52 protein-coding genes, 6 tRNA genes, 1 other RNA gene and 3 pseudogenes (2 of these 62 only partly in view) are annotated in these 56416 nt (G+C 70.1%); 35 read left to right on the plus strand and 27 right to left on the minus strand.

The features are described from left to right. The 3 genes from hrpA to AC0699_RS25950 all read left to right on the plus strand — a co-directional run. A protein-coding gene (gene hrpA / locus AC0699_RS25940; RefSeq protein ID WP_478664536.1) for an ATP-dependent RNA helicase HrpA crosses the window boundary here: on the plus strand, nt 1-2748 show its 3' portion. 1221 nt of this gene lie to the left of the window's left edge; the window shows 2748 of its 3969 coding nt (coding positions 1222-3969); its start codon lies off the left edge, out of view; its stop codon occupies nt 2746-2748. A 91-nt stretch (nt 2749-2839) separates the two neighbouring features. After that, nucleotides 2840-2914 (plus strand) — tRNA-Asp (locus AC0699_RS25945). 253 nt (nt 2915-3167) lie between these two features. Beyond that, nucleotides 3168-3503: a DUF6274 family protein gene (locus tag AC0699_RS25950; protein WP_478664539.1), complete on the plus strand. Its 336-nt coding sequence runs from the start codon at nt 3168-3170 to the stop codon at nt 3501-3503. Nucleotides 3504-3855: 352 nt separating this feature from the next. Here AC0699_RS25950 and bldC read toward each other — a convergent pair whose 3' ends face one another. Further along, nucleotides 3856-4062: a developmental transcriptional regulator BldC gene (bldC, locus tag AC0699_RS25955; protein WP_003949541.1), complete on the minus strand. Its 207-nt coding sequence runs from the start codon at nt 4060-4062 to the stop codon at nt 3856-3858. A 479-nt stretch (nt 4063-4541) separates the two neighbouring features. Beyond that, entirely contained in the window at nt 4542-5387 is an 846-nt protein-coding gene (locus AC0699_RS25960; protein ID WP_478664541.1) for a DUF8083 family protein, read from the minus strand. A 156-nt stretch (nt 5388-5543) separates the two neighbouring features. Between AC0699_RS25960 and AC0699_RS25965 the strand changes: the two genes are divergently transcribed. Together AC0699_RS25965 and AC0699_RS25970 are read left to right on the plus strand one after the other, a co-directional pair. Beyond that, complete coding sequence (locus AC0699_RS25965; RefSeq protein WP_478664544.1) at nt 5544-6626, plus strand: Leu/Phe/Val dehydrogenase; 1083 nt, start codon at nt 5544-5546, stop codon at nt 6624-6626. 280 nt (nt 6627-6906) lie between these two features. After that, nucleotides 6907-7170, plus strand: a complete 264-nt coding sequence (locus AC0699_RS25970) for a DUF3073 domain-containing protein (RefSeq protein WP_469768012.1) — start codon at nt 6907-6909, stop codon at nt 7168-7170. 140 nt (nt 7171-7310) lie between these two features. On the opposite strand, the gene purM is transcribed toward AC0699_RS25970, so the two are convergent. From purM to AC0699_RS25990, 4 genes are all read right to left on the minus strand, one after another. Next, nucleotides 7311-8381, minus strand: coding sequence for a phosphoribosylformylglycinamidine cyclo-ligase (gene purM / locus AC0699_RS25975; RefSeq protein ID WP_478664547.1), 1071 nt, complete (start codon nt 8379-8381; stop codon nt 7311-7313). A 36-nt stretch (nt 8382-8417) separates the two neighbouring features. Further along, entirely contained in the window at nt 8418-9935 is a 1518-nt protein-coding gene (gene purF, locus AC0699_RS25980) for an amidophosphoribosyltransferase (protein ID WP_478664549.1), read from the minus strand. Nucleotides 9936-10292: 357 nt separating this feature from the next. After that, nucleotides 10293-11120 (minus strand): META domain-containing protein, encoded by an 828-nt coding sequence (locus tag AC0699_RS25985; protein WP_478664555.1) that lies wholly within the window; start codon nt 11118-11120, stop codon nt 10293-10295. Between the two features lie 76 nt (nt 11121-11196). Next, nucleotides 11197-11991, minus strand: coding sequence for a maleylpyruvate isomerase family mycothiol-dependent enzyme (locus AC0699_RS25990; protein WP_478664557.1), 795 nt, complete (start codon nt 11989-11991; stop codon nt 11197-11199). A gap of 104 nt (nt 11992-12095) precedes the next feature. Between AC0699_RS25990 and AC0699_RS25995 the strand changes: the two genes are divergently transcribed. Then, a complete protein-coding gene (locus AC0699_RS25995) occupies nt 12096-12500 on the plus strand; it encodes a nuclear transport factor 2 family protein (protein ID WP_478664559.1) in 405 nt (134 codons plus the stop codon). Between the two features lie 131 nt (nt 12501-12631). Here the strand turns inward: AC0699_RS25995 and purL are convergent, their stop codons facing one another. The 3 genes from purL to purS are packed head-to-tail and all read right to left on the minus strand — an operon-like array spanning nt 12632 to nt 15803. Continuing rightward, complete coding sequence (purL, locus tag AC0699_RS26000; RefSeq protein ID WP_478664562.1) at nt 12632-14881, minus strand: phosphoribosylformylglycinamidine synthase subunit PurL; 2250 nt, start codon at nt 14879-14881, stop codon at nt 12632-12634. Next, the gene (gene purQ, locus AC0699_RS26005; protein WP_478664565.1) at nt 14878-15561 is read right to left on the minus strand and encodes a phosphoribosylformylglycinamidine synthase subunit PurQ; all 684 of its coding nucleotides are present in this window, start codon (nt 15559-15561) and stop codon (nt 14878-14880) included. Before purQ ends, purL begins: the two co-directional genes overlap by 4 nt. Further along, nucleotides 15558-15803, minus strand: coding sequence for a phosphoribosylformylglycinamidine synthase subunit PurS (purS, locus tag AC0699_RS26010; protein WP_266379892.1), 246 nt, complete (start codon nt 15801-15803; stop codon nt 15558-15560). The genes purQ and purS overlap by 4 nt, the downstream gene beginning before the upstream one ends. A 299-nt stretch (nt 15804-16102) precedes the next feature. Between purS and AC0699_RS26015 the strand changes: the two genes are divergently transcribed. From AC0699_RS26015 to AC0699_RS26040, 6 genes and pseudogenes are all read left to right on the plus strand, one after another. Then, nucleotides 16103-16432 (plus strand): histone-like nucleoid-structuring protein Lsr2, encoded by a 330-nt coding sequence (locus tag AC0699_RS26015; RefSeq protein WP_478664569.1) that lies wholly within the window; start codon nt 16103-16105, stop codon nt 16430-16432. A 150-nt stretch (nt 16433-16582) separates the two neighbouring features. Further along, nucleotides 16583-16654: transfer RNA gene (locus AC0699_RS26020), tRNA-Gly, on the plus strand. Nucleotides 16655-16733: 79 nt separating this feature from the next. After that, nucleotides 16734-16806 (plus strand) — tRNA-Gly (locus AC0699_RS26025). A gap of 134 nt (nt 16807-16940) precedes the next feature. Then, nucleotides 16941-17594 (plus strand): annotated as a pseudogene (locus tag AC0699_RS26030) (ABC transporter ATP-binding protein); the annotation flags it as partial. A 97-nt stretch (nt 17595-17691) separates the two neighbouring features. Next, nucleotides 17692-18309 carry a response regulator gene (locus AC0699_RS26035; protein ID WP_478664571.1) on the plus strand — a complete coding sequence of 206 codons (618 nt, stop codon included), beginning with the start codon at nt 17692-17694 and terminating at the stop codon, nt 18307-18309. A gap of 22 nt (nt 18310-18331) precedes the next feature. Next, nucleotides 18332-18404, plus strand: a tRNA-Gly gene (locus AC0699_RS26040). Nucleotides 18405-18449: 45 nt separating this feature from the next. Here AC0699_RS26040 and AC0699_RS26045 read toward each other — a convergent pair. From AC0699_RS26045 to ffs, 6 genes are all read right to left on the minus strand, one after another. Next, nucleotides 18450-19349 (minus strand): phosphoribosylaminoimidazolesuccinocarboxamide synthase, encoded by a 900-nt coding sequence (locus AC0699_RS26045; RefSeq protein WP_478664573.1) that lies wholly within the window; start codon nt 19347-19349, stop codon nt 18450-18452. 75 nt (nt 19350-19424) lie between these two features. Beyond that, nucleotides 19425-20942 carry a N,N-dimethylformamidase beta subunit family domain-containing protein gene (locus AC0699_RS26050; RefSeq protein ID WP_478664575.1) on the minus strand — a complete coding sequence of 506 codons (1518 nt, stop codon included), beginning with the start codon at nt 20940-20942 and terminating at the stop codon, nt 19425-19427. Between the two features lie 270 nt (nt 20943-21212). After that, a complete protein-coding gene (locus tag AC0699_RS26055) occupies nt 21213-22985 on the minus strand; it encodes a M48 family metalloprotease (RefSeq protein WP_478664579.1) in 1773 nt (590 codons plus the stop codon). Nucleotides 22986-23537: 552 nt separating this feature from the next. Beyond that, nucleotides 23538-24788 carry a phosphoribosylamine--glycine ligase gene (gene purD, locus AC0699_RS26060; RefSeq protein ID WP_478664580.1) on the minus strand — a complete coding sequence of 417 codons (1251 nt, stop codon included), beginning with the start codon at nt 24786-24788 and terminating at the stop codon, nt 23538-23540. 61 nt (nt 24789-24849) lie between these two features. After that, on the minus strand, nt 24850-27207 hold the full coding sequence (locus AC0699_RS26065; protein WP_478664582.1) for a DNA polymerase III subunit gamma and tau: 2358 nt from the start codon (nt 27205-27207) through the stop codon (nt 24850-24852). A 130-nt stretch (nt 27208-27337) separates the two neighbouring features. Continuing rightward, nucleotides 27338-27432, minus strand: an RNA gene (ffs, locus tag AC0699_RS26070) — signal recognition particle sRNA small type. Nucleotides 27433-27505: 73 nt separating this feature from the next. Here ffs and AC0699_RS26075 point away from each other — a divergent pair. Then, nucleotides 27506-27593: transfer RNA gene (locus AC0699_RS26075), tRNA-Ser, on the plus strand. Between the two features lie 62 nt (nt 27594-27655). Here AC0699_RS26075 and AC0699_RS26080 read toward each other — a convergent pair. After that, nucleotides 27656-28279 (minus strand): annotated as a pseudogene (locus tag AC0699_RS26080) (hypothetical protein); the annotation flags it as partial. An 832-nt stretch (nt 28280-29111) separates the two neighbouring features. Here AC0699_RS26080 and AC0699_RS26085 point away from each other — a divergent pair. Together AC0699_RS26085 and AC0699_RS26090 are read left to right on the plus strand one after the other, a co-directional pair. Beyond that, nucleotides 29112-29735 carry a hypothetical protein gene (locus AC0699_RS26085; protein ID WP_478664583.1) on the plus strand — a complete coding sequence of 208 codons (624 nt, stop codon included), beginning with the start codon at nt 29112-29114 and terminating at the stop codon, nt 29733-29735. A gap of 210 nt (nt 29736-29945) precedes the next feature. Next, a pseudogene (locus tag AC0699_RS26090) lies at nt 29946-30104 on the plus strand (PIN domain nuclease); the annotation flags it as partial. 286 nt (nt 30105-30390) lie between these two features. On the opposite strand, the gene AC0699_RS26095 reads toward AC0699_RS26090, so the two are convergent. The 5 genes from AC0699_RS26095 to AC0699_RS26115 form a co-directional block, all read right to left on the minus strand. Then, complete coding sequence (locus tag AC0699_RS26095) at nt 30391-31362, minus strand: NAD(P)-dependent alcohol dehydrogenase (protein ID WP_478664585.1); 972 nt, start codon at nt 31360-31362, stop codon at nt 30391-30393. Next, nucleotides 31359-31655, minus strand: coding sequence for a helix-turn-helix transcriptional regulator (locus tag AC0699_RS26100; RefSeq protein ID WP_478664587.1), 297 nt, complete (start codon nt 31653-31655; stop codon nt 31359-31361). The genes AC0699_RS26095 and AC0699_RS26100 overlap by 4 nt, the downstream gene beginning before the upstream one ends. Beyond that, on the minus strand, nt 31649-32077 hold the full coding sequence (locus tag AC0699_RS26105) for a hypothetical protein (RefSeq protein WP_478664589.1): 429 nt from the start codon (nt 32075-32077) through the stop codon (nt 31649-31651). The genes AC0699_RS26100 and AC0699_RS26105 overlap by 7 nt, the downstream gene beginning before the upstream one ends. A 76-nt stretch (nt 32078-32153) precedes the next feature. Further along, the gene (locus AC0699_RS26110) at nt 32154-33479 is read right to left on the minus strand and encodes a PP2C family protein-serine/threonine phosphatase (protein ID WP_478664590.1); all 1326 of its coding nucleotides are present in this window, start codon (nt 33477-33479) and stop codon (nt 32154-32156) included. Between the two features lie 107 nt (nt 33480-33586). Next, on the minus strand, nt 33587-34345 hold the full coding sequence (locus AC0699_RS26115) for an IclR family transcriptional regulator (RefSeq protein ID WP_478664593.1): 759 nt from the start codon (nt 34343-34345) through the stop codon (nt 33587-33589). A gap of 618 nt (nt 34346-34963) precedes the next feature. Here AC0699_RS26115 and AC0699_RS26120 point away from each other — a divergent pair. Next, nucleotides 34964-35653, plus strand: a complete 690-nt coding sequence (locus tag AC0699_RS26120) for a CAP domain-containing protein (RefSeq protein WP_478664594.1) — start codon at nt 34964-34966, stop codon at nt 35651-35653. Nucleotides 35654-35819: 166 nt separating this feature from the next. On the opposite strand, the gene meaB is transcribed toward AC0699_RS26120, so the two are convergent. From meaB to mutA, 3 genes are read right to left on the minus strand one after another with little or no spacing between them, the layout of a single operon-like run. Next, complete coding sequence (gene meaB, locus AC0699_RS26125; protein ID WP_478664596.1) at nt 35820-36803, minus strand: methylmalonyl Co-A mutase-associated GTPase MeaB; 984 nt, start codon at nt 36801-36803, stop codon at nt 35820-35822. Nucleotides 36804-36809: 6 nt separating this feature from the next. Continuing rightward, complete coding sequence (gene scpA / locus AC0699_RS26130) at nt 36810-39014, minus strand: methylmalonyl-CoA mutase (protein WP_478664692.1); 2205 nt, start codon at nt 39012-39014, stop codon at nt 36810-36812. Beyond that, on the minus strand, nt 39014-40879 hold the full coding sequence (mutA, locus tag AC0699_RS26135; protein ID WP_478664598.1) for a methylmalonyl-CoA mutase small subunit: 1866 nt from the start codon (nt 40877-40879) through the stop codon (nt 39014-39016). The genes scpA and mutA overlap by 1 nt, the downstream gene beginning before the upstream one ends. Nucleotides 40880-41182: 303 nt before the next feature. Between mutA and AC0699_RS26140 the strand changes: the two genes are divergently transcribed. The 6 genes from AC0699_RS26140 (at nt 41183) to AC0699_RS26165 (ending at nt 47475) form a co-directional block, all read left to right on the plus strand. Next, entirely contained in the window at nt 41183-41602 is a 420-nt protein-coding gene (locus tag AC0699_RS26140) for a YciI family protein (RefSeq protein WP_478664601.1), read from the plus strand. Next, nucleotides 41599-42831, plus strand: a complete 1233-nt coding sequence (locus tag AC0699_RS26145) for an RNA polymerase sigma factor (RefSeq protein ID WP_478664604.1) — start codon at nt 41599-41601, stop codon at nt 42829-42831. Before AC0699_RS26140 ends, AC0699_RS26145 begins: the two co-directional genes overlap by 4 nt. 219 nt (nt 42832-43050) lie before the next feature. After that, on the plus strand, nt 43051-44304 hold the full coding sequence (locus tag AC0699_RS26150) for a YncE family protein (RefSeq protein ID WP_478664606.1): 1254 nt from the start codon (nt 43051-43053) through the stop codon (nt 44302-44304). A 69-nt stretch (nt 44305-44373) separates the two neighbouring features. Further along, entirely contained in the window at nt 44374-45135 is a 762-nt protein-coding gene (locus AC0699_RS26155) for a class I SAM-dependent methyltransferase (RefSeq protein WP_478664609.1), read from the plus strand. 56 nt (nt 45136-45191) lie between these two features. After that, nucleotides 45192-45773 carry an HhH-GPD-type base excision DNA repair protein gene (locus tag AC0699_RS26160; protein WP_478664612.1) on the plus strand — a complete coding sequence of 194 codons (582 nt, stop codon included), beginning with the start codon at nt 45192-45194 and terminating at the stop codon, nt 45771-45773. 160 nt (nt 45774-45933) lie between these two features. Further along, the gene (locus AC0699_RS26165) at nt 45934-47475 is read left to right on the plus strand and encodes a M28 family metallopeptidase (RefSeq protein WP_478664695.1); all 1542 of its coding nucleotides are present in this window, start codon (nt 45934-45936) and stop codon (nt 47473-47475) included. Between the two features lie 184 nt (nt 47476-47659). Here AC0699_RS26165 and AC0699_RS26170 read toward each other — a convergent pair whose 3' ends face one another. Next, entirely contained in the window at nt 47660-47884 is a 225-nt protein-coding gene (locus AC0699_RS26170) for a hypothetical protein (protein ID WP_478664614.1), read from the minus strand. A gap of 108 nt (nt 47885-47992) precedes the next feature. Here AC0699_RS26170 and AC0699_RS26175 point away from each other — a divergent pair, with 108 nt between their 5' ends. Together AC0699_RS26175 and AC0699_RS26180 are read left to right on the plus strand one after the other, a co-directional pair. Next, nucleotides 47993-48289, plus strand: coding sequence for a type II toxin-antitoxin system VapB family antitoxin (locus tag AC0699_RS26175; protein ID WP_009067182.1), 297 nt, complete (start codon nt 47993-47995; stop codon nt 48287-48289). A gap of 198 nt (nt 48290-48487) precedes the next feature. Then, nucleotides 48488-49117, plus strand: coding sequence for a LytR C-terminal domain-containing protein (locus AC0699_RS26180; protein WP_478664619.1), 630 nt, complete (start codon nt 48488-48490; stop codon nt 49115-49117). A gap of 55 nt (nt 49118-49172) precedes the next feature. Here AC0699_RS26180 and upp read toward each other — a convergent pair whose 3' ends face one another. Further along, nucleotides 49173-49808: a uracil phosphoribosyltransferase gene (gene upp / locus AC0699_RS26185; protein ID WP_478664623.1), complete on the minus strand. Its 636-nt coding sequence runs from the start codon at nt 49806-49808 to the stop codon at nt 49173-49175. A gap of 87 nt (nt 49809-49895) precedes the next feature. Here upp and AC0699_RS26190 point away from each other — a divergent pair, with 87 nt between their 5' ends. The 9 genes from AC0699_RS26190 (at nt 49896) to AC0699_RS26230 (ending at nt 55281) form a co-directional block, all read left to right on the plus strand. Then, nucleotides 49896-50135 (plus strand): hypothetical protein, encoded by a 240-nt coding sequence (locus AC0699_RS26190; protein WP_478664626.1) that lies wholly within the window; start codon nt 49896-49898, stop codon nt 50133-50135. Between the two features lie 170 nt (nt 50136-50305). Continuing rightward, entirely contained in the window at nt 50306-50824 is a 519-nt protein-coding gene (locus AC0699_RS26195) for a tRNA adenosine deaminase-associated protein (RefSeq protein WP_478664629.1), read from the plus strand. A 35-nt stretch (nt 50825-50859) separates the two neighbouring features. Next, on the plus strand, nt 50860-51345 hold the full coding sequence (gene tadA / locus AC0699_RS26200) for a tRNA adenosine(34) deaminase TadA (protein WP_478664698.1): 486 nt from the start codon (nt 50860-50862) through the stop codon (nt 51343-51345). Between the two features lie 48 nt (nt 51346-51393). Beyond that, a tRNA-Ser gene (locus AC0699_RS26205) sits at nt 51394-51478 on the plus strand. 158 nt (nt 51479-51636) lie between these two features. Further along, complete coding sequence (locus AC0699_RS26210; protein ID WP_266379977.1) at nt 51637-51801, plus strand: hypothetical protein; 165 nt, start codon at nt 51637-51639, stop codon at nt 51799-51801. A gap of 10 nt (nt 51802-51811) precedes the next feature. After that, complete coding sequence (locus AC0699_RS26215) at nt 51812-52105, plus strand: Dabb family protein (protein ID WP_478664632.1); 294 nt, start codon at nt 51812-51814, stop codon at nt 52103-52105. Between the two features lie 222 nt (nt 52106-52327). After that, a complete protein-coding gene (locus AC0699_RS26220; RefSeq protein ID WP_478664635.1) occupies nt 52328-53158 on the plus strand; it encodes an RNA polymerase sigma factor SigF in 831 nt (276 codons plus the stop codon). A 234-nt stretch (nt 53159-53392) separates the two neighbouring features. Continuing rightward, nucleotides 53393-54289 (plus strand): RNA polymerase sigma factor SigF, encoded by an 897-nt coding sequence (locus tag AC0699_RS26225; protein ID WP_478664637.1) that lies wholly within the window; start codon nt 53393-53395, stop codon nt 54287-54289. A gap of 257 nt (nt 54290-54546) precedes the next feature. Then, nucleotides 54547-55281: a hypothetical protein gene (locus tag AC0699_RS26230; protein ID WP_478664640.1), complete on the plus strand. Its 735-nt coding sequence runs from the start codon at nt 54547-54549 to the stop codon at nt 55279-55281. A gap of 54 nt (nt 55282-55335) precedes the next feature. Here the strand turns inward: AC0699_RS26230 and AC0699_RS26235 are convergent, their stop codons facing one another. Continuing rightward, on the minus strand, nt 55336-55554 hold the full coding sequence (locus tag AC0699_RS26235) for a hypothetical protein (protein WP_478664643.1): 219 nt from the start codon (nt 55552-55554) through the stop codon (nt 55336-55338). A gap of 199 nt (nt 55555-55753) precedes the next feature. Between AC0699_RS26235 and AC0699_RS26240 the strand changes: the two genes are divergently transcribed. Beyond that, nucleotides 55754-56191 (plus strand): MarR family winged helix-turn-helix transcriptional regulator, encoded by a 438-nt coding sequence (locus AC0699_RS26240; RefSeq protein WP_478664645.1) that lies wholly within the window; start codon nt 55754-55756, stop codon nt 56189-56191. A gap of 116 nt (nt 56192-56307) precedes the next feature. Continuing rightward, nucleotides 56308-56416: the 5' end (the start) of an MFS transporter gene (locus AC0699_RS26245; RefSeq protein ID WP_478664700.1), read on the plus strand. 2264 nt of this gene lie beyond the right edge of the window; the window shows 109 of its 2373 coding nt (coding positions 1-109); the start codon lies at nt 56308-56310; the stop codon falls past the right edge of the window.

Here is a 56416-nt window from a genome sequence, read left to right on the forward strand (position 1 = left end):
CGGCTCTACTCCGAGGACGACTTCCTGTCCCGCCCGGAGTTCACGGACGCGGAGATCCTCCGTACGAACCTGGCGTCCGTCATCCTCCAGATGACCGCCGCCGGCCTCGGCGACATCGAGAAGTTCCCCTTCATCGACCCGCCGGACCACCGCAACATCCGCGACGGTGTGCAGCTCCTGCAGGAGCTGCACGCACTGGACCCCGGGCAGAAGGATCCGAAGAAGCGGCTGACGCAGATGGGCCGCAAGCTCGCGCAGCTGCCCGTCGACCCGCGTCTGGCCCGGATGGTCATCGAGGCCGACAAGAACGGCTGTGTCCGCGAGGTCATGGTCATCGCGGCAGCGCTCTCCATCCAGGACCCGCGCGAGCGGCCCGCCGACAAGCAGGCGCAGGCCGACCAGCAGCACGCCCGGTTCAAGGACGAGACGAGCGACTTCCTCGCCTTCCTCAACCTCTGGCGGTACGTCCGCGAGCAGCAGAAGGAGCGCGGCTCCTCCAGCTTCCGCCGGATGTGCAAGCAGGAGTATCTGAACTTCCTGCGCATCCGCGAATGGCAGGACATCTACGCGCAGCTGCGCACGGTCGCCAAGCAGATGGGCATCCATCTGAACGAGGACGACGCGCCCGAGCAGTCCGTGCACGTCTCGCTTCTCGCCGGCCTCCTCTCCCACATCGGGATGAAGGACATCAAGGACGCCGGAGGGGAGGGCGGGAGAAACACGGCGAAGAACGAGTACCTGGGCGCCCGCAGCGCCAAGTTCGCCGTCTTCCCCGGATCCGCCCTCTTCAAGAAGCCCCCGCGCTTCATCATGTCCGCCGAGCTGGTCGAGACGTCCCGCCTCTGGGCCCGGGTCAACGCGAAGATCGAGCCCGAGTGGATCGAGCCGCTCGCCCAGCATCTGGTCAAGCGCACATACAGCGAGCCGCACTGGGAGAAGGACCAGGCGGCGGTGATGGCGTACGAGAAGGTCACGCTGTACGGCGTCCCGATCATCGCCCAGCGCAAGGTGAACTACGGACGGATCGACCCGGAGGCGAGCCGCGAGCTGTTCATCCGCAACGCGCTGGTCGAGGGCGACTGGCGTACGCACCACAAGTTCTTCGCCGACAACCGCCGACTCCTCACCGAGGTCGAGGAGTTGGAGCACCGCGCCCGGCGCCGCGACATCCTCGTCGACGACGAGACGCTGTTCGACTTCTACGACCAGCGGGTGCCGGAGCACGTCGTGTCCGGTGCGCACTTCGACTCCTGGTGGAAGCACAAGCGCCGCGAGCAGCCCGAGCTCCTCGACTTCGAGCGCGAGATGCTCATCAACGAGAAGGCCGGGGCGGTCACGAAGGACGACTACCCGGACTCGTGGCGGCAGGGGCGGCTCACCTTCCGCGTCACCTACCAGTTCGAGCCGGGCGCGGACGCCGACGGCGTCACCGTCCACATCCCGCTCCAGGTGCTCAACCAGGTCACGGACGAGGGCTTCGACTGGCAGATCCCCGGTCTGCGCGAAGAGGTCGTCACGGAGCTGATCCGTTCCCTGCCGAAGCCGATCCGCCGCCATTACGTGCCCGCGCCGAACTACGCGAAGGCCTTCCTGGAGCGTGCTGTGCCGCTGCAGGAGCCGCTCCCGGTCACGCTGGCGCGTGAGCTGCAGCGCATGGTCGGCGTGCCGGTCACGGGCGACGACTTCGATCTCGCGAGAGTCCCGGACCATCTGAAGATCACGTTCCGGATCGTTGACGAGCGGCGCCGCAAGCTCGCCGAGGACAAGGATCTGGAGACCCTCAGGCTCGCCCTGAAGCCCAAGGCCCGCCAGGCCCTCTCCAAGGCCGCCGCGGCCACCGCCGAGCGTGCGGGCGGCGACGCGATCGAGCGGACGGGCCTGACGGACTGGACGATCGGCACGCTCCCCCGCGTCTTCGAGACCCGCAGGGCCGGCCAGCCGGTCAAGGCCTTCCCGGCCCTCGTGGACGCCGAGGGAGCTGCGGCGGGCACAGTCTCCGTGCGTCTCTTCGACACCGAGGCCGAGCAGCACCTGGCGATGTGGCAGGGCACCCGTCGGCTGATCATGCTGAACATCCCGGTGAACCCGGCGAAGTTCGCCTCCGAGCGGCTGACGAACCAGCAGAAGCTCGCCCTCTCCCGCAATCCCCACGGCTCGGTCCAGGCGCTCTTCGACGACTGCGCGACGGCCGCGGCGGACAAGCTGATCGCCGACCACGGCGGTCCCGCCTGGGATGAGGAATCGTTCCGGAAGCTGTACGACAAGGTCCGCGCGGACCTTGTGGACGCGACCGTGCGGACGGTGGACCAGGTCCAGCAGATCCTGGCCGCCTGGCAGGCCTGTGAGCGCCGCCTGAAGGCCACGAACAGCCTGGCCCTGGTCAACAACGTCCAGGACGTACGGGAGCAGCTCGCGGCCCTCGTTCCGGCCGGCTTCGTGACGAAGACGGGCCTGCGGCGGCTGCCCGACCTGATGCGCTATCTGGTCGCGGTGGACCGCCGGCTCCAGCAGATGCCGACGGGCGTCCAGCGCGACACGACGCGCATGGAGAAGGTCCACGAGATGCAGGACGAGTACGCCTGGCTGCTGGAGCAGATGCCCAAGGGGCGGCCGGTGCCGCAGGAGGTGCTGGACATCCGCTGGATGATCGAGGAGCTGCGCGTCAGCTACTTCGCCCACGCCCTGGGTACGTCGCAGCCCGTCTCCGACAAGCGCATCATCAAGGCGATCGACGCGGCGGCGCCGTGACGCGGCCGTTGCCTTGAGTGAGTTCGACCGGACCCGCTGACCTGCTGTACAGTCTCTCTCGCAGCCCAGGCAGTACGGAGCTGCGAAACCTGGTCCTGTGGAGCAGTTTGGAGTGCTCGCCACCCTGTCAAGGTGGAGGCCGCGGGTTCAAATCCCGTCAGGACCGCGCGTATCGTCGAAGGCCCCGCACCATGGTGCGGGGCCTTCGACGTGTCGGCGTGGAGGCCGCGCCCGCGGCGCTGTGTCCGATAGCGGCTGCGCCGCGGGCGCAATCCGATACAGCAAATCCCGTCAGGACCGCAGTGAATGGAAGGCCCGCACCGGATGGTGCGGGCCTTCTGACGTATTGACTGGAGTCATGTGCCGCCGGTACCCAGTCATGACAGGGGTTACGGGGCCCCCGACCGCGGAGGTGGCGCATGGCGGCATCCACAGCGAGGCATGAGACCCGGGCGCTGCTGCGCGCCCATCTGGCGGCCGTCTCCGGCTATCGGCACCTCACCCGGCACTGTCCGGTGTGCCATCGACTGCTGCGCCTCGCGATGGACCCCTCCGAGGCCGCCCCCTGCGAGATGCTCCTGTCCGAGGCCGCCCTGCCGGAGACCGTCCTCACCGAGACCGTCCTGCCGGAGACCGCCCTCACCGAGGCCGTCGTGCCCGAGACCGCCCTCACCGAGGCCGTTGCTCCCGAGACCGCCCCCGCGGAGCCGGAGCAGCGGACGGTCACCAAGGACGAAGGTCCCGACCATCCGTGACCTTTGCCGCACCGTCGGCCCTTTCTCAGTGGCAGGCTCGAATTGGCAAGACCGCAGTCATGTGACGGGAGTCACCGCACGAGTTTCGGAAACGGGTGAACTTACGCCCTCCCTACAACCAAACAATTTAATGCGTGCAATTGCACTCCCCTCACGCCCTTCCCGAACCCCCCTCTGAGCAGCCCGGAAGGGTCCGCCGGCCCCACTTCCCAGGGCATAAAAAAGATCGCGCTGGACCCGGCGGAGTCCAGCGCGATCGACGACGAAATCCTGTTGGGGCAGGCGCCCGCCGTGTCGAGCTCTCTGTTGGGCTGCCGGATTGGGGGTCCGGCGATGCCCTTAATCGGGGGTGTCAGGCCTCGCTGCGCTGCTGCGGAATACCCGCAAGCAGTGCGCGGACCTCTGCCTCGCGGTACCGGCGATGTCCACCGAGCGTGCGGATGGACGTGAGCTTGCCTGCCTTGGCCCAACGGGTGACCGTCTTCGGGTCCACGCGGAACATCGTGGCAACCTCAGCCGGGGTCAGCAGCGGCTCGGCATCAGGGGTGCGAGCGGTCATGAGCGGCCTCCTCGGGAGAACCGAACCTTCTCGGTTCTTTCCTCTAAATTCTGCACCTTGACCCACGTTGCCCGAAATGGCGGACGCGGGCCGAGTCGGTTATAGGACGAACGGCTTGTCCTCGGCACTACAACTACACCATCTGTCCAGCCACGTCGGCCAAACCGATGGAATTGCCCTCTCAGGTGTTCATCCGCGGCGGAAGCCGATGGACCATGCCATAACGGACAGTCACGTCACAGTGACGATCAGTCACAGAGCGATCAGGAGTCATCAGACCCCCCATAGGGTGCAATGCCGAGATTTCCGCCCTTAGGTAGGCGGAAGGAACCCTCCCCGGACTCCTTGTCCTATTTTGGCACGAGGGCGGGCGATGGGCGCAAGACGCTGCTTAGTGCTGTCCGTCACGCTTGAGCCAAAGGCCCGGAACGGAACCTACGTCCCGGACGCGCCCTGTTCGGCCCCCAGCCACGGCGGCGTCAGTTCGCGAACTGCCGGTCCCGGACCGCGCGCCAACGCTCCATCAGCCGCCCGTACGCCTCGCCGACGCCCTCGCCGTCGCCGACCCGCAGGGCCGCGATCCCCTCGGCCACATCCGCCGCCGAGTGGTCCTCGGCGAGCTGCGCCGGAGACAGGGTGTGGACGAGACCGCCGTAGTCGAGCTCGACCAGTGAGCGCGGGTGGAATTCCTCCAGCCACCGCCCCACATCTACCAGGCCCTCCACCAGCGGACCCTCGTCGACCGACTCCTTCAGCGTCTTCAGTGCGCGCGCCAGCCTGCGCCTGGCCTGCACCATCGGCGTCCGGTAGCGCAGCACGGGCGGCTCGCCGGGCACCTCCCCCGGGTCGTACTCGCGCTCGTCGTCCGCGAAGAGGGTGAACCAGCGCACCGGCACCTGCCACACCGCCGTCCTGATCCACGGCCGCGCGTCCGGGTTCCGGTCGCGCCAGGCCTCGTAGTCCGCGGCCGCCTGCCCGCGCACCACCGGCGGCAGCACCGCGTCCAGCACCGGTGACGGGAGCAGCTCCGCCAGCTCCTCCAGGGCCAGCCAGCCCCGCAGCCGCGTGCGCCAGGGGCAGACGCAGACCACCCCGTCGACCTCCGTGACGAAGGCGTCGGCGCTCTCGTGGACCGGCACGGGCACGGGCGGAGTGGGCAGCAAGTCCACCAGCGAACGTCGGAGTTCGTCCTGGGCGGTGGGGGTGCGGTCGCGCCGGGCGTAGCGGGTCCAGTGGCCGCGCTCCGGCTCGGGGAAAGCCGCCAGTGGCTCGTACACGCGCAGGTAGGACGCGTACGGGACGAGCACAGAAGTGACGGCCGGCATGCCCTGAATCCTTCCATGCGCGTACTCCGGGAGGGGGTGATCCTGAGCACTGCGGCCGATCTACCCCTGCGTAGGACTTACTCTCTTGCCCATCAGGTCCCTCCCCACCCGCAGGAGGGCCCCCCAATCGCCGCTTCGTACTTGGGAGTCACCACCGTGACCGATGTGACTGACGGCGTCCTGCACACCCTGTTCCACTCGGACCAGGGCGGACATGAGCAAGTCGTGCTGTGCCAGGACCGTGCCACAGGCCTGAAGGCCGTCATCGCCATCCACTCGACCGCCCTGGGCCCGGCCCTCGGCGGCACCCGCTTCTACCCGTACGCCTCCGAGGAAGCCGCCGTCGCCGACGCGCTGAACCTCTCCCGGGGGATGTCGTACAAGAACGCCATGGCCGGTCTCGACCACGGCGGCGGCAAGGCCGTGATCATCGGAGACCCGGAGCGGATCAAGACGGAGGACCTGCTGCTGGCGTACGGCCGCTTCGTGGCCTCGCTCGGCGGTCGGTACGTCACGGCCTGCGACGTCGGCACGTATGTCGCCGACATGGACGTGGTGGCCCGCGAGTGCCGGTGGACCACCGGACGCTCTCCCGAGAACGGCGGCGCCGGCGACTCGTCGGTGCTCACCGCGTACGGCGTCTTCCAGGGCATGCGGGCCTCCGCCCAGCACGCGTGGGGCGACCCCACGCTGCGCGGCCGCAAGGTCGGTGTCGCGGGCGTCGGCAAGGTCGGGCACTACCTGGTCGAGCATCTGCTCCAGGACGGCGCCGAGGTCGTCATCACGGACGTGCGCGAGGAGTCGGTGCGCCGGATCACCGATAAGTTCCCGCAGGTCACCGTGGTCGCGGATACGGATGCACTGATCCGTACGGAGGGCCTGGACATCTACGCGCCGTGCGCGCTCGGCGGTGCACTGAACGACGAGAGCGTGCCCGTACTGACCGCCAAGGTGGTGTGCGGCGCGGCCAACAACCAGCTCGCGCACCCGGGCGTCGAGAAGGACCTCGCCGACCGCCACATCCTCTACGCGCCCGACTACGTCGTGAACGCGGGCGGGGTGATCCAGGTCGCCGACGAGCTGCACGGCTTCGACTTCGACCGGTGCAAGGCGAAGGCGTCGAAGATCTTCGACACCACGCTGGCAATATTCGCACGTGCGAACGCGGACGGCATTCCGCCGGCCGCGGCGGCGGACCGTATCGCCGAGCAGCGCATGGCGGAGGCGCGTCTCCGATAGCACCTCTCGGGTGGTCCTCGCCGACCGGGGAGACAAGACTCACGCCGGTCGGCGAGCCGCCCGCCAAGAAGAGGTTAAAATCGCGGTTGACCAGCGAGGACGGGGCGCCTTGCCGGTCCTGCGAGGTGGCACGTGATGCGGGCGGCGTACCGTATGGCCGCGGAAGCAGGTACCGTTGAAGCCCTACGGACACGGTCTCTCCAAGGAGAGCCCGCTCCGAACCATGAACGCGTGTCAAGACTCTGGGGCCGTCGAGCCCCGTCACCGAGGGGGTCGAGCCATGGGGCGCGGCCGGGCCAAGGCCAAGCAGACGAAGGTCGCCCGCCAGCTGAAGTACAACAGCGGCGGGACTGACCTGTCGCGTCTGGCCAACGAGCTGGGCGCATCGACTTCGAGTCCGATTTCGAGTCAGCCGCCGAACGGCGAGCCGTTCGAGGACGACGACGAGGAAGACGACCCGTACGCCCGCTACGCGGAGATGTACAACGACGACGAGGAAGAGGACGACGAGTCCGATCCGTCGTCGCAGCGTCGCGGCGCTTGACGCCTGCATCTGCTCACTTCAGACCCGGTCCGGGGCTCAGGCCTCGGACCGGGTTCTGTGCTGTTCAGCTCGCGGCAGCATCGCGACCGCTCTGAGGGCCTGTCGTTCGGATCTTGCCGGGCTGATCCAAACGACAGGCCCTAGTTCGCGTACGTGTTCACCAGGGCCGCGCCCGTGGTGTGCTCGCCGCGCTCGGTGATCTCGCCCGCGACCCAGGCGTCGACGCCACGGTCCGCGAGAGTCGTCAGCGCCACGTCGACCGACTCGGACGGCACGACGGCGATCATGCCGACGCCCATGTTGAGGGTCTTCTCCAGCTCCAGCTGCTCGACCTGGCCGGCCTTCCCGACGAGATCGAAGACCGCGCCCGGGGCCCACGTGGACCGGTCGACCACCGCGTGCAGGCTGTCGGGGACGACGCGGGCCAGGTTCGCCGCGAGCCCGCCGCCGGTGACGTGGCTGAAAGCGTGCACCTCGGTGGTCCGGGTCAGCGCCAGGCAGTCCAGCGAGTAGATCTTGGTGGGCTCCAGCAGCTCCTCGCCGAGGGTGCGGCCGAACTCCGGGACGTCCCGGTCCAGCGCCCAGCCGGCCCGGTCGAAGACCACGTGGCGAACGAGCGAGTACCCGTTCGAGTGAAGGCCGGAGGACGCCATGGCGATGACCACGTCCCCCGTACGGATGCGATCCGCGCCCAGCAGCCGGTCGGCCTCCACGACGCCCGTACCGGCGCCCGCGACGTCGAAGTCGTCCGGACCCAGCAGACCGGGGTGCTCGGCGGTCTCGCCGCCGACGAGGGCCGTACCGGCGAGCACACAGCCCTCGGCGATGCCCTTGACGATCGCGGCGACGCGCTCCGGGTGGACCTTGCCGACGCAGATGTAGTCGGTCATGAAGAGCGGCTCGGCGCCGCAGACGACGATGTCGTCCATGACCATCGCGACGAGGTCGTGGCCGATCGTGTCGTAGACGCCCATCTGGCGGGCGAGATCGACCTTCGTGCCGACGCCGTCCGTGGCGGAGGCGAGCAGCGGGCGCTCGTAGCGCTTGAGGGCGGAGGCGTCGAAGAGGCCGGCGAAGCCGCCGAGGCCGCCAAGGCCCGCGACTTCAGCGCGCTGCGTCTTCTTCACCCACTCCTTCATCAGCTCGACGGCGCGGTCGCCCGCCTCGATGTCGACGCCCGCGGCCGCGTAGGAAGCACCTGTCTCAGACATTGCCTGGGATCTTTCGGTTGGAATGACGGGGCTTGATCACGGACGACGGAGGGCGTCGGCGGCGTCGGCGCCGCCCGCCAGCTCGGTCTCCAGAAGCTGCTTGCCCAGCAGCTCGGGGTCGGGCAGCTCCATCGGGTACTCGCCGTCGAAGCAGGCGCGGCACAGGTTCGGCTTGGCGATGGTGGTCGCCTCGATCATGCCGTCGATGGAGATGTACGAGAGCGAGTCGGCGCCCAGCGAGGTGCCGATCTCATCGATGGTCATGCCGTTGGCGATGAGCTCGGCGCGGGTCGCGAAGTCGATGCCGAAGAAGCACGGCCACTTGACCGGCGGGGACGAGATCCGGATGTGGACCTCGGCGGCGCCGGCCTCGCGGAGCATCCGGACCAGCGCGCGCTGGGTGTTGCCGCGGACGATCGAATCGTCCACGACCACCAGGCGCTTTCCCTTGATGACTTCCTTGAGCGGGTTCAGCTTGAGGCGGATGCCGAGCTGCCGGATGGTCTGCGAGGGCTGGATGAAGGTCCGGCCCACATAGGCGTTCTTGACCAGTCCCGCGCCGTACGGAATCCCGGAGGCCTCCGCGTAGCCGATGGCCGCCGGGGTGCCGGACTCCGGTGTCGCTATGACGAGGTCGGCCTCGGCGGGCGCTTCCTTCGCGAGCCTGCGGCCCATCTCCACCCGGGAGAGGTAGACGTTGCGGCCGGCGATGTCGGTGTCGGGGCGGGCGAGGTAGACGTACTCGAAGACACAGCCCTTGGGCTTCGCGTCTGCGAAGCGGGAGGTCCGGAGTCCGTTCTCGTCGATCGCGATGAGCTCGCCCGGCTCGATCTCGCGCACGAAGCTCGCGCCGCAGATGTCGAGGGCGGCGGTCTCGGAGGCGACCACCCAGCCACGCTCCAGCCGGCCGAGGACCAGGGGGCGGATGCCCTGCGGGTCGCGGGCGGCGTACAGCGTGTGCTCGTCCATGAAGACGAGCGAGAAGGCGCCCTTGACCTCGGGCAGGACCTTGGCGGCCGCTTCCTCGATGGTCAGCGGCTTGCCGTCGTCGTCCACTTGCCCGGCGAGCAGGGCGGTGACGAGGTCGGTGTCGTTGGTGGCGGCGACCTGAGTGGCGCGGCCGTCCTTGCGGGGCAGGTCGGCGACCATTCCGGCGAGCTGGGCCGTGTTGACCAGGTTGCCGTTGTGGCCGAGCGCGATCGAACCGTGGGCGGTGGCCCGGAAGGTCGGCTGCGCGTTCTCCCACACGGAGGCTCCGGTGGTCGAGTAGCGGGCGTGACCGACCGCGATATGACCCTGGAGGGAACCGAGGGAGGTCTCGTCGAAGACCTGGGACACGAGGCCCATGTCCTTGAAGACGAGGATCTGGGAGCCGTTGCTGACCGCGATACCCGCGGATTCCTGGCCCCGGTGTTGGAGGGCATAGAGCCCGAAGTACGTGAGCTTTGCGACCTCTTCGCCCGGAGCCCAGACACCGAAGACGCCGCAAGCGTCCTGGGGGCCCTTTTCGCCGGGGAGCAGGTCGTGGTTGAGTCGTCCGTCACCACGTGGCACGGCTCCGAGTGTAGGCGAGATCGACCACTGGTCCGAATTGGGGACGGAGCCGGAGCCGGGGCTGACGGGGTCGGATGTTCGCACAAAAGCCGCGGAATAGAGCCTTTGGCGGGTCGTACGGGTGAGTAGCGGCGCGTGGACGCGTGCCGCACATCACTCTCCGCGCCGCCGATACGGCCGTCCCACCCCCAGGACGCTCGTTGACAGGTTCACGCGCCATCGCGCGCAACGCCGCACGTAACTGACGCGTACCTGACCCTGGACCCGGGCTCGGGCTCGGCTCGTACCTGACCCGTGGCCGGGCACGTGCTCGGCGCGTCCGTGGCACGTACCAGGCACGTACCCGCACGTACCCGATCAGGCCGCCGTCGCCGCCAGCCCCTTGCCGCTCTCCGCGGTGAGGGACAGGCCGCGGTGCCTCAGCTCGTACGTCACCTTGCCGCGCAGGACCTCGGACACCGCCTGCTCCACCGTCATCTCGGGACCCGGGCACATCCTGCGGGTGCTGGCCAGGCGGCCGAAGGTGATCGTCTGCCCGGACACCTTCGCGTCGGCGCGGAAGGTGTTGCAGCCGAGGCTGCCGTGTACGGAACCGTCCTTGCCGAAGACCAGATACGCCTTGTCCTCCGTGCCGGGCGGCAGCGAGGACGCGGTCTCGCCCGTGAGCAGGGACGTGACGTTCCACTTGGTGCCGACGAGCGGCGCCTCGGCCTGCGCGGTCATGGCGATGGAGTCACCCTTCGCGGTGGTCAGCGTGAGGTTCTTGTCCGACAGCTTCGCCTTGAGCTTGCCGGAGAAGGCCGCGTTCAGGGCGGACTCGAAGCCCTCGGTCGCCTTCGGGCAGCCCATCTCGGTCATCTCGCCCGGCACGACCGTGATCGTGTCGCCCTCGATGGTGACGTCGGCGCCGAAGTGGTTGCAGCCGTAGTTGCCCGTGGCCCGCCCCTTCTGCCCGCCCTTGGTGTCGAACTCGACATGGGCACCGGCCGGGGCCGCCGTCCGCTTCCCGCCGACGGTCACGCTGTCGACGGTCCAGTGCACGCCGGTCACGCGCGAGGCGGGCTGTACGGAGCCCCCCGCGTTGTCACCGGCGCCCTTGCCGGAGACCGTCTCCGTGCCGCAGGCGGTGAGCGTGAGGACGGCGGCCAGGGCGGCCGCGGCGGGAACGATCAGCTGAGTACGCATGTCGGTGTGACGGGGCGGATGGGACTCCGGTTCCCGCCGAGCCGCCAGGCAGCCGGGCCGCCGGGCCGCCGGGCCGTCAGCCCATCAACGGCAACAGCGCCGAGATGTCGGACCGCTCACCACTGGCACTGATCTTGACCCCGTCCAGTGCCTCGCTCCACTCCGTACGCCCCGTCGCGAGACGGATCCAGGTCAGCGGGTCGGTCTCGACGACATTGGGCGGCGTGCCGCGTGTGTGCCTCGGCCCTTCGACGCACTGGACCACGGCGTACGGCGGAATCCGCACCTCCACCGATCCGCCCGGCGCCTTCACGGCGAGGGTGTCCGCGAGCAGGCGCACACAGGCGGCGAGTGCCTGCCGCTCGTACGGGACGTCGAGGCCGGTCGCGGCGTTCAAGTCGTCGGTGTGGACGATGAGTTCGACGGCGCGCGTGACCAGGTGGTCGCCGAGCCGCATCGCGCCCGCACGGGTCTGGATCAGCCGGTCGTCGGATGCCCGGGACAGCGCGTCGGTGACGGCCGCGGCCGTCCGCTCGTACAGCGCGTCGAGGTCCTCGGCCCCGTCGGCGATCGCGCGGGTCTCGTCGTCGATCGAGCCGGCTCGCTCGGCCGTCGTGAACGGCCAGTCCATCAGCGCGACTTCCAGCGTGGCCGGCTCCGGCTGCTCCAGGCCCCGGACGACGGCGTGCACGGCCAAGGTGAAGTGTGCGGCCAGCTCGCGGACGGTCCACGGACCCAGCCGGGTCGGCAGGGCGAGCTGCTCGGGAGTCAACGTCCCCACCGCCTCCCGTACATGCCCGAACTGCGCGAGCACGGCGGCCCGGATCTTGGCGGAGTCATAGCTGCGGGTGCGCTTCTTGGCCGGGGACATGAGCCGAGGTTAATCGCTTCCACGTGGCAGGGGTCCGGGACCCGGCGGAAGATGAGAAGCAGCGCGAACAGCGGAAACACAGGCACGAGAGGTGTGAATCAGTCATGACAGAACACCCCGACAGCGCCCTGGTCCGCCGGGGTTACGAGGCGTTCAACAAGGGCGACATGGACACCCTGGGCTCCCTGATGACGTCGGACTGCATCCATCACATGCCCGGGAGCAGCCAGATCTCCGGGCACCACAAGGGCCGGGACAACGTCCTGGCCCTGTACGGCCGGCTCAAGGAGCTCTCCGGCGGCAGCCTGCGCGTCGAGCTCGACGGTGTCTTCCCGGACGGGCGCGGGCATGCCATGTCCGTCCACAAGATCTTCGCTGAGCGTGGGGACCGCGGGATCGAGCTCCGGGGCGGCCTGTGGTTCACCATCGTCGGAGGCAAGATGTCCGACATCGACGAGTGCGTTCAGGACATCGACGAGCTGGACGCCTTCTGGGGCATGCCGGAGTAGGCGAGCGGGACGACCAAGCCCCCGCCCGGGCGGCGGTCCGTCCGGGCGGGGGCGGCTGTCCTGCGTCGTGTCTTCAAAGTCCCGTCTGCACGTGCGGGCGGACGGGACTTCGAACACGCTCCCGGGGCGGCTCAGACGAGCAGAGCCGGAATGGTCTCCTCGTGCGCGGTACGCAGCTCGCTCAGCTCGATGCCGAACTCGCCCTGCACCTCCACCGCGTCCCCGTCGACCACACCGATCCGCGTGGCGGGCAGACCCCGCGCACCGCACATGTCGGTGAAACGGAGCTCCTCGCTGCGCGGGACGGCGACGACCGCACGGCCCGCCGACTCGCTGAACAGGAAGGTGAACGCGTCAAGACCGTCCGGGACGACCAGCCGCGCGCCCTTGCCGCCGCGCAGGCACGACTCGGTGACCGCCTGGATCAGACCGCCGTCCGACAGGTCGTGCGCCGCGTCGATCATGCCGTCGCGGGAGGCCGAGATCAGGATCTCGGCGAGCAGCTTCTCCCGGTCCAGGTCGACCTTCGGCGGCAGACCGCCGAGGTGGTCGTGAATCACCTGGGACCACGCGGAGCCGCCGAACTCCTCGCGCGTCTCGCCCAGCAGATAGAGGAGCTGGCCCTCTTCCTTGAAGGCGATCGGCGTACGGCGCGTGACGTCGTCGATCACACCGAGCACCGCCACGACCGGGGTCGGGTGGATCGCCGTCTCACCCGTCTGGTTGTAGAGCGAGACATTGCCGCCGGTCACCGGCGTGCCGAGCTCCAGGCAGCCGTCCGCGAGACCACGGGTGGCCTCGGCGAACTGCCACATGACGGCCGGGTCCTCGGGCGAGCCGAAGTTCAGGCAGTCCGAGATCGCGAGCGGCTTCGCGCCCGACGCGGCGACATTGCGGTACGCCTCCGCCAGCGCGAGCTGCGCACCCGCGTACGGGTCGAGCTTCGCGTACCGGCCGTTGCCGTCCGTCGCGACCGCGACACCGAGGTTGGTGTCGGGGTCGATCCGGACGAGCCCTGCGTCCTCGGGCTGGGCGAGGACGGTGTTGCCCTGCACGAAACGGTCGTACTGGTCCGTGATCCACGCCTTCGAGGCCTGGTTCGGCGAGGCGACCAGCTTCAGGACCTGCTCACGCAGTTCCTCGGAGGTCGCCGGGCGGGGCAGCGCACCCGCGTCGTCGGCCTGCAGCGCGTCCTGCCACTCGGGGCGCGCGTACGGACGCTGGTACACCGGGCCCTCGTGCGCGACGGTCCGCGGCGGTACGTCCACGATCTGCTCGCCGTGCCAGAAGATCTCCAGGCGCTCGCCGTCCGTCACCTCACCGATGACGGTGGCGATGACGTCCCACTTCTCGCAGATCTCCATGAAGCGGTCGACGTACTGCGGCTCGACGATCGCGCACATGCGCTCCTGCGACTCGCTCATGAGGATCTCCTCGGGCGAGAGGGTCGCGTCGCGCAGCGGCACGGTGTCGAGCTCGACCCGCATACCGCCGGAGCCGGCGCTCGCCAGCTCGCTCGTGGCGCAGGAGAGTCCGGCGCCGCCGAGGTCCTGGATGCCGGCGACCAGCTTCTCCTTGAAGATCTCCAGGGTGCACTCGATGAGGAGCTTCTCCTGGAAGGGGTCGCCGACCTGGACGGCGGGGCGCTTGGCCGGGCCGGTCGACTCGAAGGTCTCCGAGGCGAGCACCGAGACACCGCCGATGCCGTCACCGCCGGTGCGGGCGCCGTAGAGGATCACCTTGTTGCCGGCGCCGGACGCCTTCGCGAGGTGGATGTCCTCGTGCTTCATGACGCCCACGCACAGCGCGTTGACCAGCGGGTTGCCCTGGTAGCAGGAGTCGAAGACGACCTCGCCGCCGATGTTCGGCAGGCCCAGGCAGTTGCCGTAGCCGCCGATGCCCGCGACGACACCCGGCAGGACACGCTTGGTGTCGGGGTGGTCGGCGGCGCCGAAGCGCAGCGGGTCCATGACGGCGACCGGACGGGCGCCCATCGCCAGGATGTCGCGGACGATGCCGCCGACACCGGTGGCCGCGCCCTGGTAGGGCTCGATGTAGCTGGGGTGGTTGTGCGACTCGACCTTGAAGGTGACCGCGTACCCCTGGCCGACGTCCACGACGCCCGCGTTCTCGCCGATGCCGACGAGCAGAGCGTCGTTCTCGGGGGCCTTCTCGCCGAACTGCTTCAGATGGACCTTGCTGCTCTTGTACGAGCAGTGCTCGGACCACATGACGGAGTACATCGCGAGCTCGGCGCCGGTGGGCCGGCGGCCGAGGATCTCGCGGATGCGCTGGTACTCGTCCTCCTTGAGGCCGAGCTCCTTCCAGGGCTGCTCGGTCTCGGGCGTCTCGGTTGCGTGCTTGACGGTGTCCAGAGTCATGCGGCGGCCACCAGCTTCTTGATGATCGAGGTGAAGAACCCGAGGCCGTCGGTGCCGCCGGTCCCGATGAGCGGCTCCACGGCGTGCTCGGGGTGCGGCATCAGGCCGACGACATTGCCGGCGGCGTTGGTGATGCCCGCGATGTCGCGCAGTGAGCCGTTCGGGTTCATGCCGACGTAGCGGAACGCGACCCGGCCCTCGGCCTCCAGCTCGTCGAGGACGCGCTCGTCGGCGACGTAACGTCCGTCGATGTTCTTGAGCGGGACGGAGATCTCCTGGCCCGCTTCGTAGTCGGCCGTCCAGGCGGTGTCCGCGTTCTCCACGCGGAGCGTCTGGTCGCGGCAGATGAAGTGCAGATGGTTGTTCCTGAGCATCGCACCGGGCAGCAGGTGCGTCTCGGTGAGCACCTGGAAGCCGTTGCAGATGCCGAGGACCGGCATTCCGGCCTTCGCCTGGTCGATGATCGTCTCCATCACCGGCGAGAAGCGGGAGATCGCTCCGGCCCGCAGATAGTCGCCGTAGGAGAAGCCACCCGGCAGGACCACCGCGTCGACCTGCTTGAGGTCCTTGTCCCGGTGCCACAGCGAGACCGGCTCGGCGCCCGCGATACGGACGGCACGCAGTGTGTCCCGGTCGTCGAGCGTCCCGGGGAAAGTGACGACTCCGATACGAGAGGTCACGACTCCACCTTTACGACGAAGTCCTCGATGACGGTGTTGGCGAGGAACGTTTCGGCCATCTCGTGGATGCGGGCGAGGGCGGCATCGTCGACCGGCCCCTCCACCTCGAGTTCGAAGCGCTTTCCCTGACGTACGTCCGCGATCCCCTCGAAGCCCAGGCGGGGCAGTGCGCGCTGCACCGCCTGCCCCTGCGGGTCGAGGATCTCCGGCTTGAGCATGACGTCGACTACGACGCGTGCCACTGGCACTCCCGGTGGTGTGGTGCTGAAGGCGGTTCCCTCAGCGTACCCGCCCGAAAATTCTACGCGCATAGATATCCGGAGAACCGCATGTGAAAATCCAGAGAAAAACTCCTCCGCCCCATTGCGGAGGACACGCGGATGCAATTGGCTGGGCTTCACAATGCGACGCCTACCGCTGTACAAAGGAATACAGCGGAAAGCAGCATTGCCCCGCAGCAGCCGGAATACCGGTATCGCCGCATGTCAGCACTGACCTGTACTGACTTGGCACGGCGAACCGCAGGAAAGGACCGATATCCGTGGCGCAGCGCGTAGTGGTCACACTCTTCGACGACATCGACGGCGGCGAAGCAGCGGAAACGGTTTCGTTCAGCCTGGACGGGAAGTCGTACGAGATCGACCTCAATCCCGCCAATGCAAAGAAACTGCGCAACGCCCTCGCCCCGTACGTGGCGGCGGGCCGCAAGCAGTCGAAGCACACGGGCAAGCCACGCAAGGAGTACCGGCACACCGCCGTCGCCCCCGACCCGGCGGCCGTACGCGCCTGGGCGCAGTCCAACAAGATGGACGTGCCGGCGCGTGGCCGGATCCCGAAGCGGGTCTACGAGGCGTTCCAGCAGGCGAGCTGAGCTCCGGCCGCCGGACGCGGCCGGAGGCCCCGCCGGACGGGCCGGCGAACGCCACCCCAGGTGAACCGAGTTGCACTGCACCCCCGCAGGTGGGCTAGAGTCTGGAGCACGCCGAGGGGCAAGGCCGGAAGGCCGGACCTCACGGAGCGTGCGGGTGTAGTTCAGTAGCAGAACAGCCCTCTTCCAGAGGGAAGGCGCAGTGTGCAATTCCTGTCACCCGCTCCGCACCGCTTACCGACCACGGATGTGGATCAGGTACAGTGGTGAACGCACCGCCCGGTGAAAGCCGGTCGGGAGCAATGCGGACGTGGCTCAGTTGGTAGAGCATCACCTTGCCAAGGTGAGGGTCGCGAGTTCGAATCTCGTCGTCCGCTCAAGAAGGATTGGGGCCCCGGTCATCACGACCGGGGCCCTGGTCGTATGCCCGGACACACCCCCTGACATTTGTCATGCGGAGTGGTGACAGCGCGCACTGCTGCCGGGGCCGGACCGGCTGGACGCTGAAGTCATGACTGAACCGATCGAGGCCACGAGGCTGCGGCGGGTGTACGCGGGCGGCTTCGAGGCCGTCCACGGAATCGACTTCTCGGTGGCGCACGGAGAGACCTTCGCGCTGCTCGGGACGAACGGCGCGGGCAAGACCTCGACGGTGGAACTCCTCGAGGGCCTGGCCGAGCCGAGCGGCGGCACCGTGCGGGTGCTCGGGCACGATCCGTACCGGGAGCGGGGAAAGGTCCGGCCGCGGATCGGGGTGATGCTCCAGGAGGGCGGCTTCCCGAAGGAACTGACAGCGCGGGAGACGGCCCGGATGTGGGCCGGGTGCACCAGTGGGGCCGGCCCCGTCGACGACGCGCTGGAGATGGTCGGGCTCGGTGTGCGCCGCGACGTACGGGTGAAGCAGCTCTCGGGGGGTGAACGGCGGCGGCTCGACCTGGCGTTGGCACTGGTCGGGTCCCCCGAGGTGCTCTTCCTGGACGAGCCGACCACCGGCCTGGACGCCGAAGGGCGGCACGCCACCTGGGAGTTGGTGCGCCGGCTCCGGGACAACGGCACGACCGTACTGCTCACGACGCACTACCTGGAGGAGGCCGAGGAGCTGGCCGACCGGCTCGCCATCCTCCACGAGGGGCGGATCGCCACCGAGGGGCGGGTGGCCGAGGTCTGACCGGGCTGCGCGAGCGGCTCGCGGCGCTCGGCGGCACCCTGGAGGCCGGCCCGGCCGGCAACGGAATGTTTCGACTGACCGCGGAGGTGCCGCGATGAACCCCGCTCCCGTGCGGGTGCTGCTCGCCGACGACGAGCACCTCATCCGGGGGGCGCTCGCCGCCCTGCTCGCGCTCGAGGACGACCTGGTCGTCGTCGCCGAGGCCGCCTCCGGACCCGAGGCCCTCGCCATGGCCCGGGCGCACCAGCCCGATGTCGCGGTGCTCGATCTGCAGATGCCGGGCGCCGACGGTGTGAGTGTCGCCACAGCCCTGCGGGCCGAGCTGCCGGAGTGCCGGACCATGATCGTCACGAGCCACGGCCGCCCCGGGCATCTGAAGCGGGCCCTGACGGCCGGGGTCCGCGGCTTTGTGCCCAAGACCGTGAGCGCCCGGCGGCTCGCCGAGATCATCCGTACCGTTCACATGGGAAACCGCTATGTGGACCCGGAGTTGGCGGCCGATGCGATCTCGGCCGGGGACTCGCCCCTGACGGCCCGCGAGGCGGAGGTCCTGGAGCTGGCCGGGGACGGAGCGCCCATCGCGGAGATCGCCGAACGCGCCGCGCTGTCCCCGGGGACCGTCCGTAACTATCTGTCGTCGGCGGCCTCGAAGCTGGGCGCCGAGAACCGGCACACCGCAGTTCGTCTCGCACGTGAGCGAGGTTGGGTATAGTGGTTCCCGCGCTACGGCGCATGCGGACGTGGCTCAGTTGGTAGAGCATCACCTTGCCAAGGTGAGGGTCGCGAGTTCGAATCTCGTCGTCCGCTCCGAGTAGGAAGCCCCCGGCCGGTCGGCCGGGGGCTTCTTCGTGTCTACGACCAGCTCGTGCCGGTCAGCAGCTCGTACGCCTCCACGTACTTGGCGCGGGTCGCGTCCACGACCTCCTGCGGCAGGGCCGGCGGCGGCTGCTCGCTCTTCCGGTCCCAGCCGGAGGCCGGCGAGGTCAGCCAGTCGCGTACGTACTGCTTGTCGTACGAGGGCTGGGCGCGGCCCGGCTGCCACTGGTCGGCGGGCCAGAAGCGCGAGGAGTCCGGGGTCAGCACCTCGTCCGCGATGATCAGCCGGTCGCCTTCGAAGCCGAACTCGAACTTGGTGTCCGCGAGGATGATCCCGCGCTCGCGGGCGATGTCCCGCGCCCGGCCGTAGACCGCGAGGGTCGTCCGGCGCAGCAGGGCCGCGGTCTCGGCGCCGACCTGGTGCGCGACCACCTCGTACGACACGTTCTCGTCGTGGTCGCCGACGGCGGCCTTCGTCGCGGGGGTGAAGATCGGGGCGGGGAGCTCGGATCCGTCGACGAGCCCCTCGGGGAGCGCGAGGCCGCAGACCGTACGGGTGTCGTTGTACTCGACGAGACCCGAGCCGGTGAGATAGCCGCGGGCGACGCACTCGACCTGCACCATGTCCAGGGCCTTGCAGACCAGGGTGCGGCCGGCCCAGTCGGCCGGGGCGCCGGCCGGGAGCTCGGTGGAGATCACATGGTTGGGGACGAGGTCCGCGAGGAGGTCGAACCACCAGAGGGACAACCGGGTGAGCACCCGCCCCTTGTCGGGAATCTCGGTGGGCAGCACCCAGTCGTACGCGGACATGCGGTCGCTCGCGACCATGACGAGGTCACCGGCCTCGTTCTCGTACAGGTCGCGCACCTTGCCCGTGTGGAGGTGGGTCAGACCCGGAACCTGAAGCGGCTCGGGCTTTTCTACGAATCCGGACACGGTTCCTCCGCGTAGGTTGATCCAGGAGCGCTTCGATTCTCCCGTACGGGACGCGGACCGGCGCGGACGGGGTCGTCAGTCGCGCTTGCAGATCCGGTCGAGGAGATTGGCGGTCGCGCGCTGGACGCGGGCGTCCACATGGCCGGGGCGGTCGAGGGCCGGGGACCAGGCGAAGGTGCCGGAGGCGAAGACCAGGGCGCCGGAGGGGGCCCGGTAGAGGGACGTCTCCTGGTGGCGGGTCGTGCCCTCACCGTCCTGGTAGGGCGAGTGGGCGAGCAGGATGCGGCCCTGGTGCTCGGGGAGCGGGGTCCGCGGGAAGTAGCGGTCGGCCTCGCCCGCGACCAGGCCCGGGATCTCGTCGCCGTCATCCGCGCCCGTCGCATCCCAGAGCCAGTGCTCGGCGTTGCGCACCACCATGGGGTGGGGCTCGGGGACCCGGCCCGCGTACTGGATGCCGAGCAGTTGCTGCTCGGCGCGGTCGACGTCCCGCCAGAGGGCGGAGCGGCCGGGGCCGCGCCGCTTGCGGCAGGTGAGCAGCCGGTCGGCGATACCGGACGCGGAGGGGCCGAGCTCGACCTGCCAGTACATGGTGTTGGCGGAGAGGAAGACCAGGGACGTGCCGTGCTCGCGGGCGAGCTCGACGGTCCGCCGCATCGGCACCGACCAGTACTCGTCGTGGCCGGGGAAGACCAGGCCCCGGTAGCGGGTGGGGTCGACCAGGCCGGCGTGCAGATCGCGGGCGTCGGCGTACGCGAGGTCGTAGCCGTAGCGCTCGGCCCAGCGGATGAAGTCGTACGCGTGCCCCACATGGAGGGGGAGGCCCGCGCCCGCGTACGGACGGTCGAAGGAGACCGTGGTCGCGGCGTCCCCCTCGCCGAGGAGCCGGCCGTGGTCGTCCCAGGCGTGGTAGAGGCTGGCGCCGGTCCGCCCGTCTTCCGGGTAGAGGTTGTACGCCTGCCAGGTGATGTCGGGGAGGAGCAGGAGCAGATCGGCCGGATGGCTGTCGCGGACGGTGAAGGGGATGTGCGAGCGGTAGCCGTCGGCCGTGGTGAGCACGGCGACGTACGCCCCGACCGACCAGTAGGACGGGATCTGCAGCCGCCAGGACAGCCACCAGTGGTGGCAGGAGACCGTGCGGTCGGCGGTGAGCGGGGCGGGCTGGACGATGCCGGAGAGCCGCGGGCTGGTGGTGATCTTGGCGGCGCCGTCGCCGCCGTAGTGCCCGATGCGGTAGACGTCGACGGAGAACTGCTGGGGCGGGTCCACCGTCACATGGAAGTCGATGGCCTCGCCCGGGGCGACGGCGCCGGTGGACGCGAAGCCCTTGATCTGGCGGTTCACGTCGTCGGCGGTACGGGGGCCGCGGGCTCGTTCGCCGCGTGTGCCGCTGCCGCGTGTGCCCTTTTCGCCGTCGGGTGCCGGGTCCGGATCCGCGTACCAGGGGACCACGTGGCCGGTGTCGTCGAAGTACTGCTCGCTGCCGCGCAGCCAGGGCAGGGGGCCCTGGCCGAAGGGGTCGGTGACGGCGTGGGCGAGGGCACCCGATTCCCACCGTCGGATCTGTTCCGCCCGCCGGATCTCTTCCGCCCCCATGCTGCGCCCCTCCCTCGCTTCCCGAGACCAGTTCTGGTGAGCCCAGTGCTGTGAGACAAGTGCTCTTGAGACCAGTCGTCGCGACGACTGTCAGCGCCGGTCCAAGCACATCACATAACGCACGCACTCCGTCACCGTTCGTCGCGAATTGACGTGAAAGGGAGCGTTCCATTCCGCGTGTCGTGTGCGTCCATGCGCCGTGTGACGTGTGGAGCGGCGGGGAGGCTCGCCCGCACAGGGACCGGCTGGGCGCGCCGCAGGGACCGGTGGTCAGACCAGACGTACGGGCTTCTCGGGGCGGATCCCGGCCGTCGCGAGCCATGCGCGCAGCGGCTCCGGGTCGCCGTCCTCGACCAGGCTCAGCACGCGGGCGCCCAGGTCCGTACGGCGCTCGCCGCCGATCAGCAGGGCCGGGCCGTCGAGCCAGTCCATGCCCGGGCAGGCGCCTGCGGTGTCGACGGCCGCGCAGCAGACCATCGCGGTGACATGATCGGCGAGCAGCTCACGGGCCGTACGGGGCGGCTGGAGCGGCACGAGCGGCAGCGGGTCCGTGCCCCAGATGGCCACGGCGCCTCCCGCGGGGTCGGCGACGGGCGGCGCGGCCGACCACTCGCGGGCGGCCTCTTCGCGGGCAACGTCCGCGCTGATCCCCGCGGCGAGGGCATCGCCAGGGGCTTCGCCCACGGAATCGGCGGACGCGCCGGTGGGCACGTCATCGGACGCGTCGCCCCGGGTGCCGGTGCCTGTGCCTGAGCCTGTGCCTGAGCCTGAACGTGTGCCCGTTCCGGTGCGCGTGCCTGTGCCTGAGCCGGTACCGGAGAGGTGCTCCATCACCCGGGCGAGGGTCGGGCCTGCCGCCGCACCGGCGGCGGGACGCACCCCCATGGCGTCGAGGACCCGGTGCAGCCGGGCTGCCTCCGTACGCCATTTCCGGTCCACGACCTCTTCCGGGTAGTGCTGCCAGTCCACCGGGGACCAGTCGGGTCCGGCTTCGGCCGGGCCGCCGTGGAAGAGGCGCGCGGCCAGCAGCGACGCGGCTTCGTCGACCGCGCCCGGCTCCTCCAGCAGATCGCAGGCGGGGCGCTCACCGAGCCGGGACGTGAAGCCCTCCGCCAGCCGGTCGCGGCGGGACAGCTCGGTCAGCGCCGAGACGACTCCCGCGTCGAGACGGCTCGGCCATCGCCCCATCCGCCAGGCGGGCAGCGCGACACGGGTCAGCAACCGGTCCCAGCCCGCGTAGGCGAGGCCGACCTGCTCCTGGGCGACGATCCGCAGACCGTAATCCACAGCCTGTGCACGCTCGGACGCGGCGGCGGCGACCCCCCGTTCCATCTCGGCGGCATGGCCGCGACAGCCGCGCAGCAGCATCCGGGCCACCCGGCCGACGAGGCCGAGGGCGAACCGGCGTATCAGGCCGGGACCAGGATGGGCGGCGAGCCCCACCGCGGCGTCGAGGCCGCGGACGAACCGGCGGGCCGCAGCTATGTCGGGATGCGCGGACGGCCCCGTACCGGCGACGACCGGGGCGAGCACGGCCCGCAGCTCGGCGACCCGCATCCACCACAGGAACGGGGAGCCGATGACCAGGACCGGCGCGTCGTCACGGACCGCACGGCGCGTGGCGTGTGCCGGATGCGTACGGTCCTCGAGCCAGCTGTCGCAGTCCGGCGTGAGGGCTATCGCGGAGGGCGCCGGCACATCCAGGCGGTCGGCCAGGTCCTCCACCAGCTGGTACAGATCCGGGGCGGACTTCTCGGCCAGCTGCACCGTCGGGCTGACGGCCGGCCTGGCCCGGGCGATCACGGCGGCGACGGCCGCGGCGGCCAGCAGCACGACCACCGCAGTGGACGTCACCACCCAGCGGGCGGTGTCCCAACTCCCGCCGCCGATCCGGCCCGTGGCTCCGCCGACGAGCAGCACGACGGCTGCGGCGGCGGGCAGCAGCGCGACAGCCAGCGCCCTGCTGCGAACACGCAGCACGGCGAGGGCCCGGGAGCGCGCAGCCAGCGCGCCCGCCTCCTCACCGACAACGGTTCCGGACACGGCCGGACTCACCCCCTCTGCCCTGCGGCGACGTTGCTCACTCCCCCACCATGGCACCCGCCGCCGACATCGCAATGCCGGTGGGCCAAGTGCCGGAATGCTTGCGCCGCACCCTAGTTGGGGCGTGAGCGGCCGTCATCCGGATGGGGCAGCGGTCACTCGATGGAATGCCTTTGGTCAAAGGTGCTGACATGCGCGCGGGGGGCCTTGCAGGCCCCCCGGGCCACGGGTCGTACGGGGCGGGGGCGCGCGCCCGCCGGGCGCATGGCGGGCGAACGGTCGACCGGGGCCGAGCAGACGTCGGCCGGACGACGGGCGACGGGCGACGCCGCAGGGCAGATGGGGGATATCGGGGCGAACGGGGGTAGCGGGGCAGACGGGGGATCGGGCGGCCGTTCGGGGCAGATGCCCCCGGGCGAGCGTTCGGAGCCGGTGCCCCCGGGCGGCCGTTCGGGCCCTGTGCCCCGGGCCGGGGGAGCTCGTGCCTCAGGCCGGAGGGGATGCGGACCCCCGCGCGGCACCCGGGAGCCGGGTGCCGCGCGGGTGGGCGGGTCAGTGCTGCGCGGCCTTCGCGGCGATGTCCGTGCGGTGGTGGGAGCCGTCCAGGCGAATGCGGCTCACCGCGGCGTACGCACGCTCGCGGGCCTGTGCGAGGTCGTCGCCGGTCGCGGTCACCGAGAGGACACGGCCACCGGCGCTGACGATCGCGTCGCCGTCCTTCCTGGTCCCGGCGTGCAGGACGTACGCGTACGGAGCGTCCTGCTCCGCGACCGCGTCCAGTCCTCCGATCGGGTCACCGGTGCGCGGCGTGTCCGGGTAGTTGTGCGAGGCGACGACGACGGTGACGGCCGCTTCGTCGCGCCAGTTCAGCGGGGGCTCGTCGTCGAGGGTGCCACGGGCCGCGTTGAGGAGGACGCTCGCGAGCGGGGTCTTGAGGCGGGCCAGGACCACCTGGGTCTCGGGGTCACCGAAACGGGCGTTGAACTCGATGACCCGCACGCCACGGCTGGTGATCGCGAGACCGGCGTACAGGAGGCCGGAGAACGGCGTACCGCGGCGGTGCAGCTCGTCCACGGTGGGCTGGAGCACGGTCGCCATGACCTCGTCGACGAGCTTGGGGTCGGCCCACGGAAGCGGCGAGTACGCACCCATGCCACCGGTGTTGGGCCCCTCGTCTCCGTCCAGCGCCCGCTTGAAGTCCTGGGCGGGCTGCAGCGGAAGCACCGTCTCGCCGTCGGTGATCGCGAAGAGGGAGACCTCGGGGCCGTCCAGGTACTCCTCGATGACGACGCGGTCGCAGGAGATCGCGTGCCGGCGGGCCTGCTCCAGGTCGCTGGTCACGACGACGCCCTTGCCTGCGGCAAGACCGTCGTCCTTCACGACGTACGGAGCACCGAACGCGTCCAGCGCCTCGTCGATCTCCTCCGGCGTCGTGCAGACGTAGGAGCGGGCGGTCGGGACGTTCGCCGCGGCCATCACGTCCTTGGCGAAGGCCTTGGAGCCCTCCAGCTGGGCCGCCTCCCGGGACGGGCCGAAGCAGGGGATGCCCGCGGCCCGTACGGCGTCGGCGACACCGGCGACGAGCGGGGCCTCGGGGCCGACGACCACCAGGCCCGCTTCGAGCTCGCCGGCGAGCGCGGCCACGGCGGCGCCGTCGAGCGCGTCGACCGGGTGCAGCTCGGCGACCTCCGCGATACCGGCGTTGCCGGGCGCGCAGTACAGAGCGGTGACGTCGGGATCGAGGGAGAGAGCGCGGCACAGGGCATGTTCGCGGGCGCCGCCGCCGATGACGAGGACCTTCACGGCAGCCAGGGTAGCCCGCGCGGCGACCGTGACCTTGTGCGGGCCGCCGAAGCGCCCGTACCTACTCGTTTGTGTATTCCTCCACAACGGTGGCGCCGAGCTCCCGAACGATCAGGTCGTGGCCGGAGAGCGCGGAGTCCACGAGGTCCGGATCGTCCTCCTCCGGGATGTCGTCCTCGGGTGCGACGGGCTGCGGAGCGGCCTGGGACGCCGGGGACTGCGGGGCCGCCGTACGCGGAGGCTCGGGGGCGGCCGGTCCCGGCTGCGGGGCCTGCGCGGTAGCCGGGGCGGCCGAAGCCTGCTGAGCCGGGCGGGGCGTCCCCTGCCCGGCGGGCGCCGCGGAGGGCGCCTGGGCGGCCTGTCCGGGCCTGCCGCCGAATCCGCCGCCACCGCCGGCGCCGAATCCACCGCCACCGCCGAATCCGCTGCCACCGCCGGAGGCGGCCGGGGGCTGCCCCGCGCCGCCCGACGGATCGATGATCGCCTCGATCTTCCACTGGACGTTGAACTGCTCGGCGAGCGCCTGCTTGAGCACGTCCTCGCTGCCGCTGCTCGCGAAGTTGTCGCGGGCTCCGGCATTGATGAAACCGACCTGGAGCGTCGTGCCGTCGAAGCCCGCCACCTGGGCGTTCTGACTGAGCAGGATCCAGGTGAAGCGACGGCGGTTCTTGACCGCCTCCAGGATGTCCGGCCACATGTTCCGCACCTGGGCGGCGCCCTGGGACGCGGCCGGGGCGACGGCCTGCGGGGCCGCCGGGACCGCTGGCGCCACGGGCTGCTGCGCGACCGGCGCGGCAGGGGCACCGGCAGGGGCAGCGGACTCCTGGGCAGCCGCCGGCGCCGGGCGGCCCTGGCCCGGCGCGGCAGCGGAGGGCCAGGCGCCGGGCCGCTGGGCGGCGGGCGCACCGGAACCGGGGCTCGCGGCACCGGGCCAGGCACCGGGCCGCTGGGCGACGGGCTGCTCCTGGGCGGGTGCCGGGGTCGCGGCCGGGGCCTGCGCCTCCGGGGCGGCGCTCGGGGTGGGCGCAGCCGGAACATCGGGCTGCGCGGGCGCCGTACGGACGGGCTGTGTCTGGGTCTGGGTCTGCGGCTGCGGCTGCGGCTGGGTCTGCGGCTGCACCGGCTCCGGGGCGGCTCCCCCGCCCCGTACCGCCGCACGCGCGGCCGCCGGGCCGCCGCCCGGCACCATCGGCGGATGCGCCTCCGGCCCCGGCACGTACCCCATCGCGGGCCCGGTCCCCTGCGCCATGAACGCGGCTCCCGCGCCCCGCTCCAGACGATCGAGGCGGGCCTGCAGAGAACGCTCGTCGTCAAAGGCCGTCGGCAGCAGCACCCGGGCGCAGATCAGTTCCAGCTGCAGCCGAGGCGAGGTCGCGCCCCGCATCTCGGTCAGTCCGGCATTGACCAGATCGGCCGCGCGGCTCAGCTCGGCGCCCCCGAACACCTGGGCCTGCGCCTGCATCCGCTCGACCACGTCGACGGGGGCGTCGATGAGCCCCTTCTCCGCCGCGTCCGGCACCGCCGCGAGAATCACCAGATCCCGCAGCCGCTCCAGCAGATCGGCGACGAAGCGCCGCGGATCGTTGCCACCCTCGATCACCCGGTCCACGACCTCGAACGCCGCGGCTCCGTCGCCCGCCGCGAACGCCTCCACGACCGAGTCCAGCAGCGAGCCGTCCGTATAACCGAGGAGGGACGTCGCCATGGCGTATGTCACACCGTCGTCGGCCGCGCCCGCGAGGAGCTGGTCCATCACGGACATCGAGTCACGCACCGACCCGGCCCCGGCGCGCACGACCAGCGGCAGCACCCCGTCCTCGACGGGAATGCCCTCCCGGCCGCACACCTCCGCCAGGTACTCCCTGAGCGTCCCGGGCGGCACCAGCCGGAAGGGGTAGTGGTGCGTACGCGAACGGATCGTCCCGATGACCTTCTCGGGCTCGGTCGTCGCGAAGATGAACTTGAGATGCTCCGGCGGCTCCTCGACCACCTTCAGCAGGGCATTGAAGCCCGCCGAGGTGACCATGTGCGCCTCGTCGATGATGTAGATCTTGTACCGGCTCGACGCGGGCCCGAAGAACGCCTTCTCCCGCAGCTCACGGGCATCGTCCACACCACCGTGCGACGCGGCGTCGATCTCGATGACGTCGATCGAACCCGGCCCGTTGCGCGCGAGGTCGCGGCAGGACTGGCACTCCCCGCAGGGGGTCGGCGTGGGCCCCTGCTCACAGTTCAGACACCGGGCGAGGATGCGCGCGCTGGTCGTCTTCCCACATCCACGCGGCCCGCTGAACAGGTACGCGTGATTGACCCGGTTGTTCCGCAGCGCCTGCTGCAGCGGGTCGGTGACATGCTCCTGCCCGATGACCTCGGCGAAGGACTCGGGACGGTAGCGGCGGTACAGCGCAAGGGACGACACGCATACGAGGTTATCGGGGCCCACCGACAACCGGCCCCGCCCGCCGAGAGCACCGCCCCCTGAAGCCCTGCGGCCCCGCGGCTCCGCGGCCCCCGAGCCTCCCCCACGGCAGCCGACGAAGCCCGGAACGCAAAGCGCCCCCCACGCACCCGCCAGAGCCGACCTACCCTTGCTGCCTTCCGGCCCTGGGGGAGTTCAGTCAGATAGCGCCACGTGAGGGGCTCCGCACAGAGTACCTGATGGTGGGGGTGGGGAACGAGTTCGCGAGCACTCCCCGCCGTCATGTAATGTTTCCGGCGGAGGATTCGCCTAGAGGCCTAGGGCGCACGCTTGGAAAGCGTGTTGGGGGCAACCCCTCACGAGTTCGAATCTCGTATCCTCCGCCAGTGCCTCACCGGGCACGTTGTCGAAGGGCCCCACCGTTCGCGGTGGGGCCCTTCGACGTTCCTCAGCTCTCGTTGTCCTGTGTCTTTGTCCACAAGGGCTGTGTCCGGGTCTCCCCAGATCGCTGTTCGGATCTTCTGGGCCACTTCCTTGAGTAGCTGGTCCGGCACGTGGAGGTACCGCGCTCGCATCCGCGCGGCGCCGCCCGGCTCCCATCCCATGATCTGGTCGATGACTCGGTCCGGGACTCCCAGCAACATGAGCACCGTCCCGGCTCGCGCCGCACCTGCACCCGATCCTGGCAGTAACCGGCCTTCCGGCCGCAGGGTGCTGACTCGCTGCACCCGTGCTCGTACTTCGGCCGCAACCGGTTCCGGCGCAGCTTCAGGTACTCGTTGTCCAGGTCGACATCAGACCATCGCAGTCCCAGCGTCTCGCCTTGCCGTAGTCCGAGCGCCAGCGCCAGCATCCAACGGGCGCTATTGCGGCGCTTGTTGACTTTGAGCAGGAGGCGCTGAACCTCTTCCACGGAGTAGGGCTCGACCTCCGTCTCTTCTTCCTCCATTCGCGGCGGCTTCGCCAACGCCGCCGCGTTCTTCGCCGCATGACCGCGCCGCACCGCTTCACCGAGCGCCGTGCGGGCCGTCCCGTGGGCCTGGTGAGCGGTGCCGGTTTTGCTCCCGCCGCTCGGCGTCTAGCCGCGCGTGCCCGGGCCGGAAGAGCGAGGACTTCGTGGTCTGGGATGGCGGCGTCGTCGTAGTCCTGAACGGTGCGGGCATGCCCGACGATCTGCGACCTCCGTGCATCCACGGGGTGTCATGGTTCGCCAGGACGTTGGGCACACGGCGCTGTTCACTGAGGCGAGCGGAAGCAGCAAGCCTCTCCAAGAGGCCCTCGCAGCAGCGATCGTGCAGACGGCGGAGTCGCACCGCAACACGTGCGCCGTTGATGACCCGTTGTCCCCGTCAGCAACGGTCGCGACGCTACGCGTGCATGGCGATTCCGTGGAATGGCTGGTCCTGGGCGACTGCACACTCAGCCCTGGCCGACTGGTCGACGTGCCTCGACATCCTCGAAGGGCAAGGGCCTGAGGCGCTGATCGACCGGGTTCGTGGAGCGCAGCTGGCTGACGCTTCCTTGGTTCGATGGCCTCGCAGCAAGCCTCATGACGATGCGACCGCGGCCTACGTGCGTCCGTAGCGGCGGGCATTGCCAAGGACCGGACTTGCGCGCTGGCCGGTCTCTAATGATGTTGACCTTTTCCGCTTGCCCCATTATCAGGAATACCACCTTCTGGCAAGTCCCGAGTTCTCCTGCCGCGCGATGTCGGGGCATGACGCGATCCGACACTGGGGCTTGACTGGTACCTGGGTTCACGCAGAGCAGGTGGACGCCCGCATCGTCCGGAAATGAGCCTGGCGGTGCGACATGACGGGACATGCGCCCACCGCAAAAGGTTCGTGAATTAACAGGGCCGTCCGACACACACTGTTCCCTATTTCTCGCAAGGAGTGATTCTCATGACTCACCGCTCGCTGACGCAGCGCTTTCTGATGCTTGCCGGCTCGACTTCCCTGGCTGCAGGAGGTGTACTACTTCCCACCAGTGCCTTCGCCGCCCCCGCGCCGCCGTCCGCCGGCATCGGGACAATGATGGTGGCCGAGCAGGGCGATCACGCCCAGGCCGATGCCACGCAATGGGTGAAGACCACCGATTCCCCCACTGGCATCACCTTCAAGCTTCCCGGACAGGCCACCGTTGAGAAGTTCACCGGAGACGCCACTAGCTACGCCGGTCGCTCGTATTCGGTGACGACCGCTGACCAGTCCACCAGCGTCACCGTTAATGACGGGCCTGGCTCGTCGGAGGATCTCGACCGGCATCTTCAGTTCTCCCTCAACGTTGACAACGCGGACCCCAGCGATGACCTCAAGGCCACCGACATTCAGAAGACCACGGTTGATGGCCGCCCCGCCATCGACGCTCGTATGACAGACCCCGCCGATGCCGGCTGGGTTGGTTTCATTCGCATAATCGAAGGTGACACCCATGTCGTTAAGGTCATAACCGAGGCTTACTCGACAGACGAGCAGGCAGTGAGCCAGACGCATCAGAAGGCCCGTGACAGCGTCCGCATCCCCTGACCTTGAGCCCGGGGCCATCATCCACGAATCCCTGCACCATTCGGGGGGATTGGACTCTCCGGACCCTAGGGGCTTTGAGCCGCTCGTTGTCCTGGTCTTTGTCCAGTGCGCTGAAGGCCGCCACCGTTCACTGCCGTACGCGCACCCCGTCTGACCTGCCCCGTGAACCCTCACGAACGCCCACGTACAGTCACGCGGACAGTTGGAAAGCGTGTTGGGCATCGCAGCGCGGGTGCGGTGGATCTCGTTGTCGCCGCGACCGCCGAGCTGCAGGGGCTCACCCTCCTGCACTGTGACCACGACTTCGAATGCATCGCCGCAGTAACCGGCCAGCCTCTCCAGTGGTACGGGCCGGAGGGCCGTAAGTAATCGAGCGGTGGTTGCAGTTCTGGTGCGTCCACAACCGTCCAGCCCCGTCCGGACGAGGCCACCGCGAACGCTCCGCCGCAGGTCAGGACGCCCACGGCCCCCGCCGGACCCCCGTAATCGCCGGTCATGGACCGGCTTGAGCGCGCCCCGAGAGGAGCGAGAAGATCGTCCCCTCGGGACGTTCAGATCGATGCCGTCGAGGACGACCTTGTCGCCGTACGCCTACGCAGCCCGGTGGCGGCGATGGGCGCCTCACCGCGCCTCGCACGGCGATCCTGACCGTGACTCACAGGGTGATGACGACCTTCCCCCGTGCGTGACCGCCGTGCAGATACCGGATGGCCTCGGGGACCTCGCTCAGCGAGTAGGTCGTGTCGACGACCGGCGTCACCTTGCCCGCCTCGACGAGGTCCTTCAGGGACTGGAGATCCTCCTGGCGCTCCACCGAGAACAGCCCGCGCAGCTTCTGCCGTACGAAGGGCGACAGCAGCAGCGCCCGGAGCACGCGATCCGTGCCTCCGAGCCACCGCCCTCCGCCTTCGCCCCCGACGATGACCAGGGTTCCTCGCGGGGTGAGGGCACGCCGGAGGTGTGACAGCGAACGGTTGCCGGCCGTGTCGACAATGAGGTCGTAGTGGCGCGACCCGTCGGCGAAGTCCTCGCGTGTGTAGTCGACGACGTCGTCCGCGCCGATCGATCGGACCAGGTCCGTCTTCGTCGTGCTGCACACGCCCGTGACGTCCGCCCCGAACGCCTTGGCCAGTTGCACCGCGAACGTCCCGACTCCGCCCGCCGCGCCGATGATCAGCACCTTCTGCCCCGGCTGCACCCGACCCGCGTCGCGAAGGGCCTGGAGTGCGGAGACCGCGGAGATGGGGACGGCCGCCGCCTGCTCGGGGGTGAGGTTCGCGGGCTTCGACACGAACCTGTCCTCCGGAGCACTCGCGTACTCGGCGAAGGAGCCTTCGCAGAACCCGAACACCTCGTCGCCAGGCCGGAACCGGGTCACCCGGTCGCCGACAGCCTCGACGCGACCTGCGACTTCCCTGCCCCGCACGCGGACCTTGGGTATGCGCAGGCCGTAGCCCATGATGCGCAGGAGATACGGCAGACCCGTCATGAGGTGCCAGACTCCCGCGTCGACGGCGGCCGCCTGCACTCGTACGAGTACGTCGCCGTCCCCGACCGCCGGCTCGTCGATGTCCCTGAGTTCCAGTACGTCGGAGGGGCCGTAGGTGTCCTGCACGATCGCCTTCATGGTGCCTCACCTTCACTGTCCGTACGGTTCGGGCTGTTCGGGCTGTGCTGGTCGTGCGGGCCGTCCGAGGTGTCCGAAGTGTCCGGGTACTGGAACACCTCATCGAGGGGGACTTTGAACACGTGAGCGATCTGAAAGGCCATCTCGAGCGAGGGCGAGTAGCGGCCCTTCTCGATGGCGATGACGGTCTGGCGGGTCACGCCGATGCGATCCGCCAGTTCCGCTTGCGTCATCTCGCCGTGCGCGAACCGGAGGGAGCGGATCGCGTTCGTGACTCTGGTCGGCTTCACCACGGCTGGAAGCCCCACCTGTAGGCGGCGATCTTCGCGACGGACCCGAGGACCGCGGAGAGGACGAACGCCAGGTAGATCGCGTTGGCGATCCAGAAGTGGTTCAGCTCGGCCATCGACATGCCGAGTGCCGCGATTCCGCCGATGACGACGAACGACTGGCCGGTGTACTCGCCGAACCGGGTGATCTCCCTGTCGCGCTGGTCCTTCCGGTTGGCGTCCTTGGGGGAGGCGATCGCGATCACGATTTCGAGCGCGATCGACACCCCGATCCCGGCGCCGACGGTCCACAGCAGCGTCGGCACGTACGACACCTCGACGAGAGGCGTGTTCTCCGCTCGCCCGAGAACGATGGCGAGGTAGGCCGTGTACGCGCCGACCGCGACCACTCCCATGATCCAGGCGCGTTTCTCTTCGAACGTCACTCCCACTCCCCCTGTAAAACAAACTTGACACGGGGAATGTAAAGCTAAGCCGACATGACGTCAAGCATTCTGTACATCAGCGCCCTGCTGCGGACGGTGCCGAGGGTGCGGACGGCGCGGACGGTGCGGACGGCGCGGACGGTGCGGACGGCTGCGTGAGCGCGGGCGTCGGGCCGGCAGCAGGGGCCGTCGAGCCGACAGCGGCCGACTTCCTCAGCAGGAGCAGCGCCGCGTCGTCGTGGAGCCGGCCACCGACATGAGTCAGCAGGTCTTCGTGGAGCGCGGCGAGGGTGCGGGACGGCTCGTCCGACACGTGCCGCGCCGCCCGGTCGACGAGCGGGTAGAACTCACGGTCGTGGTTGCGGGCCTCGATGACACCGTCGGTGTAGAGAAGCAACTGGTCACCGTCGGCGAAGGGCAGCACCTGGAGACTCGGGGTCTCACCGGTCAGGTCGCGCAGTCCGAGCGGCGGAGCCGGACGGACCGGTTCGACGGCCGTGACGCCGGAATCGCGGACCACGAGCGGCGGAGCGTGTCCGCAGTTCACCACCTCCATGCGCCCGGTCTCGGGGTACCCCGCGACCACGGCGGTGACGAAGTCGTCGGCGTCCAGATTGCGCGCCAGACTCCGCTCGATCCTGTCGACGACGTCGAGGAGGTCGGGCTCGTCCCAGGCGGCCTCGCGGAAGACACCGAGCACCAGAGCGGCGGTGCTCACCGCGGGCAGCCCCTTGCCGCGCACGTCGCCGACGATCAGCCTGACCCCGTACGGAGTGGGCACCAGCGCGTAGAGGTCCCCGCCGATCCGGGCCTCCGCCGCGGCGGCGCTGTAGCGAACGGCCACCTGGAACGGGCCGACCGTCGCGGGCACGGGCTTGAGCAGAGCGTGCTGGGCTGCTTCGGCGACCGAGCGGACGGCGGCCAGTACCCGTTCGCGGCGCACGCGCAAGGTGCTGGCCAGGCCACTCGTCAGGGTCACGGCGGCCAGCGCGCACAGCACGATCAGCTCCTCGCGGCCCGGCTCGCCACCCTGCGCGGCGAGCGCGGCGCCCAGCCCGACGGCCAGGAAGCCGACACCGAGGACTCCCCACGGCCTGCTGGTGGCGGCGGCCAGCGCGGGCCCGACGGCGAGCAGCGGCAGCCAGCTCGTACCGGCTCCACTGACGAACGCGGCCAGCGCGACGGCGCAGACGAGCAGGACGGGCACACCGGGCACGCAGACCGCGAGGTGCGCGGCGGACGGCCGCACGGGCAGCGCCGGCCGCCTCGCGGAAGTGGGCCACGTCGCAGACGTGAGGCGCGTGAGCCGCACGCCGAGTGCGTCGCTGAGCCACTTGCTGAGCTGCCACGACGGCCGATGCTCGCGCTGATCGTCAAGCTGGTGGTGTCGGGCGTGACTCATGTCCTCTTTCGCAACTCTCTCCCGCTCACGGCGGCCTGCACCGGAACGCAAATATCCGTTTCATCCAGATAACAGGGGAATGCGCGAGAGCCGCAAGGACAGGATTTTCAGATAGTGAGCGAAAGGCTCCTGGTCACGCGACTCGCTGTCGAGCCGAGCCGCTCCGCGATCTCCTCGATGCGGGAGATCCGGTCCGCCGGGAGGGAGACGCCGAGCGACCCGAGCTTGTGCCCGCTGTACACGGGCACCGCGACGCAGACGGTTCCGAGGGCGTACTCCTGCAGGTCCGTGACGGCGGGCGCGGTGGGCAGCGAGTCAAGGTGCTGGAGCAGCGCGGAACGGCGGGTGAAGGTGCGCGGCGTGAGGTCGGCGAGGGCGTGCCGGGAGAGGTAGTCGTTCCGGGAATCGCCGTCCAGCTCGCGCAGCACGCATTTGCCGAGCGCCGTGGCGTGCCCCGCGTCCTCGAATCCCACCCACAGGTCGGCCCGTGGCGCCCGGGGGCTGTCGACGATCTCGGCGACCCGGATCTCCCCCTCCTCGTAGAAGGTCAGATAGGCGGCGGCGGACACTTCGTCCCGCAGAGCGGCGAGCGCGGGACGGATACGGCTGAGCAGCTCCTGCCCACGGCCTGCGGCGTGCAGCGTGTGCAGCCTGTCCCCGAGGACGAACCCGCCGTCGTCCAGCTTCCGCAGGTACCCGTCGTGGACGAGCGTGCGCAGCAGGTGATACGTGGTGGCCAGGGGCAGCTGGGCCTCGCGCGCCAGCTGTTTCGCGGGGGCGCCGCCTTCGTGCGCCCCCACGGCCTCCATCAGACGGAAGGCTCGCTGCACGGAAGTGATGAGCGTAGGGCCGTCCTGAGCAGCCATGTCACCAGCTTGCGCCCAGGCGCACCGCAGCGGCAACGGACCCCCGGAAGCCACGGACGCCACGCCACCGGCACAGACGCCACGGAAGCCACGGCACGGCACAGACGCCACGGACGCCACGGACGCCACGGACGCCACGGACGCCACGGACGCCACGACCACGTCACCGATCACGCGACGACTGAGGCGCCATTCACGGCATCGAGCCCATGGTTCCGTGACATCCGTCACGCCACATTCCGGCACTAGGCCCGCGGAATAGTAGACGACACCATGGCGACATAATGACATTTGTCCGTCTTGGCATAGACATTCACCGCGCAGGCTTTGGTGGCCTTCTGTCCACTCGGCGATTTCGCCCGTTCCTGGTGCGAACAAGGACTTCTGACGGAGCAACAGAAGCTTCCGTAATGCCCGAAGCGGGACCAGCACGGCTTTACGCCCATTTCAAGAGCCGTCCGACGCTACGACCGGTGGTAGTACCGAGGCTCGTTGCCCTGCGTGCGCGGCGGTCCTAAGAATGACGGCCCGGAAGGCGTCTCCGCAGCTCAGGCACAGGTTCTGTGTCCGGGCCGGCCCGACCCGGAGGCGCTCCGCGATTACCGAGTGAGGTCACGCATGAGGAAGCACCGCAGGAAGACGCACTACCGGAAGATAACGATCGCCGTCGTAGCGATGGCCGCCGTGGGTGTGCCCTCCGCCGCCATGGCCTGTGGGGACCAGCCGGACGACAGGGGAAGCCGGTCCCACGGGCATTGGAAGCATGGCGACTGGCGGAATGCGGCTTCCGACAACTGGTGGAAGCAGAGCGGGAAGCCCCAGTGGGGTGCGGAGCCGACTGCGCCCGCACCGCAGGCCCCCTCGTCGGCCGCACCGGCGCCGAAGGCCCCCACCACAGCTCCCAGCGCTCCGCAGACCGCCGCGCCGGCGACCGGGGCTGTGGCCCGCGTCGTGGCACTCGTCAACAGCGAGCGCAGCAAGGCCGGGTGCTCGCCCGTGACCGTGAACGCCAAGCTGACCAAGGCCGCTCAGGCCCACAGCGCGGACATGGCCGCCCACAAGAACATGTCGCACACCGGTTCCGACGGGTCGAATCCTGGTACCCGGATCACGCGTGCCGGTTACAACTGGAGCACCTACGGCGAGAACGTCGCCTACGGCTACGAGACCCCCGAGAGCGTCATGGCGGGCTGGATGTCCAGCCCCGGCCACAAGGCGAACATCCTGAACTGTGCGTTCAAGGAGATCGGCGTCGGCCTGGCGCAGCCCAACCACTACTGGACGCAGGACTTCGGAACGGCCCGATAGTCCCGTCCGGCAGCCTTCAGCGGGGGAAACCTCACCGGGCCGGCAGGCCACGATGTTCTCGTGGCCTGCCGGCCCGCGGGCGTTCCCGGGACCACTCCCCCCGCCCCAGGGCCCTCCCGCTACGGAGCGTCCGCAGGGTCCGCAGCGTCCGCGACCGGCCGGACAGTCACGTCCGGTCGCCGAACGCCCCCAGGATCCGCTCGGCGGCCAGCGTGGCCGTCAACTCGCCTTCGCGGACCTGCTGTTCGAGGCCGGGAGCGAGGGCGCGTACGGCCGGATGGGAGCGCAGCCGGCCGAGGAGTTCGTCGTGGACCATGGCCCAGGCCCAGTCGACCTGCTGGTCACGGCGCTTCGCGGCGAGCCGGCCGCCGGCGTCCAGGAGCATACGGTGCGCCTCCAGTCGCTCCCAGACGGTGTCGAGGCCGGTGGACTCGCGGGCGCTGCAGCTCAGCACCGGCGGGGTCCAGGCGGCATCGGCCGGGTGCATCAGGCGCAGCGCGCCCGCGAGTTCGCGGGCGGCGGCGCGGGCGTCCCGCTCGTGCGGGCCGTCGGCCTTGTTGACGGCGATGACGTCGGCCAGTTCCAGGACGCCCTTCTTGATGCCCTGGAGCTGGTCGCCGGTACGGGCGAGGGTGAGCAGCAGGAAGGAGTCGACCATGTTGGCCACCGTCGTCTCGGACTGGCCGACACCGACGGTCTCCACCAGCACCACGTCGTAGCCCGCCGCCTCCATCACGACCATGGACTCGCGGGTCGCCTTCGCCACCCCGCCGAGCGTGCCCGCGCTCGGCGAGGGCCGGACGAAGGCCGCCGGGTCCACCGCGAGACGCTCCATACGCGTCTTGTCGCCCAGGATGGAGCCGCCGGTCCGGGTCGACGAGGGGTCGACGGCCAGCACCGCGACCCGGTGCCCGAGACCGGTGAGCAGCGTGCCGAAGGCGTCGATGAAGGTCGACTTGCCCACCCCCGGCACCCCGCTGATGCCGATCCGCCGCGCCCTGCCGGTGTGCGGCAGCAGCTCGGTCAGCAGCCGCTGGGCCAGGGCGCGGTGGTCGGCGCGGGTGGACTCGACGAGTGTGATCGCGCGGGCGACGAACGCCCGCTTCCCGTCGAGCACACCCTTGACATAGCTGTCGAGGTCGATGGCCATCCGCGGCTACAGCTCGTCGTGGCCCAGGGCCGCGCCGAGCCGCTGCACCAGGTCGTAGGCCGCGTCGGGGATCACCGTGCCGGGCGGGAAGACCGCCGCGGCACCCATCTCCAGCAGCGTGGGCACGTCCTGCGGGGGGATCACCCCACCGACGACGATCATGATGTCGTCGCGGCCCTCCTCCGCGAGCTGCTCGCGCAGCGCCGGGACGAGGGTCAGATGGCCCGCCGCCAGCGACGAGACGCCCACGATGTGCACGTCCGCCTCGACCGCCTGCCGGGCCACCTCGGCCGGGGTCTGGAACAGCGGGCCGACGTCCACGTCGAAGCCGAGGTCGGCGAAGGCGGTGGCGATCACCTTCTGGCCGCGGTCGTGCCCGTCCTGGCCCATCTTGGCGACGAGGATGCGCGGACGGCGTCCCTCCGCCTCCTCGAACCGGTCGACCAGGCTTCTGGTGCGGTCCACGGAAGGCGACTCCCCTGCCTCGTTGCGGTACACGCCGGAGATCGTACGGATCTGGCCCGCATGCCGCCCGTACACCTTCTCCAGGGCGTCCGAGATCTCGCCGACCGTCGCCTTGGCACGGGCCGCGTCCACGGCGAGCGCCAGCAGATTGCCCTCCAGGCCGGGACCCGGGCCCCGCCCGGCGGCCTCGGTCAGCGCCCGCAGCGCGTGCTGGCAGGCCGCCTCGTCGCGCTCCTCGCGCAGCCGCCGCAGCTTGGCGATCTGCTGGGCGCGCACGGACGAGTTGTCGACCTTGAGGACATCGATCTGCTCGTCGTTCTCGACGCGGTACTTGTTGACGCCGATGACCGGCTGGCGGCCGGAGTCGATACGGGCCTGGGTACGGGCGGCCGCCTCCTCCACCCGCAGCTTCGGGATGCCCGCGTCGATGGCCTGCGCCATGCCGCCGGCCGCCTCGACCTCCTGGATGTGCTGCCAGGCCCGCCGCGCCAGGTCGTACGTCAGCTTCTCGACGTACGCACTGCCGCCCCACGGGTCGATCGCCCGGCAGGTGCCCGACTCCTGCTGGAGCAGCAGCTGGGTGTTGCGGGCGATGCGCGCGGAGAAGTCCGTCGGCAGCGCCAGCGCCTCGTCGAGGGCGTTGGTGTGCAGGGACTGGGTGTGGCCCTGGGTCGCCGCCATCGCCTCCACGCACGTACGCGTGACGTTGTTGAAGACGTCCTGGGCGGTGAGCGACCAGCCGGAGGTCTGCGAATGGGTGCGCAGCGACAGCGACTTGGCGTTCTTCGGGTCGAACTGCTTGACCAGCTTGGCCCACAGCAGCCGGGCCGCCCGCATCTTGGCGATCTCCATGAAGAAGTTCATGCCGATCGCCCAGAAGAAGGAGAGCCGGGGAGCGAACGCGTCGACGTCGAGCCCCGCGTCCCGCCCGGCCCGCAGGTACTCCACACCGTCGGCGAGGGTGTACGCCAGCTCCAGGTCGGCCGTCGCGCCCGCCTCCTGGATGTGGTAGCCGGAGATGGAGATGGAGTTGTAGCGCGGCATCTTCTGCGAGGTGTACGCGAAGATGTCGGAGATGATCCGCATCGAGGGGCGGGGCGGATAGATGTAGGTGTTGCGGACCATGAACTCCTTGAGGATGTCGTTCTGGATGGTCCCGGCCAGCTTCTCGGGCGGTACGCCCTGCTCCTCCGCCGCCACGATGTAGAGCGCGAGCACCGGCAGCACGGCGCCGTTCATGGTCATCGACACGGTCATCTTGTCCAGCGGGATGCCGTCGAAGAGCTGCCGCATGTCGTAGATGGAGTCGATGGCGACGCCCGCCATGCCCACGTCGCCGGTGACGCGCGGGTGGTCGCTGTCGTAGCCGCGGTGCGTGGGCAGGTCGAAGGCGACCGACAGGCCCTTCTGTCCGGCGGCGAGGTTGCGCCGGTAGAAGGCGTTGGACTCCTCGGCGGTGGAGAAGCCGGCGTACTGGCGGATCGTCCACGGCTGGTTGACGTACATCGTCGGATAGGGCCCGCGCAGATACGGCGCCACACCCGGGTACGTGCCGAGGAAGTCCAGGCCCTCCACGTCGCGGCCGGTGTAGAGCGGTTTGACGGCGATGCCCTCCGGGGTCTCCCAGAGCAGGTCGTCGGCGCTGCTGCCGGTCGACTCCTTCACGGCCGCTCGCCACTGCTCCTCCGTGGCCTCGGCAGGGGCGCCGGGGCCCAGGGGGACCTCCGAGAAGTCAGGAATCTGCATCACGCCGCCACTCCCATGCGGTCCAGGACGGAGGACAGGACGCTCACGGCGTCGCAGCCCGCGAAGACGTAGTCGTCGACGTCGGTGTGCTCGCCGGGCCTGCCCGCGAGGAACACCCGCTCGGCGCCTGCCGACTTGAGCGCCTTGGCGACCTCCGCGGCCTGCTCCTCGTACAGCGCGTCGCTGGAGCAGAGGCAGGCGACGCTCGCCCCGCTGCGCGCGAAGGCATCGGCCACCGTGGCGGCATCGACTGTCACCGGGTCATGGACCGGCTCGACGCCGCCGGCCTGGAAGAGGTTCGAGGCGAAGGAGACCCGGGCGGTGTGCGCCGAGGCCGGGCCGAGCGCGGCGAGGAAGACACGCGGCCGGGCGCCGGTCGCGGCCAGATGTGCGTCGGAGCGGGCACGCAGCTCCTCGTACGCCTCGTCGCGGCGCACCCGGGGCAGGCCCTGCGGATGCGCGGGCGCCTCGGGCGCGGGCTCGCGCTCGACGGGCTTCTCCGCCAGATGCGGGAACTCGCTGACGCCGGTGATGGGTTCGCGGCGCTTGGCGAGACGCTTCTTGCGCTCCGCCCAGGTGGCCGCGAGCCGGTCGCCGACCAGCCCCGAGCGCAGGGCCGCCTCCTGGCCGCCCGCCCGCTCCAGCTCCTGGAAGAACGCCCAGGCGGCGTGGGCGAGTTCGTCGGTGAGACGCTCCACGTACCAGGAGCCGCCGGCCGGGTCGGCGACCCGGCCCAGATGCGACTCCTCCAGCAGGATCGAGGAGGTGTTCCGGGCGATCCGGCGGGCGAACGCGTCCGGCAGGCCGAGCTCGTGGTCGAAGGGCAGTACGGTCACGGCGTCGGCCCCGCCCACGCCCGCGCCCAGGGTGGCGATCGTCGTACGCAGCATGTTCACGTACGGGTCGCGGCGGGTCATCATCACCGGCGAGGTCACCGCGTGCTGGCGCTGCGCCGCCGCGTCGCCGGCGTCGGCTCCGGTGGCCCCGGACACCTCGGCGACCCGGGCCCACAGCCGGCGGGCCGCGCGCAGCTTGGCGACGGTCAGGAACTGGTCGGCGGTGGCCGCGTACCGGAACTCCAGCTGCCGGCAGGCCGCGTCGACCGTAAGCCCCGCTCCGGTGAGGTGACGCAGATACGCCACACCGGTCGCGAGCGAAGCACCCAGCTCCTGGGCGGCGGAGGCCCCGGCCTCGTGGTACGGCAGCGCGTCCACGGTCAGCGCCCGCAGCCCCGGGTACTGCTCGTGGCAGCGCCGCACCAGCTCCACGGCCTCGTCCAACTGGCGTACGGAGCCGCCGGTGCGGGCGGCGTGCCCGAGCGGGTCCGCGCCGAGGTTTCCGCGCACCGCGTCACGGGAGACGCCCCGCTCCTCGTAGAGCCGCAGCAACTCAGCCGCGGCGGCTGCGGTTTCGTCCCCCGCGTCGAGCACCACCGGCGCCAGGTCGAGGTAGACCCCGTCCAGGGCCCGGGCCAGACCGGACACCGGCACGCCGGTGCCGCCCACGGTCAGCCACAGCGAGGTGACGCCGTTCTCCAGGTCGGTGAGCACGGCCTCGTTGGCGCGTGCGGGCTCCGGCAGCGCATGCCGCTGGCGTACGTCCCAGCCGCCGACCGGCCTGCCACCGCGCACATACGGCGCGAAGCCCGGGTATCCGGTTTCGGGCACGGAGTCCCGCGCGGTGTACAGGGGCCGGGCCACGAGCCCGTCGTCCAGCGTCGTCGCCAGCGTCTCCTCGGCCGCGTCCCCGGACACGTCCTTGCCCGACTTGCGCAGCACGCCTTCGACAAGGCGCTGCCACTGCTCGTGGGTGGCGTCCGGGAAATCGGCGGCGAGCGAAAGCCCGTCCTCGGGCAGAACCGTCATGCTCGGATGCTAGGACAGGCCTGCGGATGAGCAGCAGAGCGGACGGCTGTGACCTTGCCCTCTTGTTGCTGGTGCTTCCCCACGAATGGATTCCGGGGTCCGCCGTACGCGCAGAGGCGTACCCGCAGAGGCGCACCCGTAGAACCGTACCCGCAGACGTGTGTCCGCAGACGTGTGCCCGCGGGCGTGTACCCGCAGACGAGGGAAGAATCTTCTCCGAGGTGTCGAGAACACGGCTCCGGCTCCGACGTCCCCTGTGAGAGTTGCCCACAAGGGGCGGCATCCCACCCGAGGGAGCGAACCATGAAGTATCTGGTGATGGTCCAGGGCTCGCAGGCCGACTACGACGCGATGAGCGGCAAGGCGTCCGGGCACGGCCCGGTCTGGAGCGGGAAGGACCTGCAGGCGATGTTCTCCTTCATGGAGGCCGTCAACAACGACCTGGCCGAGTCGGGGGAGCTGGTGGACGCGCAGGGGCTGGTCGAGCCCGCGCAGACCCGCTTCGTCAGTGCGGGCAAGGACGGCCGGCCCGTGATCTCGGACGGTCCTTACGGCGAGACGAAGGAGCTGCTCTGCGGGTACTGGGTGCTGGACTGCGAGAGCCTCGACCGGGTCACGGAGATCGCGGCCCGTATCACCCAGTGCCCGGTCCCCGAGGGCGCGCCCGCCTACCCGGTGGTCATCCGTCCGATCCAGGACGGCGGAGGCGATCTGTGCCCGTGACGCGTACGACCGACGTCGAGGACCTGCTGCGCCGCCACGCGCCGCAGGTCCTCGGCGCGCTGGTACGCAGGTACGGACGCTTCGACCCGGCCGAGGACTCCGTGCAGGAGGCGCTGCTCGCCGCCGCGCAGCAGTGGCCCAAGGAGGGTGTGCCGGACAATCCGCGCGGCTGGCTGATCAGGGTCGCCTCGCGCCGGCTGACCGACCAGCTGCGCAGTGACGAGGCGCGGCGGCGGCGCGAGGAGACGGCCGCGCAGCTCACGCCCCGCGACGCGTTCACCGCGCCGCCCCCCGGTGAGAACCGGGCCCCGTCCGATGACGACACCCTCACGCTGCTGTTCCTCTGCTGCCACCCCGAGCTGACGCCCGCCGCGCAGATCGCGCTCACCCTGCGGGCCGTCGGCGGTCTGACGACGGCCGAGATCGCCCGCGCGATGCTGGTGCCCGAGGCGACGATGGCGCAGCGCATCAGCCGGGCCAAGGCGAGGATCAAGGGCGTGCCGTTCCGGCAGCCGGGTCCCGAGGACCGCGACCAGCGCCTGGCCGCCGTGCTCCAGGTGCTGTACCTGATCTTCAACGAAGGCCATACGGCGACGTCGGGGGCCGCCCTGCACCGTGCCGACCTCGCCCATGAGGCGATCCGGCTGACCCGGTCCGTACGCAGGCTCCTGCCCCGGGAGGGTCCGGTCACCGGACTGCTGGCCCTGATGCTGCTCACCGAGGCCCGCAGCGCGGCGCGCACCGGCCCGCACGGCGAGCTGATTCCCCTCGACGAGCAGGAACGCTCCTTGTGGAACCGGGCAGCGATCGCCGAGGGCACGGCTCTGGTGGAGGAGGCGCTCTCCGAGGGCCCGGCCGGCGCGTATCAGCTGCAGGCGGCGATCGCGGCCCTGCACGACGAGGCGCCACGGGCGGAGGACACCGACTGGCCGCAGATCCTGGCCCTCTACGACGTGCTGGTGAGCCGCGCCCCCGATCCGATGGCCGAGCTGGGCAGGGCGGTGGCGGTCGCGATGGTGTCCGGCCCGGAGGCGGGGCTGGCGGAAGTGGCGAAACTGGAGGACCGGCTGACGGGTCATCACCGGCTCGACGCCGTACGCGCCCATCTCCTGGAGAGGACCGGGGACGCAGAGGCCGCGCGTGCGGCCTACCAGCGGGCGGCCCAGGGCCCCCTCAGCGTGCCCGAGACCCGCTACCTCCAGATGCGGGCGGCCCGGCTGCGCCCGTGAGCCGCGAGCCATGAGCGCACAGCGTGAGCCGCGAGCCATGAGCGCAGACCGTGAGCCGAGAGCCATGAACCGCAAGCCATGAACCGCGAGCCATGAACCGCGAGCCATGGGGCCCTGAGGAAGTCCGGTCCGGACTCTGGTCATTCATCTGACCCGCCAGTACCTTACCGCTCAGTAAGGTCCTGTCTCCCTCCTGCCCCACGCCTCCAGGAGCGCACCGTGAAGACAGCACTCTCCCCTGCCCTCGCCGCGATCGCCGCGGCGCTCGCGGTCACCGTCGCCTCGGCGGCCCCGGCACCCGCGAGCACCCCCAAGGACGGCCTCCGAGAGGTGCTGTTCGTCGGCAACAACTGGGAGGGCACCGCCGATGTCCTCGAATCGTCCGGCTCCCTCACGAAAGTCGGGCGGATCAACGTCGTCCCGGACAAGGACGAGCGGCTGCTGGAGATCTATCTCAACCCGGTAAAACTCGCCTACTTCCTCGGGATACGGATGTCCGTCGGCGAGGGACACGACCAGTTCGTGGACGACATGTACTCCACCCCTGACGGGTCGGCCGTCGTCGTCTCCCGGCCGAGCTTCGCCGACGTCGTCTCGATCGACGTGGCCACCGGCCGGGTCAACTGGCGCTTCCCCGTGTCCGGTTTCCGCTCCGACCACATGGCCGTCTCCCCGGACGGCACGCGCGTCGCCGTATCCGCGTCCACCGCCAACACCGTGCATGTCCTCGACATCGGCACCGGCCGCCAGACCGGCTCGTTCAAGACCGGCGACAAGCCGCACGAGAACGTCTTCACGGCCGACGGCAAGTACATCTGGAACAGCGCGATCGGCGAGGTCAACACCGCCCTCGACGACCCTCTCTTCGACTGGACGAAGGGGGATCGCAAGATCACCGTCGTCGACGCGCACACCTACCGGACCGTGAAGGTCATCGACATGCGGGAGCGCCTGGACGCCTTCGGCCGCAAGGACCTGTCCGACGCGGTACGGCCGGTGGCCTTCACACCCGACGAGTCGAAGCTCTACTTCCAGGTGTCGTTCTTCAACGGCTTCCTCGAGTACGACGTCGCCACCGACCGGATCACCCGCCAGAAGACCCTCCCGAAGAACCCGGACACCAGCGAGGACCGCACGACCTGGGTCAACGACTCACGCCACCACGGCATGTCGATGAGCCCGAAGGGCGACAAGATCTGCATCGCCGGGACGATGGACGACTACGCGACGGTCGTCGACCGGGCGACGCTCCAGGAAGGGCCGCTCGTCACGGCCTCGAAGCCGTACTGGGCGACCGTGAGCGGGGACGGCAAGTCCTGTGTCATCTCCGAGAGCGGCGCCGACTCGGTCACCGCCATCGACTTCGCGACCGGCCGGAAGGTGGAGTCCGTGCCGGTCGGGGACCACCCGCAGCGGGTACGGCTCGGCCATGTGGCGGCCGACTGGACGGGTCCTTCGGCCGCGCGGGATTAGCCCTTCCCGTGGGAGCGGCCAGGGCGCAAAGGACTGGCGGCCCTTTGGTCCGGACGGGACGATCGGAGCATGACACGCACGTTTGACCACCTGGTGGCCGAGGCCGAGTCCGTGTCCGTGGCCGGCTGGGACTTCTCCTGGCTGGACGGGCGTGCAACGGAGCAGCGCCCGTCCTGGGGCTACCAGCGGCTGATGAGCGAACGGCTTGCCCGCGCCTCCGCCGCCCTGGACATCCAGACCGGCGGCGGCGAGGTCCTCGCCGGAGCCCCGAAGCTGCCGCCCCTGATGGTCGCGACCGAGGCCTGGCCGCCGAACGTCGAGAAGGCCACCAGGCTGCTCCACCCGCTGGGGGCCGCCGTCGTCGTGGACCCGGACGAGCCGCCGCTCCCGTTCGGCGACGCGGCCTTCGACCTGGTCGTCAGCCGGCATCCGGTCACCGTCTGGTGGGACGAGATCGCCCGCGTACTCCGTCCGGGCGGCACGTACTTCTCCCAGCAGGTCGGTCCCGCCAGCGTCTTCGAGCTGGTCGAGTACTTCCTCGGACCCCAGCCGGAGGAGGTACGGCGCGCCCGCCATCCGGAGGACGCCCGGACGGCCGCCGAGGCCGCGGGGCTGGAAATCATCGACCTGCGCTCGGAGTCGCTGCGCACCGAGTTCTTCGACATCGGCGCGGTGATCTACTTCCTGCGGAAGGTGGTCTGGATGGTCCCGGGCTTCACCGTGGCGCAGTACCGGGACCGCCTCCGCGAGCTCCACGACCGGATCGGGACGGAGGGCCCGTTCGTGGCGCACACGACCCGCTTCCTGATCGAGGCCCGCAAGCCCGGCTGAGGACCGGCTGCCGGACGGGACGTGCGTGGCGTTCGCACCGGAGGGATCATCGGGGCATGAGCCCCACGATTCATCTCGCCCAGCAGCCCGAAGCCGACGAACTCCTCGGGCGCAGCCCGCTGGCCGCCCTGGTCGGCATGCTGCTCGACCAGCAGGTCCCGATGGAGTGGGCCTTCTCGGGCCCTTACACGATCGCCCAGCGCCTCGGCGGCGACGACCTGGACGCCCACGAGATCGCGGCCCAGGACCCGGAGGCCTTCGTCGCGTTGCTGTCCGAGAAGCCCGCGGTGCACCGCTATCCGGGCTCCATGGCCAAGCGGATCCAGCAGCTGTGCCAGTACCTGGTGGACGAGTACGACGGCGATCCGACCGCGCTGTGGAAGGACGTCTCGTCGGGCAAGGAGCTGCTCGCCCGGCTCAATGCGCTGCCCGGCTTCGGCAAGCAGAAGTCGCAGATCTTCGTGGCGCTGCTGGGCAAGCAGTTCGGCGTCACGCCCGCGGGCTGGCGGGAGGCGGCGGGGGCGTACGGCGAGGCGGGTTCGTACCGTTCGGCGGCGGACATCACGGGTCCCGAGTCGCTGGCCAAGGTGCGTGCGCACAAGCAGGAGATGAAGCGCGCGGCGAAGGCGGCCAAATGACACACAAGTACGCCCGAAGAAGTACTAGTTGATGTCAATGCTGCTAAACATCACGTGAGTTGCGGCACAACTGTTCACAGAACACTCAGAGATCGCTAACTTCCCCTCAACCTCATTCATACAGGGAAGGACCTCTGTGACCGCGACCCATCGCAGAGCCATGGCCACCCTGGCCGCAGCCGCACTCGCGACCCCGCTCCTGCTGGCATCCGCCTCCCCCGCCACCGCCCACCGGCACGACCCTGCCAAGGAAGCGGCCAAGGAAGCAGCCAAGCTCTCCAAGAAGCTGGTCCGCGAGTCGTCCGCCAAGGACGCCTTCAAGCACCTGCAGAAGCTCCAGCAGATAGCCGACAGCACCGGCGGCAACCGTGCCGCCGGAACGCTGGGCCACGACGCGTCCGCTGCGTACGTCTACCAGCAGTTGAAGAAGGCCGGGTACGACGTCTCGTACCAGGACTTCGAGTTCATGTACACCGAGACCCAGGCCGAGAAGCTGTCGGTGGTCTCGCCCGCGCCGCGCGATGTCGCGATATCCGCGATGACCTACACCAAGTCGACGCCCGTCGGCGGTGTTAAGGCGGACCTGGTCGCCGCGCCGGTCGACGCCGACGGCACCAACGGCTGCGAGCCCACGGACTTCGCCGCCGGCACCTTCACCGGCAAGGTCGCGCTGATCAAGCGCGGCGGCTGCACGTTCGCCGCCAAGCAGGAGAACGCGGCGGCCGCGGGCGCGATCGGCGCGGTGATCTACAACAACACCACGGGCGCGCTGTCCGGCACGCTCGGCGGTCCGGAGGCCGGCAAGATCCCGACCGGCGGCATCACGCTCGCCGAGGGCGAGAAGCTCGCCGCGGACCTCGCCAAGGGCCCGGTGAGCATCAACTTCGAGATCCGCCAGCTCCAGGAGAAGCGGACCACCCGCAACGTCATCGCGGAGACCAAGCACGGCAACGCCGCCAACACGGTGATGCTCGGCTCCCACCTGGACTCCGTGGTGGCCGGCCCCGGCATCAACGACAACGGCTCCGGCTCCGCCGGTCTGCTCGAAGTCGCCCTGGAGCTCGCCGAGTCCCACAAGCGGCCCGCCAACAAGGTGCGCTTCGCCTGGTGGGGCGCGGAGGAGAACGGCCTGCTCGGCTCCGAGCACTACGTCGCGAACCTCAGCGAGCTGGGCAAGAAGGAGATCAAGCTCTACCTCAACTTCGACATGATCGCCTCGCCGAACTACGGCCTGTTCGTGTACGACGGCGACAACTCGGACGGTGTCGGCGCGCCGGCGGGCCCGGCGGGCTCCGCGCAGCTCGAGCGCGACATCAACGAGTTCATGGACAAGCAGGGCAAGCCGCACGAGGGCACGGACTTCACCGGCCGCTCGGACTACGGCCCGTTCATCGAGGTCGGCATCCCGTCCGGCGGCACCTTCACCGGCGCGGAGGGCATCAAGACCGCGGCGCAGGCGGAGAAGTTCGGCGGCACGGCCGGGGTCGCGTACGACGCGTGTTACCACGCCAAGTGCGACGACATCAAGAACATCAACATGACGGCGTTCGACGTCAACATCGACGTCATCGCCAACGCGGTCGGCACGTACGCCCAGGACCTGAGCTCGCTGCGCAAGCCGGTCGTCACCGTCCCGACGGACGGCGACGCGGGCAGCGGCGGCGGCCTGCACGACGGCCACGACCACGAGGTGACGGAGTAACGGAGTAGCGGGGCTCCGCCCCGGACCCCGGACGGTACCGGGCTCTTCGAAACATGCCGGGTACCGTCCACTCGGCCCGTGTGTCCGCCCTCGATCGCCGGACGAGCTCCTTCGGAGCACCGCCGGCGATCGAGGCGCGGGGGTCCGGGGGCAGAACCCTCGGACCGGTACGCGGGCACACGCTTCAAGCCCGTCCGTGGCGGTCGGGCATGCCCAACGGGATCCCGATACCCGCCCGCGGATGGCACTGCCCGTCCCGGGGCGCCGCACCCAGGCCGAGGGCCGGCCCCGGGATGGCGTAGCCGGCGGCGACTTTCCCCGCCTCCTTCCCCGCCTCCTTCCTCGCCTCGTCAAGAAGCGTCCCCGCGTCGGGCCGGGTGGCGGGCGACGACGGCTCGGGATCGGTCATGACACAGCCCCTACTTCCGGGTTTGCGAGGCTTTTGCGGGGTTTTGATCGGCATCGCACCCGCGCCGCGTGGCTGCGCCGAGAGCCTCTTGCCAGGTAGGCTTTCCGTGTGATCTTCAAGCGCATCGGCAACGGGCGGCCGTATCCCGACCACGGCCGGGAAAGCACCCGGCAGTGGGCGGATGTAGCGCCGCGCCCGGTCCGCCTCGATCAGCTCGTGACCACCAAGGGCCAGCTGGATCTCGAGACCCTGCTCGCCGAGGACTCCACCTTCTACGGCGATCTCTTCGCGCACGTCGTGAAGTGGCGTGGCGATCTGTATCTCGAGGACGGGCTGCACCGCGCCGTGCGCGCGGCACTCCAGCAGCGGCAGGTGCTGCACGCCCGCGTGCTGGAGATGGACTGACAGCCGAACGGCTGAACCGAAGCGCAACCGAATCCGGACCGACCGCCGGACCGACCGCCGGGCCTGCACCCGGTCGGCCCCGTTCGGCCCCCTGTCCGGGCAGTTGTACGACCCGTACGGCCCAGTTTCCGATCCATACGGCCGCAGTCGGGTGATCGTTTAGTAGGCATGGTCACGGGACCGCATTACGCTGCGCCCATGAGCATGCTCACTCCCCCAGGCATGGGCGGAAAATACCGCATTACGGGCAACGCCTATCCACGCATGCGCCGCCCTCGTCGCCGCCGCAGGATCGTGCTCGCAGCAACCGCCGCCGTGGCCCTCATCGGCCTCGCCGGCTGGGGAACGCTGCAGCTCATCGACGTCTTCACGGACAGCGGCCAGAAGACCACGGCCAAGAGCCGCGCCGCGGCCTGCAAGCCCGCGGCCCGCGCCTCCGCCGCCCCCGCGCCGCCGAAGCCCGGCCAGATCACGGTGAACGTCTACAACGCCACCCCGCGCGGCGGACTCGCCAAGGCCACCGCCGACGAGCTGCGCAAACGCGGCTTCGCCATCGGCAAGGTGGGCAATGCCCCGGCGGCGTACGACAAGAAGGTCCCGGGCACCGCGCTGCTGCTGGGCCCGCCGGCCGCGTACGCGGGATCGTTCCGCGTGCTCGGCACGCAGCTGCCGCGCGCCGAGCTCAAGGCCGACGCCCGCGCGACCACGGACGTCGACCTGATCCTGGGCACCGCCTTCAAGACGCTGAACACCAAGCCCGTCGCGGACCAGGCGATGGCCGCCCTGTCCAAGCCGGCCGCGCCGGTGTGCGAGCCGGGCAACCCCTGAGGGGGTGTCCGGCTACTCCGCCGGGGCTACTCCACAGGGGCTGTTCCGCCGGGGGCTATTCCGCCGCGCCGTACATCCGGTCGCCCGCGTCACCCAGGCCCGGGACGATGTAGCCGTGCTCGTTGAGCCGCTCGTCGACCGATGCCGTGACGACCGTGACCGGCGTGCCCGCCAGCTCGCGCTCCATCACCTCGACGCCCTCGGGCGCCGCCAGCAGCACGACCGCGGTCACATCGTCGGCGCCGCGCTTGATCAGCTCCTGGATCGCCGCGACGAGCGTGCCGCCGGTGGCCAGCATCGGGTCGAGCACGTACACCTGGCGGCCGGAGAGGTCCTCCGGCATGCGCGTCGCGTACGTGGACGCCTCCAGCGTCTCCTCGTTGCGGATCATCCCGAGGAAGCCCACCTCGGCGGTCGGCAGCAGCCGCACCATGCCGTCGAGCATGCCGAGACCGGCCCGCAGGATCGGCACCACCAGCGGCCGGGGCCGGGAGAGCTTGACGCCCGTGGTCCGCGACACCGGGGTGTGGATGTCGATCTGCTCGGTGCGCACATCGCGCGTGGCCTCGTACGCGAGCAGGGTCACCAGCTCGTCGGCCAGCCGCCGGAAGGTGGGGGAATCGGTGCGCTGATCGCGCAGGGTGGTGAGCTTGTGCGCCACCAAGGGGTGGTCGACGACGTGGATCCGCATGGACTCAACAGTAGCCGGGGCTGGCGTGGGGACGGGGTCCGGAGGGAAGGTGGGACATACCCTTCCAGCGCTGAGGTGGTGTGGCCGTTGCGGGACCGGGAACAGCAGAACCACGAGCAGCAGCAGGAACAGCGGCCGAAGCAGGAAACAGAGCAGGTAACGGAGCAGGAAACGGAGCAGGAGAGCGACGCCGAGCGAAGGCGGCGGCGCGCCCAGTTCCTCCGCGAACTCCACGAGGCCAAGGCGCTGCGCGACCGCGTCCAGCCTCGGCGCGCCCGCGCGGCCCGGATGCGCCAGGCGATGCGTATGCGCACCTTCCGCTGGTGAGCCTCAGGGTGCCCGCGCAGCGCTTTCGGTGAGCCCTCTCACTGAACGCGGACACGACGCAACGTCGGAAGACCTCTCGCGAAGCCGTTGTTTCTGCCACGATTCCGAGTGGGCGGGGCACGAGCAGCGCACCGCCGGTCGTCACAACTCTGATCAGTGGGAGAGTCACGGTGTACTTCGCCGCACTGCTCGCGCGCACCGAAGACGGGTGGGAAGCGAGCGACACAGAGCTCGACGATGTGGAGACCCTGTCGGATCTGACCGACTTGGCCCGCGAGGCCTCGGTGAACGAGGACACGGTGCTCGCCTTCATCGAGCAGGAGGACACATGGTTCGGCGTCGTCCGGGTGGACGGCGAGGACGACCCCCGGGTCTTCGTCTCGGACGCCGCCTCGGCAGCCCGCTCCTCGTACGGAGCCATGCTCACGGACGAGCTGCTCGGCAAGGACGGGGATGAGGACGACGAGCTGGACTCGCTCGACCTCGACGGCACGGAGGACGGCGAGCCGGAGGCCGAGGAGGACACGGCGGAGGAGTCCGACGCGGTCCCTTCCGGGCCGCTCGGGGAAACCGACCTCCTCGCGGACCTCGGCATGTCCGCGAAGCAGCTGTGCTCACTCAGCACGGACGCGCTGACCGAGATCGCCGACACGCTCGGTGCCTCCGAGATCCTGGAGGCCGTCCGCTAGTGACGGACCCGGTACGGGCGCCCTGGGAGGCGCCCATGCGGCTCGCGCTCGACGAGGCCGCACGTGCGCCGCTGACCGGGGACGTCCCGGTCGGCGCCGTCGTGCTGGCCGAGGACGGCACGGTCCTGGCCACCGGCCACAACGAACGCGAGCTGACCGGCGACCCGACCGGACACGCGGAGGTGCTCGCGCTCCGCAGGGCCGCGACGAAGCGCGGGACATGGCGGCTGACCGGCTGCACGCTCGTCGTGACCCTGGAGCCGTGCACGATGTGCGCGGGCGCGCTGGTGCTGTCCCGGGTGGACCGGGTGGTCTACGGCGCACGGGACGAGAAGGCGGGCGCGGCCGGCTCGCTGTGGGACGTCGTACGGGACCGGCGGCTCAACCATCGCCCGGAAGTGATCCACGGGGTGCTGGAAGAGGAGTGTGCGGAGCAGCTGACGGCGTTCTTCCGGGAGTCCCGGGACGGCCCCGGGGACGGCCCCCGGGAGGGCGCCGGGCAGGGCTTCCCGGACCGCTGATCGATACCGATTTCAGAGCACGGCCCACCTTGGGCTAAGCTCTCTCCCGGTAGCGTGTCCGAGCGGCCGAAGGAGCTCGCCTCGAAAGCGAGTGTGGCGCAAGTCACCGAGGGTTCAAATCCCTCCGCTACCGCTTCTGGAAGGGCCCCGGTGCTGAGCACCGGGGCCCTTCGGCATGTGGTGGGGCAGGCATGTACGGCCGCGCGAAGGGCCCTGATCGCCGGGCCCTTCACCGTTGAAAGGCTCAGTTAGACTCACGCGACTCACAGGGCCGCAGGGGAGGCAGGACCGATGGTGCAAACGAAGAAGATTGCTCTGTACGTGGTCGTCGTCTTCGTGCTGTACACGATCATCACCTCCCCGGCCAGGGCGGCGGACCTCGTCCAGGTAGGGTTCGAGGGCATATCGAGCGCCGCGCAGGGTGTCGGCGAGTTCATGACCGAGCTCATCAACTAGGAGTGCCCCCGTGATCCGCCATCTGGTCCTCTTCAAGCTCAACGAGGGTGTCGAGCGCGACGAGCCCCGTGTCGTCGCCGGTGCGAAGGCCTTCGAGGAGCTCGGTGGGCAGATCCCGGAGCTGGAGTTCTGGGAGTGCGCCTGGAACATCACGGACCGGCCGGTCGCGTACGACTTCGCGATCAACTCGGCCGTCACGGACAAGGACGCCCTCACGCGGTACATCGAGCACCCGGCCCACCAGGCGGCCGCCGGACAGTGGCGCGAGTTCGCCACATGGGTGATCGCCGACTACGAGTTCTGAGCTCCCCGGCTCCACGGCCTCCAGGCTCCTCACCGCAAAGGTGAGGAGCCTTTTGTTACTTGTGCCCCAACTTGCCCTCAACACGGCGTTATCCGGTGCTTGCACACAGTGGACATGTCTTGTGATGCTATGACCGCTTTTGATGGATGAGTTGACCGTCTTTGACCGCTGTTCATTGACCGCCGTTCGACCGCTGTTCGACCGCGAAGGGGTGGCGAGACCGTGCCGGCCAGTACTGCGCCTCAAGTGCCGCCCCAGAACGAGAGCGAAGGCCGGGCCAAGCCCCAGAGCCGGGGCGCGGACACCAGGGCGCTGACCCAGGTGCTGTTCGCCGAGCTCAAGGACCTGGAGCCGGGCAGTGCCGAGCACACACGGGTGCGGGCCGCACTCATCGAGGCCAATCTGCCGCTGGTGCGGTACGCGGCGGCCCGCTTCCGCAGCCGCAACGAGCCGATGGAGGACGTGGTCCAGGTCGGCACGATCGGCCTGATCAACGCGATCGACCGGTTCGACCCGGAGCGCGGGGTGCAGTTCCCGACGTTCGCCATGCCGACGGTGGTCGGCGAGATCAAGCGGTACTTCCGGGACAATGTACGGACCGTGCACGTGCCGCGCCGGCTGCATGAGCTGTGGGTCCAGGTCAATGGTGCGACCGAGGACCTGACGACGACTCACGGGCGGACCCCGACGACCGCCGAGATCGCCGAGCGGCTCAAGATCTCCGAGGAGGAGGTGCTCGCCTGCATCGAGGCGGGGCGGTCGTACCACGCGACCTCGCTGGAGGCGGCACAGGAGGGCGACGGGCTGCCGGGCCTGCTCGACCGGCTCGGCTACGAGGACCCGGCGCTCGCCGGAGTCGAACACCGCGATCTCGTACGCCATCTCCTCGTACAACTGCCCGAACGCGAGCAGCGGATCCTTCTGCTGCGCTACTACAGCAATCTGACGCAGTCACAGATCAGCGCGGAGCTGGGAGTCTCACAGATGCATGTGTCAAGGCTCCTCGCCCGTAGCTTCGCGCGATTGAGATCCGCAAACAGGATCGAGGCGTAACCGAAACGGGTAGACCCCTTTCAGCCCATTTCGAGGCGCGCAAAAGCCGCAGACCCCCATTTTCCTGCGTCGATCTGACGCCGCGTTGTCGACTTGTCACTACAGCGTGTTGCCGACATGTGACATTCTGCGGGAACCGCGTTTGCCGCGGCCCCGCCTCCGGTATTCAGGTGGAGGCTGCGTTCCTCCGATGGTCGTGGCCGACGCGACCGTCCGCGACCTCCAGGGGGTGGCATGTCCGCAGAACAGGGCAGCTCGAAGGTGCTCACGCTCACGCAGAGCGCTCCCTCGCCCGAAGCGCTTCCGGCGCCCGAGCCCATGGACACCCCGGTAGCCATGGAGGCCCCGGTGGCCGTCGAAGCGCCGGGAGCCATCGACACCCGCACGCTCTCGCGCTCGCTCTTCCTGCGGCTGGCCGCTCTGGACCAGGACAGCCCGGAGCGTACGTACGTACGCGACACGCTCATCGAGCTCAACCTGCCGCTGGTGCGGTACGCGGCGGCCCGCTTCCGCAGCCGCAACGAGCCGATGGAGGACATCGTCCAGGTCGGCACGATCGGCCTGATCAAGGCGATCGACCGGTTCGACTGCGAACGGGGCGTGGAGTTCCCGACGTTCGCGATGCCGACCGTCGTCGGCGAGATCAAGCGCTTCTTCCGTGACACGAGCTGGTCGGTGCGGGTGCCGCGCCGGCTGCAGGAGCTGCGGCTCGCGCTGACGAAGGCGAGCGACGAGCTCGCCCAGAAGCTCGACCGCTCGCCGACGGTTCCCGAACTCGCGGCGGTGCTGGGCGTGTCGGAGGAGGACGTGGTCGACGGCCTCGCCGTCGGCAACGCGTACACCGCGTCCTCGCTGGACTCGCCCTCCCCGGAGGACGACGGCGGCGAGGGATCCCTCGCGGACCGTCTCGGCTACGAGGACAGCGCCCTGGAGGGCGTCGAGTACCGCGAGTCCCTGAAGCCGCTGCTGGCCAAACTCCCGCCGCGCGAACGCCAGATCATCATGCTGCGCTTCTTCGCGAACATGACGCAGTCACAGATCGGCGAGGAGGTCGGCATCTCCCAGATGCACGTGTCGCGCCTGCTGACGCGGACGCTGGCGCAACTGCGCGAGGGCCTCATCGCGGACTGAGGTGAATGTGTGGGGGCCGACGCCCCCACACTCCCACCGGACGGCGCGGCGGGGCACTGCCCCGCGCCCCGCACGCGATAGCCGCGCGCCGCACTCCCCGGACTTATGAAGAACGGCCGCCCACCGGCCCGGCCTCGGGGCCGCGCCCCCACGCGTACCCGGCCCCGGTCACCGGCTGCGACGCAACGCGCAGTGCCAGGGGTGTCTTCGGCTGCTGACGGGTTCCTAATTGACGAGGCGTCAGACAAACTGACGCGATGGGACGCAAGCGGATCGGGTTCGGACTGCTCGCGGGTGCGCTGTGCCTCGGCGGGGCGCTCGCCGCATGCGCGGGCGGGGAGCAGGGCAACGGGTATGTGGCCGTCGGGGCCGCGGGCGCCGGGGCCGAGAAGGGGCCGGCGGGAGTCGTGCCGCCCTCCGGGAAGGTCGAGTTCGTGCCGCTCGACAGTGCGGCGCCTTCGCGGGCGGCCGGACGACCGGGCAGCCCTACGGGCACAGAGCCGGAGGCCGGCGCGGATACGCATACGGGTCGGGGCACGAGCGCGCCGAACACACCGTCGACCCCAGTGGCTCCCGGGACACCCGGGACATCGACCCCAGGGCCGCAGCCCGGCACCGGCAGCGGCACCCCACCGACATCACCCGGCACCACCCCGCCGCCGCCCCCGTCACCGCCGCCCGGCCCCGCCGTGCTGGTGGTCGGAGAGCCGCGCCGGGCACCCGCGGACGAGCGGTGGTGCGAGAACGTCACCGTGGACTTCCGCAACACCGGTGGCATGCCCGTGCGGTCGGGCACCGTCACCTTCGCCACGCACATCATCGGCGCGCTCGGCATCGACTGGGCGACGATCGAGTCCGCTCAGCCCCTGCCCGCACCGATCGCCGCCGGGGTGACACGGACGACGACGTACAGGGTGTGCGTGGAGTCCTGGCGCGTCCCCCTGGGCATGCACATCGACACCCAGGACGTGCACGCCTCGTACCAGTCCTAGCCAGTACCGGCGGGACCGGCGACGGCCGGCCGGTGCCGGCGGACCGGACAGGGCCTAGCCGAGCGCGAGCCAGGCGACCGCGCCGAGGATCGCGATCACGGCGACGACGCCGACGATCAGCCCGACCCGCGGACCGGCCGGCGCGGCCTGTGCCGCGGCGCGACCGCCGCGCTGCGGACCACCCTCGTCGACGAAGGCGCGGAACATCTGGGTGCTGCCCGCCGGGTCGTAGTTGCCCTCGGGACCCTGGGGGGCGTGGGGGTTGTGTGCCATGGGGCCCGACCCTAGCGAACCCGGGTGACCCGCCCAACCCCCGGTCCGTCGCCATCGCGAGATGCGCCCAACACATCCGCACCATGACCTCGCACATGCAAAGCCTTTTGCGTTCCTTTACCCGGTGTGGCTCATTTTCGTTTGCCTGCAGCAACCAACCTCTTCTATGGTTGCCCTAAGCAACAAGATGGGGGTGCCCGTGGCAGAGCGGAGTCAGTACGAGGAGCTGGCCCGGCAGATCAGCGCGATGGGCGCCGTCAAACGGGGCGTCGCGCGCCTGCTCCCCGCCGAGTGCCCGTCCGGGTCCGCCGCTGTGCTGGCGCTCCTGGACCGGTACGGAGAAATGCGGATGAGCAGGCTCGCCGAGCTGCTCGCCGTCGACATGTCCGTCACCAGCCGGCACGTGGCGCACGTCGCCGAGCGCGGCTGGATCGATCGGTCACCCGACCCGGACGACCGGCGCTCGCGCATCCTGCGGCTCACCCCCGCGGGCGAGGAGCAACTCGACGACCTCGGCCGGCGCACCACCGATCTGTTCGCCCACTACCTCAAGGACTGGTCCGACGAAGACGTCGGACAGCTGAACGCGCTGCTGGCCCGCCTCCGCGACTCCGTCGGAGACTGCCGGACCGCCTGACCGCCCGTACGCACCCGTAACAGACAAGGAAGTTCATGGCTACGACCACACCGACCGGTGTGCGGGGCGGCCACGCCAAGCATGGGGGAGCCACTGCCTCCGACGGCGGCGCGCCGATGACCCACCGGCAGATCATGGAGGCGCTGTCCGGGCTGCTGCTCGGCATGTTCGTCGCCATCCTGTCCTCGACGATCGTCTCCAACGCCCTGCCGGAGATCATCACCG

This window comes from Streptomyces sp. NPDC043870, from assembly GCF_056435785.1.

Bases quoted from the DNA above. Each gene is read 5' to 3' on its own strand.
- tadA (WP_478664698.1), top strand. From the start codon at position 50,860: ATGCGGCTCGCGCTCGACGAGGCCGCACGTGCGCCGCTGACCGGGGAC.
- AC0699_RS26140 (WP_478664601.1), top strand. From the start codon at position 41,183: ATGAAGTATCTGGTGATGGTCCAGGGCTCGCAGGCCGACTACGACGCG.
- AC0699_RS26095 (WP_478664585.1), bottom strand. From the start codon at position 31,362: ATGAAGGCGATCGTGCAGGACACCTACGGCCCCTCCGACGTACTGGAA.
- bldC (WP_003949541.1), bottom strand. From the start codon at position 4,062: ATGACCGCTCGCACCCCTGATGCCGAGCCGCTGCTGACCCCGGCTGAG.
- purM (WP_478664547.1), bottom strand. From the start codon at position 8,381: ATGTCTGAGACAGGTGCTTCCTACGCGGCCGCGGGCGTCGACATCGAG.
- upp (WP_478664623.1), bottom strand. From the start codon at position 49,808: ATGCGGATCCACGTCGTCGACCACCCCTTGGTGGCGCACAAGCTCACC.
- AC0699_RS26120 (WP_478664594.1), top strand. From the start codon at position 34,964: ATGAGGAAGCACCGCAGGAAGACGCACTACCGGAAGATAACGATCGCC.
- AC0699_RS26155 (WP_478664609.1), top strand. From the start codon at position 44,374: ATGACACGCACGTTTGACCACCTGGTGGCCGAGGCCGAGTCCGTGTCC.
- AC0699_RS26170 (WP_478664614.1), bottom strand. From the start codon at position 47,884: ATGACCGATCCCGAGCCGTCGTCGCCCGCCACCCGGCCCGACGCGGGG.
- AC0699_RS25995 (WP_478664559.1), top strand. From the start codon at position 12,096: ATGACAGAACACCCCGACAGCGCCCTGGTCCGCCGGGGTTACGAGGCG.
- AC0699_RS26110 (WP_478664590.1), bottom strand. From the start codon at position 33,479: ATGAGTCACGCCCGACACCACCAGCTTGACGATCAGCGCGAGCATCGG.
- scpA (WP_478664692.1), bottom strand. From the start codon at position 39,014: ATGCAGATTCCTGACTTCTCGGAGGTCCCCCTGGGCCCCGGCGCCCCT.
- AC0699_RS26050 (WP_478664575.1), bottom strand. From the start codon at position 20,942: ATGGGGGCGGAAGAGATCCGGCGGGCGGAACAGATCCGACGGTGGGAA.
- AC0699_RS26160 (WP_478664612.1), top strand. From the start codon at position 45,192: ATGAGCCCCACGATTCATCTCGCCCAGCAGCCCGAAGCCGACGAACTC.
- AC0699_RS25950 (WP_478664539.1), top strand. From the start codon at position 3,168: ATGGCGGCATCCACAGCGAGGCATGAGACCCGGGCGCTGCTGCGCGCC.
- AC0699_RS25985 (WP_478664555.1), bottom strand. From the start codon at position 11,120: ATGCGTACTCAGCTGATCGTTCCCGCCGCGGCCGCCCTGGCCGCCGTC.
- AC0699_RS25960 (WP_478664541.1), bottom strand. From the start codon at position 5,387: ATGCCGGCCGTCACTTCTGTGCTCGTCCCGTACGCGTCCTACCTGCGC.
- AC0699_RS25970 (WP_469768012.1), top strand. From the start codon at position 6,907: ATGGGGCGCGGCCGGGCCAAGGCCAAGCAGACGAAGGTCGCCCGCCAG.
- AC0699_RS26115 (WP_478664593.1), bottom strand. From the start codon at position 34,345: ATGGCTGCTCAGGACGGCCCTACGCTCATCACTTCCGTGCAGCGAGCC.
- AC0699_RS25990 (WP_478664557.1), bottom strand. From the start codon at position 11,991: ATGTCCCCGGCCAAGAAGCGCACCCGCAGCTATGACTCCGCCAAGATC.
- AC0699_RS26225 (WP_478664637.1), top strand. From the start codon at position 53,393: ATGTCCGCAGAACAGGGCAGCTCGAAGGTGCTCACGCTCACGCAGAGC.
- AC0699_RS26210 (WP_266379977.1), top strand. From the start codon at position 51,637: ATGGTGCAAACGAAGAAGATTGCTCTGTACGTGGTCGTCGTCTTCGTG.
- AC0699_RS26035 (WP_478664571.1), top strand. From the start codon at position 17,692: ATGAACCCCGCTCCCGTGCGGGTGCTGCTCGCCGACGACGAGCACCTC.
- mutA (WP_478664598.1), bottom strand. From the start codon at position 40,879: ATGACGGTTCTGCCCGAGGACGGGCTTTCGCTCGCCGCCGATTTCCCG.
- meaB (WP_478664596.1), bottom strand. From the start codon at position 36,803: ATGGCCATCGACCTCGACAGCTATGTCAAGGGTGTGCTCGACGGGAAG.
- purL (WP_478664562.1), bottom strand. From the start codon at position 14,881: ATGACTCTGGACACCGTCAAGCACGCAACCGAGACGCCCGAGACCGAG.
- AC0699_RS26165 (WP_478664695.1), top strand. From the start codon at position 45,934: ATGGCCACCCTGGCCGCAGCCGCACTCGCGACCCCGCTCCTGCTGGCA.
- AC0699_RS26235 (WP_478664643.1), bottom strand. From the start codon at position 55,554: ATGGCACACAACCCCCACGCCCCCCAGGGTCCCGAGGGCAACTACGAC.
- AC0699_RS26230 (WP_478664640.1), top strand. From the start codon at position 54,547: ATGGGACGCAAGCGGATCGGGTTCGGACTGCTCGCGGGTGCGCTGTGC.
- AC0699_RS26085 (WP_478664583.1), top strand. From the start codon at position 29,112: ATGACTCACCGCTCGCTGACGCAGCGCTTTCTGATGCTTGCCGGCTCG.
- AC0699_RS26180 (WP_478664619.1), top strand. From the start codon at position 48,488: ATGAGCATGCTCACTCCCCCAGGCATGGGCGGAAAATACCGCATTACG.